This window comes from Exiguobacterium sp. UBA7533, from assembly GCF_002479335.1.
Classification (GTDB): domain Bacteria; phylum Bacillota; class Bacilli; order Exiguobacteriales; family Exiguobacteriaceae; genus Exiguobacterium_A.
Genome location: NZ_DLMP01000001.1, coordinates 605,206 through 662,876, shown reverse-complemented (window position 1 = coordinate 662,876; position 57,671 = coordinate 605,206). Strand labels below are relative to the sequence as shown.

At 47.7% G+C, this 57,671-nt stretch carries 54 protein-coding genes, 1 tRNA gene, 1 other RNA gene and 1 pseudogene (1 of these 57 running past the window's edge); 52 read left to right on the top strand and 5 right to left on the bottom strand.

Annotation, left to right across the window (positions count from 1 at the left end; genetic code table 11):
• Positions 1–222, bottom strand: the 5' end (the start) of a protein-coding gene (locus tag B2U10_RS03315) for a competence protein ComK (protein ID WP_029342501.1). The gene continues 285 nt to the left of window position 1, outside the view; only the first 222 of its 507 coding nucleotides appear in the window; the start codon lies at positions 220–222; the stop codon falls past the left edge of the window.
• A 251-nt stretch (positions 223–473) separates the two neighbouring features.
• Between B2U10_RS03315 and B2U10_RS03310 the strand changes: the two genes are divergently transcribed.
• The 16 genes from B2U10_RS03310 to B2U10_RS03235 all read left to right on the top strand — a co-directional run bounded on the left by B2U10_RS03310 (position 474) and on the right by B2U10_RS03235 (position 20,388).
• A complete protein-coding gene (locus B2U10_RS03310; RefSeq protein WP_023469248.1) occupies positions 474–674 on the top strand; it encodes a cold shock domain-containing protein in 201 nt (66 codons plus the stop codon).
• 280 nt (positions 675–954) lie between these two features.
• Entirely contained in the window at positions 955–1,518 is a 564-nt protein-coding gene (gene hpf, locus B2U10_RS03305; RefSeq protein ID WP_035410035.1) for a ribosome hibernation-promoting factor, HPF/YfiA family, read from the top strand.
• Between the two features lie 216 nt (positions 1,519–1,734).
• Positions 1,735–4,254: a preprotein translocase subunit SecA gene (secA, locus tag B2U10_RS03300; RefSeq protein ID WP_035410032.1), complete on the top strand. Its 2,520-nt coding sequence runs from the start codon at positions 1,735–1,737 to the stop codon at positions 4,252–4,254.
• A 68-nt stretch (positions 4,255–4,322) separates the two neighbouring features.
• Positions 4,323–5,423 carry a peptide chain release factor 2 gene (prfB, locus tag B2U10_RS03295; protein WP_035410029.1) on the top strand — a complete coding sequence of 367 codons (1,101 nt, stop codon included), beginning with the start codon at positions 4,323–4,325 and terminating at the stop codon, positions 5,421–5,423.
• A 60-nt stretch (positions 5,424–5,483) separates the two neighbouring features.
• A complete protein-coding gene (locus B2U10_RS03290; protein ID WP_290785561.1) occupies positions 5,484–6,251 on the top strand; it encodes a class I SAM-dependent methyltransferase in 768 nt (255 codons plus the stop codon).
• Positions 6,251–6,754, top strand: a complete 504-nt coding sequence (locus B2U10_RS03285) for a GNAT family N-acetyltransferase (protein WP_290752400.1) — start codon at positions 6,251–6,253, stop codon at positions 6,752–6,754. Before B2U10_RS03290 ends, B2U10_RS03285 begins: the two co-directional genes overlap by 1 nt.
• Before the next feature lie 97 nt (positions 6,755–6,851).
• A complete protein-coding gene (locus B2U10_RS03280; protein ID WP_023469242.1) occupies positions 6,852–7,721 on the top strand; it encodes a YitT family protein in 870 nt (289 codons plus the stop codon).
• Between the two features lie 115 nt (positions 7,722–7,836).
• Positions 7,837–8,211, top strand: a complete 375-nt coding sequence (gene cccB / locus B2U10_RS03275) for a cytochrome c551 (RefSeq protein ID WP_056062994.1) — start codon at positions 7,837–7,839, stop codon at positions 8,209–8,211.
• Between the two features lie 194 nt (positions 8,212–8,405).
• Entirely contained in the window at positions 8,406–9,092 is a 687-nt protein-coding gene (gene ftsE, locus B2U10_RS03270; protein ID WP_035410018.1) for a cell division ATP-binding protein FtsE, read from the top strand.
• Positions 9,082–9,981 (top strand): permease-like cell division protein FtsX, encoded by a 900-nt coding sequence (gene ftsX / locus B2U10_RS03265; RefSeq protein ID WP_290785558.1) that lies wholly within the window; start codon positions 9,082–9,084, stop codon positions 9,979–9,981. The genes ftsE and ftsX overlap by 11 nt, the downstream gene beginning before the upstream one ends.
• A gap of 40 nt (positions 9,982–10,021) precedes the next feature.
• On the top strand, positions 10,022–11,443 hold the full coding sequence (locus B2U10_RS03260) for a M23 family metallopeptidase (protein WP_290785555.1): 1,422 nt from the start codon (positions 10,022–10,024) through the stop codon (positions 11,441–11,443).
• A 93-nt stretch (positions 11,444–11,536) separates the two neighbouring features.
• The gene (locus B2U10_RS03255; protein ID WP_290785552.1) at positions 11,537–12,961 is read left to right on the top strand and encodes a S41 family peptidase; all 1,425 of its coding nucleotides are present in this window, start codon (positions 11,537–11,539) and stop codon (positions 12,959–12,961) included.
• A gap of 22 nt (positions 12,962–12,983) precedes the next feature.
• Complete coding sequence (locus B2U10_RS03250; protein ID WP_290785549.1) at positions 12,984–14,147, top strand: PDZ domain-containing protein; 1,164 nt, start codon at positions 12,984–12,986, stop codon at positions 14,145–14,147.
• A 206-nt stretch (positions 14,148–14,353) separates the two neighbouring features.
• Positions 14,354–16,321, top strand: coding sequence for an excinuclease ABC subunit UvrB (gene uvrB / locus B2U10_RS03245; RefSeq protein WP_290785545.1), 1,968 nt, complete (start codon positions 14,354–14,356; stop codon positions 16,319–16,321).
• Position 16,322: 1 nt separating this feature from the next.
• Positions 16,323–19,178, top strand: a complete 2,856-nt coding sequence (gene uvrA, locus B2U10_RS03240) for an excinuclease ABC subunit UvrA (RefSeq protein WP_133207887.1) — start codon at positions 16,323–16,325, stop codon at positions 19,176–19,178.
• Positions 19,179–19,278: 100 nt separating this feature from the next.
• Positions 19,279–20,388 carry a DUF4097 family beta strand repeat-containing protein gene (locus B2U10_RS03235; RefSeq protein ID WP_056062976.1) on the top strand — a complete coding sequence of 370 codons (1,110 nt, stop codon included), beginning with the start codon at positions 19,279–19,281 and terminating at the stop codon, positions 20,386–20,388.
• 246 nt (positions 20,389–20,634) lie between these two features.
• Here B2U10_RS03235 and B2U10_RS03230 read toward each other — a convergent pair whose 3' ends face one another.
• Positions 20,635–21,021, bottom strand: a complete 387-nt coding sequence (locus B2U10_RS03230; RefSeq protein WP_290785540.1) for a hypothetical protein — start codon at positions 21,019–21,021, stop codon at positions 20,635–20,637.
• A gap of 123 nt (positions 21,022–21,144) precedes the next feature.
• Between B2U10_RS03230 and hprK the strand changes: the two genes are divergently transcribed.
• From hprK to B2U10_RS03175, 11 genes are all read left to right on the top strand, one after another.
• Positions 21,145–22,080, top strand: coding sequence for an HPr(Ser) kinase/phosphatase (gene hprK, locus B2U10_RS03225; RefSeq protein ID WP_035396292.1), 936 nt, complete (start codon positions 21,145–21,147; stop codon positions 22,078–22,080).
• Entirely contained in the window at positions 22,080–22,910 is an 831-nt protein-coding gene (gene lgt, locus B2U10_RS03220; RefSeq protein ID WP_035409997.1) for a prolipoprotein diacylglyceryl transferase, read from the top strand. Before hprK ends, lgt begins: the two co-directional genes overlap by 1 nt.
• 3 nt (positions 22,911–22,913) lie before the next feature.
• Positions 22,914–23,570 (top strand): pyrophosphatase PpaX, encoded by a 657-nt coding sequence (gene ppaX, locus B2U10_RS03215; protein WP_035409995.1) that lies wholly within the window; start codon positions 22,914–22,916, stop codon positions 23,568–23,570.
• The gene (locus B2U10_RS03210) at positions 23,554–24,036 is read left to right on the top strand and encodes an acyltransferase (RefSeq protein WP_035409993.1); all 483 of its coding nucleotides are present in this window, start codon (positions 23,554–23,556) and stop codon (positions 24,034–24,036) included. The genes ppaX and B2U10_RS03210 overlap by 17 nt, the downstream gene beginning before the upstream one ends.
• Positions 24,037–24,066: 30 nt before the next feature.
• Complete coding sequence (kapB, locus tag B2U10_RS03205; RefSeq protein WP_023469227.1) at positions 24,067–24,447, top strand: sporulation phosphorelay system protein KapB; 381 nt, start codon at positions 24,067–24,069, stop codon at positions 24,445–24,447.
• Positions 24,448–24,543: 96 nt separating this feature from the next.
• The gene (locus B2U10_RS03200) at positions 24,544–26,028 is read left to right on the top strand and encodes a tetratricopeptide repeat protein (protein ID WP_290785536.1); all 1,485 of its coding nucleotides are present in this window, start codon (positions 24,544–24,546) and stop codon (positions 26,026–26,028) included.
• Positions 26,029–26,089: 61 nt separating this feature from the next.
• Complete coding sequence (trxB, locus tag B2U10_RS03195; protein ID WP_023469225.1) at positions 26,090–27,052, top strand: thioredoxin-disulfide reductase; 963 nt, start codon at positions 26,090–26,092, stop codon at positions 27,050–27,052.
• Between the two features lie 112 nt (positions 27,053–27,164).
• A complete protein-coding gene (gene rapZ / locus B2U10_RS03190; RefSeq protein WP_035409987.1) occupies positions 27,165–28,034 on the top strand; it encodes an RNase adapter RapZ in 870 nt (289 codons plus the stop codon).
• Positions 28,034–29,032, top strand: a complete 999-nt coding sequence (locus B2U10_RS03185; protein WP_035409984.1) for a gluconeogenesis factor YvcK family protein — start codon at positions 28,034–28,036, stop codon at positions 29,030–29,032. The genes rapZ and B2U10_RS03185 overlap by 1 nt, the downstream gene beginning before the upstream one ends.
• Entirely contained in the window at positions 29,029–29,985 is a 957-nt protein-coding gene (whiA, locus tag B2U10_RS03180) for a DNA-binding protein WhiA (RefSeq protein WP_035409981.1), read from the top strand. Before B2U10_RS03185 ends, whiA begins: the two co-directional genes overlap by 4 nt.
• Before the next feature lie 82 nt (positions 29,986–30,067).
• Positions 30,068–30,304 carry a hypothetical protein gene (locus tag B2U10_RS03175; RefSeq protein WP_035409978.1) on the top strand — a complete coding sequence of 79 codons (237 nt, stop codon included), beginning with the start codon at positions 30,068–30,070 and terminating at the stop codon, positions 30,302–30,304.
• Positions 30,305–30,422: 118 nt separating this feature from the next.
• On the opposite strand, the pseudogene clpP reads toward B2U10_RS03175, so the two are convergent.
• A pseudogene (clpP, locus tag B2U10_RS03170) lies at positions 30,423–31,007 on the bottom strand (ATP-dependent Clp endopeptidase proteolytic subunit ClpP); the annotation flags it as partial.
• A 182-nt stretch (positions 31,008–31,189) separates the two neighbouring features.
• A tRNA-Arg gene (locus tag B2U10_RS03165) sits at positions 31,190–31,265 on the bottom strand.
• A gap of 154 nt (positions 31,266–31,419) precedes the next feature.
• Here B2U10_RS03165 and B2U10_RS03160 point away from each other — a divergent pair.
• The 10 genes from B2U10_RS03160 (at position 31,420) to B2U10_RS03115 (ending at position 41,444) form a co-directional block, all read left to right on the top strand.
• On the top strand, positions 31,420–32,562 hold the full coding sequence (locus B2U10_RS03160) for an RNA polymerase subunit sigma-54 (RefSeq protein WP_290785533.1): 1,143 nt from the start codon (positions 31,420–31,422) through the stop codon (positions 32,560–32,562).
• Entirely contained in the window at positions 32,553–32,813 is a 261-nt protein-coding gene (locus tag B2U10_RS03155; protein WP_290785530.1) for a glutaredoxin family protein, read from the top strand. Before B2U10_RS03160 ends, B2U10_RS03155 begins: the two co-directional genes overlap by 10 nt.
• A 115-nt stretch (positions 32,814–32,928) precedes the next feature.
• Entirely contained in the window at positions 32,929–33,957 is a 1,029-nt protein-coding gene (locus B2U10_RS03150; RefSeq protein WP_023469218.1) for a sugar-binding transcriptional regulator, read from the top strand.
• Positions 33,958–34,010: 53 nt separating this feature from the next.
• On the top strand, positions 34,011–35,018 hold the full coding sequence (gap, locus tag B2U10_RS03145) for a type I glyceraldehyde-3-phosphate dehydrogenase (protein ID WP_035409970.1): 1,008 nt from the start codon (positions 34,011–34,013) through the stop codon (positions 35,016–35,018).
• A gap of 121 nt (positions 35,019–35,139) precedes the next feature.
• Positions 35,140–36,324 carry a phosphoglycerate kinase gene (locus tag B2U10_RS03140; protein ID WP_290772986.1) on the top strand — a complete coding sequence of 395 codons (1,185 nt, stop codon included), beginning with the start codon at positions 35,140–35,142 and terminating at the stop codon, positions 36,322–36,324.
• 27 nt (positions 36,325–36,351) lie between these two features.
• On the top strand, positions 36,352–37,104 hold the full coding sequence (gene tpiA, locus B2U10_RS03135; RefSeq protein ID WP_023469215.1) for a triose-phosphate isomerase: 753 nt from the start codon (positions 36,352–36,354) through the stop codon (positions 37,102–37,104).
• Entirely contained in the window at positions 37,105–38,652 is a 1,548-nt protein-coding gene (gene gpmI / locus B2U10_RS03130) for a 2,3-bisphosphoglycerate-independent phosphoglycerate mutase (RefSeq protein WP_064299425.1), read from the top strand.
• A 59-nt stretch (positions 38,653–38,711) separates the two neighbouring features.
• Positions 38,712–40,004 carry a phosphopyruvate hydratase gene (gene eno / locus B2U10_RS03125; protein ID WP_087681330.1) on the top strand — a complete coding sequence of 431 codons (1,293 nt, stop codon included), beginning with the start codon at positions 38,712–38,714 and terminating at the stop codon, positions 40,002–40,004.
• Positions 40,005–40,271: 267 nt separating this feature from the next.
• Positions 40,272–41,183 (top strand): acyl-ACP desaturase, encoded by a 912-nt coding sequence (locus B2U10_RS03120; RefSeq protein ID WP_195864535.1) that lies wholly within the window; start codon positions 40,272–40,274, stop codon positions 41,181–41,183.
• Positions 41,184–41,195: 12 nt separating this feature from the next.
• Positions 41,196–41,444, top strand: coding sequence for a hypothetical protein (locus B2U10_RS03115; protein WP_230088506.1), 249 nt, complete (start codon positions 41,196–41,198; stop codon positions 41,442–41,444).
• A 138-nt stretch (positions 41,445–41,582) separates the two neighbouring features.
• Here the strand turns inward: B2U10_RS03115 and B2U10_RS03110 are convergent, their stop codons facing one another.
• Positions 41,583–41,903 carry a hypothetical protein gene (locus B2U10_RS03110; RefSeq protein WP_023469210.1) on the bottom strand — a complete coding sequence of 107 codons (321 nt, stop codon included), beginning with the start codon at positions 41,901–41,903 and terminating at the stop codon, positions 41,583–41,585.
• A gap of 135 nt (positions 41,904–42,038) precedes the next feature.
• Here B2U10_RS03110 and B2U10_RS03105 point away from each other — a divergent pair, with 135 nt between their 5' ends.
• The 15 genes from B2U10_RS03105 to B2U10_RS03035 all read left to right on the top strand — a co-directional run bounded on the left by B2U10_RS03105 (position 42,039) and on the right by B2U10_RS03035 (position 57,617).
• Positions 42,039–42,383 carry a hypothetical protein gene (locus B2U10_RS03105; RefSeq protein WP_290772979.1) on the top strand — a complete coding sequence of 115 codons (345 nt, stop codon included), beginning with the start codon at positions 42,039–42,041 and terminating at the stop codon, positions 42,381–42,383.
• A 357-nt stretch (positions 42,384–42,740) separates the two neighbouring features.
• Positions 42,741–42,980 (top strand): hypothetical protein, encoded by a 240-nt coding sequence (locus B2U10_RS03100; RefSeq protein WP_290785527.1) that lies wholly within the window; start codon positions 42,741–42,743, stop codon positions 42,978–42,980.
• A gap of 197 nt (positions 42,981–43,177) precedes the next feature.
• Positions 43,178–44,158: a LacI family DNA-binding transcriptional regulator gene (locus tag B2U10_RS03095; protein WP_050678689.1), complete on the top strand. Its 981-nt coding sequence runs from the start codon at positions 43,178–43,180 to the stop codon at positions 44,156–44,158.
• Complete coding sequence (gene rbsK, locus B2U10_RS03090; protein WP_290785524.1) at positions 44,155–45,033, top strand: ribokinase; 879 nt, start codon at positions 44,155–44,157, stop codon at positions 45,031–45,033. The genes B2U10_RS03095 and rbsK overlap by 4 nt, the downstream gene beginning before the upstream one ends.
• Entirely contained in the window at positions 45,030–45,419 is a 390-nt protein-coding gene (gene rbsD / locus B2U10_RS03085) for a D-ribose pyranase (RefSeq protein WP_214805368.1), read from the top strand. Before rbsK ends, rbsD begins: the two co-directional genes overlap by 4 nt.
• A gap of 12 nt (positions 45,420–45,431) precedes the next feature.
• The gene (locus tag B2U10_RS03080) at positions 45,432–46,910 is read left to right on the top strand and encodes a sugar ABC transporter ATP-binding protein (RefSeq protein ID WP_195864541.1); all 1,479 of its coding nucleotides are present in this window, start codon (positions 45,432–45,434) and stop codon (positions 46,908–46,910) included.
• Position 46,911: 1 nt separating this feature from the next.
• The gene (rbsC, locus tag B2U10_RS03075; RefSeq protein ID WP_052019102.1) at positions 46,912–47,880 is read left to right on the top strand and encodes a ribose ABC transporter permease; all 969 of its coding nucleotides are present in this window, start codon (positions 46,912–46,914) and stop codon (positions 47,878–47,880) included.
• A gap of 27 nt (positions 47,881–47,907) precedes the next feature.
• A complete protein-coding gene (rbsB, locus tag B2U10_RS03070; RefSeq protein ID WP_133207679.1) occupies positions 47,908–48,825 on the top strand; it encodes a ribose ABC transporter substrate-binding protein RbsB in 918 nt (305 codons plus the stop codon).
• Positions 48,826–48,962: 137 nt separating this feature from the next.
• Positions 48,963–49,196: a preprotein translocase subunit SecG gene (secG, locus tag B2U10_RS03065; protein ID WP_023469201.1), complete on the top strand. Its 234-nt coding sequence runs from the start codon at positions 48,963–48,965 to the stop codon at positions 49,194–49,196.
• Between the two features lie 101 nt (positions 49,197–49,297).
• Positions 49,298–50,038, top strand: coding sequence for an alpha/beta hydrolase (locus tag B2U10_RS03060; RefSeq protein WP_023469200.1), 741 nt, complete (start codon positions 49,298–49,300; stop codon positions 50,036–50,038).
• Positions 50,039–50,052: 14 nt separating this feature from the next.
• Entirely contained in the window at positions 50,053–52,407 is a 2,355-nt protein-coding gene (rnr, locus tag B2U10_RS03055) for a ribonuclease R (protein WP_214805366.1), read from the top strand.
• A gap of 32 nt (positions 52,408–52,439) precedes the next feature.
• Positions 52,440–52,910, top strand: a complete 471-nt coding sequence (gene smpB / locus B2U10_RS03050) for an SsrA-binding protein SmpB (protein ID WP_023469198.1) — start codon at positions 52,440–52,442, stop codon at positions 52,908–52,910.
• 58 nt (positions 52,911–52,968) lie between these two features.
• Positions 52,969–53,327, top strand: a transfer-messenger RNA (tmRNA) gene (ssrA, locus tag B2U10_RS03045).
• A 409-nt stretch (positions 53,328–53,736) separates the two neighbouring features.
• Positions 53,737–55,770, top strand: coding sequence for an ATP-dependent nuclease (locus B2U10_RS03040; protein ID WP_290785517.1), 2,034 nt, complete (start codon positions 53,737–53,739; stop codon positions 55,768–55,770).
• Between the two features lie 8 nt (positions 55,771–55,778).
• On the top strand, positions 55,779–57,617 hold the full coding sequence (locus B2U10_RS03035) for a UvrD-helicase domain-containing protein (protein WP_290785515.1): 1,839 nt from the start codon (positions 55,779–55,781) through the stop codon (positions 57,615–57,617).
• The last annotated feature ends 54 nt before the right edge of the window (positions 57,618–57,671 follow it).

Genomic DNA, 57,671 nt, shown 5'->3' with positions numbered 1-57,671 from the left:
TTTTACAGATGCGACACGTTTTGCTGTCACGATGCGTTCCTCAATGGAACTGTTGTATTGCCTGCAGGAAAGCTGCAGTAGTTGATACGGTCGAAGCGGGGTCATGATGGTCGAGCCATCCTCGAGTACGATGATGGATTGCTTCATCATATCGTAGCACGGGAGAATCGCCACCGTCCGTTTCGTGATTCGATACTTTTCGTCATTATGGAATGGTCGCATTCGACTACATCCTCCTTAAGATAGGACAATGGATAAAATAGGTAATTACTAACGATATAATACAATAATACAACTGTAATGACAATGTAATTTTTTAAAATATAGAGCAATAAGTAGGGAATATTATTCATTTTTTAGAATGAATTCAAAGTAATCAGAATTTTTAATTGTCAATAATTCCTTCTTTTGATAGACTAAGCCGTAGAGAGCTTGCTCTCGAACTCTGGTTTGCGAAGGGAACGTGAATTCGAATGGAACAAGGTAAAGTAAAATGGTTTAATGCTGAAAAAGGTTATGGATTCATCGAAACGTCTGACGCGAAAGACGTATTCGTACACTTCTCAGCGATTCAAGTCGATGGTTATAAATCACTTGAAGAAGGCGAAGAAGTGGAATTTGAAATCGTTGAAGGCGATCGTGGTCCACAAGCTGCGAACGTTTCAAAGATCTAATCCAATAGCAGCCGCCACCGTTTTTAGGCTATTCGCCTAAAAGCGGTTTTTTGTTTTGAGTTCAATCAAAACGGGTATATACGTTAACATCAACATGCTTCAATATTATCGTACGCTAAGAACAGTAGTGAACGTTCATGAGAATGTCATCGTTCTCATGGTCTTCCTTCACTTATCGTGCTATAATAAAAACGAACCAAAGAATTTCGAATATTCAGAAGGAAACGACTGGAGCATCTCGAATTCATAGGTTCAACCGGTTACTTAAGGAGGAGTTTACATGATCTACAACATTCGCGGTGAAAACTTGGACGTCACAGATGCTCTCAAGGATTACGTCGAGAAAAAGCTTGAAAAGTTAACTCGTTATTTTACAACTCCTACGGAAGCGCAAACGGCTTATGTCAATCTCAAAGTCAACAATGAGAAGCAAAAAGTCGAAGTGACGATTCCAATGCCAAACCTCTTGCTCCGTGCTGAGGATGTCAATGGCGATATGTATGCAGCAATCGACCTCGTCGTCGATAAGCTCGAACGTCAGATCCGGAAACACAAAACGAAATTGAACCGGAGAGGGCGCGCTAAAGAAGGCGGCATCGGAGAGTACTTCAAAACGCTCGAAGGACCGGAAGCGGAAGCGCCAGTCTATGAAGAGGACGAGGCAGAACTCGAACTCGTTCGGACGAAGCGTTTCACACTCAAACCAATGGACACGGAAGAAGCGATTCTTCAGATGGACATGCTCGGACACGCATTCTTCGTCTTCTCAGACGCAGAAACGGGCAACACGAACGTCGTCTACCGTCGTAAGGATGGTCGTTACGGTTTGATTGAACCAGAATAATGAATGCAACAGGGACTCGCTCTTACGGGCGAGTCCCTTTTTGATATGATGGAAAACTATTTCTAAACAAGGTACGTTTGCTTTACGACAAAAGACTGAGACCGCTGCTCGGTCCGCTTGTTGAAATTTGACGTCGTATTCGGTACACTGAATAAAGGAAAAATCTCGGAATTCTGTTCGTTCAAAGAATCGTTCGAAGTAAGGGGACTGTAAGGCATGGCTAATTTTCTAAAAGAATTATTTGCACCAACGAAACGTGTCCTGAAGAAAGCCGAAAAAGCAGCAGACGCTGTGGAAGCGCTCGAGACACAAATCGGTGCGTTATCGGATCAAGAACTGGAAGGAAAAGTCGTTGAATTCCGTGAGCGTCTCGCTAACGGAGAAGACTTAGATGATATTTTACCGGAAGCCTTCGCAGTCTGTCGCGAAGTGTCAACACGCGTTCTCGGCATGCGCCACTACCGCGTTCAGTTGATTGGTGGATATGTCCTGCACAATGGGGATATCGCTGAAATGAAGACCGGGGAAGGTAAGACGCTCGTCGCAACACTACCTGTCTATTTGAATGCTCTCGCAGGCAACGGCGTACACGTCGTTACCGTCAACGAATATCTCGCAAAACGTGACCGTGACATCATGGAGCCGCTTTATGCGGCACTTGGTCTCTCGGTCGGCTTGAATCTCTCAAGCATGTCGCGTCAAGAAAAACAAGCAGCATACAGCTGTGACATCACGTACGGAACGAACAACGAGTTCGGTTTCGATTACTTGCGTGACAACATGGTCCTCTATAAAGAAGACCGCGTTCAACGTCCACTCAGTTATGCCGTCGTCGATGAAGTCGACTCGATTCTCGTCGATGAAGCGCGGACTCCGCTCATCATCTCAGGATCGGCCGAAAAATCGACAGCGCTCTATTCGCAAGCCGATGCGTTCGCGAAAATCATGAAGGCAGATGAAGACTACACGGTCGACATCAAGACGAAGAGTGTCCTGTTGACGGAACAAGGAATCGACCGTGCTGAAAAATACTTCGGTATTGATAACTTGTTTGGTCTCGAACACGTCGCGCTCAACCATCACTTAAGCCTCGCGCTGCGGGCGAACGCCGTCATGCATCGCGACGTCGACTATATGGTTCGTGAAGACGAAGTCATGATCATCGACCAATTCACGGGTCGTGTCATGGAAGGTCGTCGTTATTCGGAAGGTCTGCACCAAGCGATCGAAGCGAAGGAAGGCGTCGAGATTCAACGCGAATCCATGACGCTTGCGACGATCACGTACCAAAACTTCTTCCGGATGTATACGAAGCTTGCTGGGATGACGGGTACAGCGAAGACAGAGGAAGAAGAGTTCCGTAACATCTACAACATGCACGTCGTACCGGTTCCGACGAACAAACCGGTCGTCCGAAACGATATGCCGGACTTAATCTTCAAAACGATGAACGGGAAGTTTGCTGCTGTCGCAGACGAAATCGAACGTGCCCACCGTGAAGGACAACCAGTCCTCGTCGGTACGGTTGCCGTCGAGACGTCGGAGTTGCTGAGTAACATCCTCAAAAAACGTGGCATCCGTCACGAAGTCTTGAACGCGAAGAACCACGCACGTGAAGCGGAGATCATCGAGAACGCGGGTCAAGCGAACTCGGTCACGATCGCAACGAACATGGCCGGTCGTGGTACCGACATTAAGCTCGGTCAAGGTGTCTTAGAAAAAGGTGGTCTTTACATCCTTGGGACAGAACGTCACGAATCACGCCGTATCGATAACCAGCTCCGTGGTCGTGCCGGTCGTCAAGGAGACCCGGGGGCATCACAATTCTATCTCTCACTTGAAGATGAATTGATGCGTCGCTTTGGTTCTGATTCGCTGCAGTCGATGATGGACCGTCTCGGAATGGATGATTCGCAACCGATCGAGAGTCGGATGGTGTCTCGTGCCGTTGAATCGGCTCAAAAACGCGTCGAAGGAAATAACTTTGATGCGCGGAAACAAGTCCTCGGCTACGATAACGTCATGGCGGATCAACGGAAAGTCATGTACGCGGACCGGGCAGCGATTCTCGATGCCGGTTCCGTGTCAGATATCGTCCGTCCGATGATCGAGCAGACAATCGAAGCAGGCGTCCATCAGTACACGCCGGTCGAGTTCGTACCGGAAGAATGGAGCATCGGTGCGCTTGCGGAATGGGCGAACCAGACGCTTGCAATCGAAGAGAAAGTCACGGAAAGCGACCTCTTCGGAAAAGAACGTGAAGAGATCATCGAGTTGCTCAAAGAGCGCACGTTCGCGCACTACGAGCACAAACGGTCAGAAGTCCCAGCAGAAGCATTCGATGAGTTCGAAAAAGTCATCGTCCTACGTGCCGTCGACCAACACTGGATGAACCACATCGATCAGATGGATCAACTCCGTGAAGGGATTCACCTCCGGGCGTACGGTCAAAACGACCCGCTCCGTGAATACCAATCAGAAGGTTCGATGATGTTTGATGCGATGAACGCTGCGATCGCAGAAGAAGTGACACAATTCGTCCTTCGTGCGGATCTCGACCCGAACCTCAAACGCGAAAAAGTCGTCCAAGACGAAGTCGCCGTTTCGGGTAAGGAAGATAAAGCGGTCAAGAAAAAACCGGTCCGGAAAAATCCAAACGACCAAATCGGACGCAATGATCCGTGTTGGTGTGGATCCGGTAAGAAATATAAGAACTGTCACGGCCGTCAGGCATAAGTGATGAATCGACTGAAAGAGAGGCAGGAGATTCCTGCCTCTTTTCACGGAAAGAGAAGGTGGATTACATGGAATTAGCAGAAATTCGCAACACCGCCGAGTGGATGGAAAAGAAACTCGACGAATATAAGGCATCACTCGACCTTGAGTCGAAGATTGCTCGGATTGAAGAACTCGAAAACGAGATGACGTACCCGGACTTCTGGAACAACCAGGAATCGGCACAAAAAGTCATCGATGAGTCGAACGGCTTAAAAGCGATGGTCGACAAATATAAAGAACTCGAAGCAGGTCACGAGAACGTCGCCTTGACGTATGAATTGATCAAGGAAGAGCCGGATGTGGATCTTCAAGAAGAGCTCGAGTCAGAACTCGGCGATCTCAAGAAGAAGTTCGAAGACTTCGAATTACAAATCCTCTTGAACGGGGAATATGACGCAAACAACGCGATTCTTGAGTTACACCCAGGTGCGGGTGGTACTGAGTCACAAGACTGGGCATCAATGCTTCTCCGGATGTACCAACGTTTCTGCGATAAGCAGGGCTGGAAAGTCGAAACGATGGACTACCAACCGGGTGATGAAGCAGGTGTCAAATCGGTCACGCTCCGTATTCAAGGGCACAATGCCTATGGGTACTTGAAAGCCGAAAAAGGGATCCATCGTCTTGTCCGGATCTCACCGTTTGACTCGTCAGGCCGTCGTCATACATCATTCGTCTCGTGTGACGTCATGCCAGAATTCAACGATGACATCGACATCGAAGTCCGCACGGAAGACTTGCGGATCGATACGTACCGTGCTTCTGGTGCCGGTGGTCAGCACATCAATACGACGGACTCAGCTGTCCGGATCACCCACGTTCCGACAGGCGTCGTCGTCTCTTGTCAACAAGAACGGTCGCAGATCAAAAACCGTGAAGCGGCGATGAAGATGTTGAAAGCGAAACTTTACCAACGCGAAATCGAAGAGCAACAAAAGAAACTCGACGAAATCCGTGGTGAAAAATCGGATATCGCATGGGGTAGCCAAATCCGTTCGTACGTCTTCCACCCATACAGCATGGTCAAGGATCACCGGACGAACTATGAAGTCGGGAACACGCAAGGGGCAATGGATGGTGACATCATGGGCTTCATCGATGCGTACCTCCGTCTCATGAATATGTAAGACAACCAACCAGTCGGACGATGTTCGACTGGTTTTTTGACCGTCAAAGGGGGAAGCGTGATGAAGAAGCAAAGTCGGGTCAACAAACAGGCGTGGGAATACCGAGCATATGAATTTTGGGAGAAACGCGATGGGACACCAGCCAAATATGCTGCACGTATTAAACAAGATCCAGCCGCATGCCTGAAGAAGCATCGACATGATCTCGAAGACGTCGCGGGGAAGGCGATTGCGAATATTTGTGGTTCAAACGGACGCAAGGCGGTTCCGTTAGCGTTACTCGGGGCAGACGTCACAGTGTTCGATATCTCAGAGGAGAATGCCAAGTATGCGCTTGAACTGGCGCACCATGCTGAGACAAGAATCACGTATGTCGTCGGTGATCTCTATGCGATCGATCTTGAACGATATCGCGATACCTTTGATATCCTTTACTTAGAAGGCGGGATTTTGCATTATTTTGATGATCTCAAGCGTTTTTTACAGATTCTCTTTGCAATCTTGCAACCTGGTGGACAGCTGATCCTTAGCGATTTTCATCCGGTCGGACGCTGGATCGATGCTGATTTGAAGTATACACCACGCTACTTCGATCAAGCCTTGCAAGCGGGTGACTTGGCGTATAAGACGCACTTTACGAATGAGGAGCAAGTCGATTTTCCAGACGTTTCTGTCCGCTATTTTACATTGAGTGAGATCTTAAACGGGATTCTTCAAACACGTTTCATATTAGAACGATTCGACGAGCATCGTGGCTGGAATGGTGAGAACATCCCGTCCGAGTTCACGCTCCTCGCAACCAAACCATTTGAAGGGAGCAATAACTAATGATCATACGTAAAGAAGGCTTTAAGGACGCAACGGGAATCCGGCTCGTCCATGAAGCGGCATTCGAACAACCAAACGAAGCGAATCTCGTTGATGCGTTACGCGAGGAGGAAGCCGCGCAACCAGTCTTCGGTCGCGTCGCCGTGACTGATAAAGGAGAAATCGTTGGTCATGTCCTGTTGAGCCGGATCCATATCGATGACATCCCATCGCTTGCCTTAGCGCCGGTCGGTGTCCTGCCCGCTTGGCAGCGAAAGGGTATCGGCTCTGAATTGATCCGTCAAGTGATCGAGGATGCGCGTGACGCCGGGGAATCGCACATCGTCGTCCTCGGTCACGACAGCTATTATCCACAGTTCGGCTTTGAACGGGCGATTGACTACGGTATCAAGCCGCCGTTCCCCGTTCCGCCGGAGGTCTTTCTCGTTCTTGCACTCGAACGGAATGGATTACGTGGCGTTAGCGGTATCGTTCGCTACAGTCCACCCTTTAGTGCGGTATAAAGGGAACACTGTGAGTTGTTCCGCCTGTCTAGTCGTTGTCTGACTTTTTCGCTAAAATGAAACACGAGAATCAATTGATAAGGGGAAATGGAATGTCATGACATCGACACGTCAGGAAGTCGTGCGCGATTATGCGTATTTATTAATCGGGTCCTTGTTCGTCGCAAGTGCCTTTAGTTTATTTTTAGCACCGAATCAACTCGCCTCAGGAGGGGTCAGTGGCTTATCGATCGTCTTGAACGATTTGTTCGGGATCTCGCCAGGATTGTTCCAACTCGTCGCGAACGTCGTCTTGCTGGCGATCGGTTGGATGATCCTCGGGATGGGCTTTGGGGTCAAATCACTCGTCGGGTCGATCTTCTTACCGGTCGTCATCCTCGTATATGAGCGGTTCGATGTTCCGGCTGCGACGATGAATCCGATGCTTGCCGCGATCTTCGGTGGTGCCGGGGTCGGGATTGGACTCGGTCTGATCTTCCGCGGGCGAGCATCGACCGGCGGAATGGATTTGATCGCGCAAATCCTGCACCGTTTCACGAAATTGCCGCTTCATCTTTGTATCGCTTTGCTTGACGGCACGATCGTCATCAGTGCGGCGACCATTTTTTCACTTGAAATCGGTCTGTACGCACTCGTCGCCTTGTTCATCACGATCAAGATGATTGACGTCGTCCAGCTCGGGATCACGAACGACAAGCTCGCCTATATCATCTCCGATCAACGGGAAGCGTTAGTGAAGGAAATCTTCGAGACGCTCGATCGCGGGGCGACGGAGATCGAGGCAGCGGGAGCGTTCACGCGGACACGCAAACCGATGCTAATGGTCGTCGTTCGTCAAGGGGAAATCACGACGCTCAAAGAAATCGTCAAACACATCGATCCATCGGCATTCCTCGTCGTCAGTGAAGCCCATGAGGTGCTCGGACTCGGGTTTACAGACGATAAACGCTACCGTAATGTGCCGTAATCGTTCTTAAAACGTGAAGTTTTTGTGAAATCACGCTTAACTCATCCGGATAACGGTTATACTCTAACTAGGTCAGTAGCGTTTATGTAGATACTTACAAGAGGGGGATATCCGGATGAAGCTGAAAAACTTGTTACTCGCGTTAGGCTTAGGAACGACACTTGCGCTCGCGGCATGTGGTGGTAGTGACGATTCGAGTTCTGATGATTCATCGTCAGGCACGAAGGATGAGTCAACGATGAACGATGATTCGTCGAAGACACAATCCGGTGTAGATGCTGAGAAAATCTTCGCCAACAACTGTGCAACGTGTCATGGTAAAAACCTTGAAGGAAACGTCGGACCGAACTTGACGAAGGTTGGCTCGAAATATTCTTCAGAAGAGATTCAAAAAATCATCAAGAACGGGAAAGGGCAAATGCCTGCTGGTATCCTGAAAGATGATAAAGAAATCATGGCTGTTGCCGACTGGCTCGCTGCTAAAAAATGATTATGGGATATGATGGGGTACGAGATGACACACACGACATGTGTTCGTCATTCGTGCCTCTTTTTTATGGTATAATCGCCTGAAATGACATTTGATTGTAATGTGCGTTCAATTTTGTCCCTGTTATAATGGTGGTCGGTAGGTTTTTGGACCTATTCATTCAGCATCAGTAAATAAGTAAGGATGTGAAGTACGTGATCAAGATGCAACGAATCAGTAAGATTTATCCGAACGGCGTCACGGCACTCCGTGAGGTCGATTTGACGATCAATCAAGGCGAATTCGTCTATATCGTCGGTCCGTCGGGTGCGGGTAAATCAACATTCATGAAAATGATGTACCGCGAAGAGAAACCAACGAGCGGTTCATTTTTGTTTAAAGGAATCGAAGTCGGTAAACTGAAGAACCGTCAAATCCCCGAACTTCGTCGCCAAATCGGCGTCATCTTCCAAGATTTTAAATTACTCCCGTCACTGACGGTTTATGAAAATGTCGCCTTTGCGCTAGAAGTCGTAGGGGAAGACAAAGCACAAATCCGGAAGAAAGTACTCGAAGTACTCGATCTCGTGAAGCTCAAGCATAAAGAGCGCAACTATCCGGACGAATTATCTGGGGGCGAACAACAACGGATCTCGATCGCGAGAGCCATCGTCAACCGTCCGTCACTCGTCATCGCCGATGAGCCGACTGGAAACCTGGACCCGGATACAGCATGGGAGATCATGGAAGTATTCGAAGAGATTTATCGCCGTGGGACAACGGTCGTAATGGCGACACACAACCGGGACATCGTGAACAAGATGCGTCATCGTGTCTTAGCGATCGATGGAGGAAAAATCGTCCGAGACGAAGAGAAAGGAATGTACGGCTATGAAGTTTAATGGATTCCGTCATTTACGGGAAGGGGCAAAAGGTCTCGTCCGGAACGGCTGGATGACATTCGCTTCTGTCAGTGCCGTTACCGTCACGTTACTTCTCGTAGGAATATTCGCGATGCTCATGTTCAACGTCAACAAGATTTCCGATAACGTCGAAAAAGACGTTGAAATCCAAGTATTCGTCGAACGAGAAGCAGACCAGTCGAAGATCGATTCAGTAGGTGATTCCCTCAAGCAGATGCCGGGCGTCAACACTGTTCGTTACAGTTCGAAAGAAGAAGAACTAGACCGCTTTAAGAAGCAACTTGGCGAAGGTTCCCAAGCCTATCAGTCGGTTGAAAAAGACAATCCGCTTCACGACCGATATATCGTCAAAGCTACCTCACCAAAAGAGACAGAAACACTTGCAAATTCCATCAAAAAAATGGAAAATGTAGATAGTGTCGAATACGGTAAGGACTATGTTAAAAAGATGTTTAACTTCCTTGAAGGAGTTCGGATCGGTGGAATCATCCTGATCGTCGGATTGACGTTCATGGCGATGTTCCTCATTTCGAACACGATTAAAGTCACGATCTTCTCCCGTCGCCGGGAAATCGAGATCATGCGCCTCGTCGGAGCGAAAAACGGATTCATCCGTGCCCCGTTCTTCGTCGAAGGATTATTGATGGGCATATTAGGTGCCATCATCCCGATCGTCGTCGTCTACTTCGGTTACGAAGTCTCCTACAATGCGATCCAACCCCAACTTTCTACCGTGAATGCGGGAATATTCTCGTTGATTCCACCAGGTGAATTGTCGGCACAAGTCGTCTTAATCCTGCTCGGACTCGGTGCATTCATCGGTGTATGGGGATCAACGACATCACTCGGTCGTTTCTTGAAGATTTAAATCAGTTACCCAAAAATAAAATAGAGGAGAGATGCTTCTCATGAAAGTCCGATTCTATTCTGCCGTCCTGAGCTTAGCTTTGATTGGAACTAGTGTGTCCGTTGATGCCACGTCGAAAGAAGATTTGCTGAAGGAACAACAGGAGGTCGAAAGCCGTCTGAAAGAGACGGAACGATTACAGAATCAGACATCAGAGAAGTTGATCTTGACGAAACAGGAGCGTAAGGAAGCCCGTGCGCAACTGAATGAAGTCAACAGCCGTTTGGATGATTTAGCGCTTAAGATAGCCGATCAACAAGCGGCTGTTGCTGCATCTAAAGAACAATTGCGTCTGACGGAAGCAGCGATTTCCGAGACGCTCAAGGAACTGCATCAACAAGAAGAGTTGCTTGGAAGCCGATTGCGTGCCGTTCAACAAAAAGGAGACGTCAAATACATCGAGGTCTTGCTCGACGCAAAAGACTTTGGTGATTTGATTTCGCGCTTCAGTACGGTCAGTGAGATCATCAAACAAGATGATCATGTCTTACAAGCTTACAAGGGGAACGTCAAACAACTGAGCGAACAACGGTCGGAACAAGCACTATTGCTTGAAAGCATGAAACGGGAACAACGGAAGTTGCTCGTGCTCCAGACACGAATCATTGCGGAATCTGAGCTCAAGCGAAAGCTTGTCGTCCAGTTGAACACGAAGGTCAAGGAACTGCAACAAGAGCAGTTCTCTAAAGCCGAGGAAGCAGAAATTCTCGCGGATCAGCGCCGTCTGATTCAAAACGAATTGATTGCCCTGCAAGAAGCCGAACGGAAAGCAAAAGAAGAAGCGAAACGGAAAGCGGAAGAAGCGGCGCGGGCAGCAGAAGCAAAACGTCAAGCGAAAGCGGAAGAAGCGGCGCGGGCAGCAGAAGCAAAACGTCAAGCGGAAGCGGCAGAAGCGGCACGTGCAGCAGAGGCAAAAAAGAAAAAATCCGATGCTCCAAGTGCGGAACCGACCATTCCTGAAGTCGAGTCACCGACTGCAACGCCGGAGCAACCGGCAGATGCCGTGACGAGTCGTCCGTTCCATTTGCCGGTTCAAGGATATGTCTCGTCGCCGTTCGGTCCCCGAAACAATCCGTTGACAGGGAAGCCGGAGATTCATAAAGGCATTGATCTCGTAAATGCAAAAGGAACACCGATTCATGCAGCGGCAGGTGGTATCGTTCTACGTGCCGGTAGTGCAACAGGTTACGGGAACGTCGTCATGGTGACGCATTTGATTGATGGACAGGTCTACACGACCGTCTATGCACATCTCGATTCGATCAGCGTCTCCGCCGGTCAAACAGTCATGCCGGGTAAGACGGTCGGCACATTAGGTACAACGGGCTGGTCGACAGGTCCGCATTTGCATTTCGAATTGCATAAGGGAGAGTGGGCAGTCGGACAACCGAATGCAGTTGACCCAGCACCGTACATCTTTTGACATCCCACAGAATACTGAAAAGATAGGGTAACCTATCTTTTTTTGCTATACTGAAAAAAATAATGCGTTTTTAATGGAAGTGGGGAATCAAGCGTGAAAAAATCTACAACAGCAGTGATTGCGGTCAGTACCTTCGGGCTTGGTTTAGGGGCAGGTGCCGTCGGTATGTTAGCGGCTGGCGGAACAGATTCCGTTGCAACGCAGTCATCATCTTCGAATGCGACGGGTGATTGGAAAAAAATCGACCAGGTCCGGCAGATGATCGAACAAAATTATCTAAAAGACGTGACAGATAAAGAGTTACTCGATGGTGCGTTATCTGGCATGACAGAAGTGCTTAACGATCCATATTCCGTTTATATGGATGAGTCGGAAACGGCATCGTTTAATACGAATCTGTCGTCTTCGTTTGAAGGGATCGGTGCGACGCTTGAACAAAAAGGTGAGTCGATCGTCATCGTCTCGCCGATCAAAGGATCACCTGCTGAAAAAGCTGGTATCAAACCAGGTGACGTCATCCTAGAAATCGATGGTAAGTCGACAAAAGGGCAAAAGACGGATCAAGCCGTTAAAAAAATTCGTGGTGAAAAAGGAACGAATGTCGTCCTGACGATTCAGCGTAGCGGACAAGACGCGATGGAGATCACGATTAAACGCGATACGATTCCAATCGAGACGGTCTATACGTCAACGGAGAATGTCAACGGCAAGAAGATCGGTGTCTTACAAGTAACACAGTTCTCGGAACCGACAGCAGAAGAGTTCGAGAAGGGGTTGACGAAACTCGAGAGTCAGAACATTGATGGACTCGTCATCGATGTACGCGGAAATCCGGGTGGTCTTTTGACGGCTGTCTCGAAAATGATCGCTCCGTTCATTCCGAAAGACGTGCCGATTTATCAAGTCGAGAACAATAAAGGCGAGCGCCAGCAGGAATTCGGGAAGGCAGACGAGAAGAAACCATATAACATCGTCGTCTTAGAAGACGGCGGATCGGCCTCAGCGTCCGAGATCCTTGCAGCCGGACTGAAGGAAGGAGCTGGCGCCGAAGTCGTCGGTACGAAGTCGTTCGGGAAAGGGATCGTCCAAAGTGCGTATGATTTGAAGGACGGTAGTGACCTGAAGTTAACGACGAACAAATGGCTGACACCAGACGGAAACTGGATCCACAAAAAAGGGGTCAAGCCGACGGTCGAAGTCAAACAACCGGCGTACTTCAACGTCACGAAAATTTTGACTGATCAAAAGTCACTCGCTGTCGGCGATTACGGAAAATCAGTCGAGAATGCCCACCTTGTCCTCGAAGCGATCGGTTATAAGCCAAAAGGACAGGACGGCTATTTCGGTGACACGATGAAACAAGCTGTCGAGGCTTTGCAAAAGGACGCGAAACTTGACGTCACTGGAAAAATCGATCAGCAGACAGCGGGTGAGATGGAGACGCGTCTCCTGAAGAAACTCCAGGACGATAAGAATGACGTCCAACGGAAAAAAGCACTCGAGGTCGCTGCTCAATAATAAGGAATGGAAAGAGGTCTGAATGCGCGTGGAATTACTCGATGAAATTGGTTGGACCGCGATTAGTCTCATCGCCAGTCCGACCTTGTGGTTAGCACTCCTTGTCAGTTGGGTCATCGGCATCCGGCGTGTCAAACGGGAACGCGGACTGTTTCGCTCCCGGACATACGGTAAACGAAGCGATGTCCTCGAAACACTTTTACCAGGCCTACTCGTCGGTCTCGTCTTGTCCGTCGTCAGCGGATGGCTCGGATTGACAGTGACACCGCAGTACGCTCTACTGTTGCTTGGACTTTCGAGCGTCCTGCTGTTGATTGGTGTCGTTCGTTTGAACCTGCCACTCTGGCCGATCGTCTTGCTTGGACTGACCGGCTGGTTCGTGATAGATTCACGTCTTGATCCGGTTCGAGCGGTTGAGCCAAAGATGATTTTATTGCTTGCGACGTTGACGCTCGTCGCGGAATGTCTACTCGTCTGGTGGCGCGGAAAGCGACGCCTGTCACCGTCACTCGTCGTTTCGAAGCGTGGTCGCTTCATCGGTGGGCTGTCGGCAAATAAGCTTTGGCTGTTACCTCTACTTGTTTTCGTTCCGGGCGACGTGCTTGAAGCCTGGTGGCCACGCTACAGCTTCCCGGAACTCGTTCCGGTCGTTCTCTGGTTACCGATCGGTTTCAGTTTCCTTTTTACAGGTAAGCTGCCGAAAGAATTGATGCGTCCGCTCGTTCAAGGACGTTTGATCACGAGTCTTGTTGCAGTTTTATTGACGGTTCTTGCGTACGTGACTGGTCAAGCTGAATGGCTCTACGGAATCGTCTTGTTGCTCGTCCTGCACATTTTGTTGCACCAGCGGGTCAAACGCTTGAACCGGGCGCAAACGCCGTTGTTCCTCAATGGAACACGTGGTGCCGTCATCCTTGGAACACTTCCCGATAAACCGGCTGCTGAGATGGGCTTGATTCCAGGTGAAGCCATCTATAAGGTCAACGGTGAAAAGGTCGACTCGGAAGCATCGTTCTATGAAGCCATCCAAAAACACAAACCGTATCTGCGTCTTGAAGTCATGAACCATAACGGCGACATCCGTTTTGCGCAACGTGCCTTTTATGAACAAGATCATCATGAGCTCGGTATCCTCTTCGTCAACGAACCGGTCCACGGTCGGACGAAGGTGCGATCCCTCCATTAAGAAGCCGATCCCTGTCACGCAACATTCGTGATGGGGATTTTTTTGTGAGCAAAAAAATTGATGCCCAACACTCGAAGCAAAAAGAAACTTTTGCATTTTCGAAAAAAAGGGTAACTTCCTAAAAGGAGCACTTCATAATCGAATGTTTGTTCGTAAAGTGGTACAATAGAAATAGATTTTTTAACGTGATGAGGGGGAAGCAAACGATGGATTTTGAACTCGTTTCACCATTTGAACCAGGCGGTGATCAGCCGACGGCGATCGAAAAATTGGTGACTGGGCTAAAACAAGGCGAACGACATCAGACGTTGCTTGGGGCGACCGGTACCGGGAAGACGTTCACGGTCTCGAACGTCATCAAGGAAATCAAGAAACCGACACTCGTCCTTGCCCATAACAAAACACTAGCGGGACAACTCTACTCGGAGTTCAAGGAATTCTTCCCAAATAATGCGGTCGAATACTTCGTTAGTTTTTATGATTATTACCAACCGGAAGCGTACGTTCCGTCGACGGATACGTTCATTGAGAAGGACTCTTCGATCAACGATGAGATCGATAAGTTGCGTCACTCGGCAACGTCCGCCCTGTTTGAACGAGAAGACGTCTTGATCGTCGCGTCCGTTTCGTGTATCTATGGTCTCGGTAATCCGGAAGAGTACAACAACCACGTCTTATCACTGCGTGTCGGCAATGAGATGGGGCGAAACGAGATGCTCCGTCGTCTAATCGACATTCAGTATGAGCGTAACGACATCGACTTCCAGCGCGGACGGTTCCGCGTCCGCGGAGACGTTGTTGAAATTTTCCCGGCGTCACGCGACGAACAGTGTGTCCGGATTGAGTTCTTCGGTGACGAGATCGAACGGATCCGTGACATGGATCCGCTGACAGGTGAGATCGTCGCGGACCGCGAGCACATCTCGATCTTCCCGGCGTCCCACTTCGTGACGGGGGATACCCGTCTACAGAAAGCGATCGCGAACATCGAGAAGGAACTTGAAGTGCAGCTTGCGAAGTTACGTGAAGACAATCAGTTGCTTGAAGCGCAACGGCTCGAACAACGGACGAACTACGATCTTGAGATGATGCGTGAGATGGGCTATTGTTCCGGAATCGAGAACTACTCGCGTCACTTGAACTTGATGCCGGAAGGGGCAACACCGTATACATTGCTCGATTACTTCCCGAAGGACTTTTTACTCGTTGCCGATGAGTCACACGTCACATTGCCACAAATTCGCGGGATGTATAACGGGGACCAGGCACGGAAACAAGTCCTCGTCGATCACGGTTTCCGTCTTCCGTCGGCAAAAGACAACCGTCCGTTACGGTTCGAGGAGTTCGAGGAAAAAGTCAGTCAGGCGATCTATATCTCGGCGACACCAGGACCGTATGAACTCGAACATTCGAAAGAGATGGTCGAGCAAATCATCCGTCCGACCGGTCTCGTTGATCCAACGATCGAGATTCATCCGATCACAGGACAAATCGATTACTTGATGGATAACATCCGTGACCGGGTCGCGAAGAACGAACGTGTTCTCGTCACGACACTGACGAAGAAGATGGCAGAAGATTTGACCGATTACTTGAAAGAGAATGGCGTCAAGGTCAACTACATGCACTCGGAGATCAAGACCCTGGAACGGATTGAAATCATCCGTGACTTGAGGCTCGGAAAATACGATGTCCTTGTCGGGATCAACTTGTTACGAGAAGGACTCGATATTCCGGAAGTCTCACTCGTGACGATTCTTGATGCCGATAAGGAAGGGTTCCTTCGCTCGGACCGTTCGCTGATTCAAACGATTGGTCGGGCGGCTCGGAACTCGGAAGGACACGTCATCTTGTTTGCTGATAAAGTCACCGATTCGATGCAACGCGCAATCGATGAGACGGAACGCCGTCGCGCAATCCAGATGGCGTTCAATGAAGAACATGGCATCACGCCGCAGACGATCAAAAAGGATGTCCGTGGTGTCATCAGTACGACGATCGAGAGCGACGACACCGTCGAAAAACTCGAGAAGTTCAACAAACTCAAAAAACCGGAGCGCGAAACGTTGCTTGAGCAGCTCGACCAAGAGATGCGTCAAGCGGCGAAAGACATGCAGTTCGAACGAGCTGCTGAGCTCCGCGACCTCATATTAGAATTGAAAGCAGGTGCCTAAGTTGGGAGAAAAGAAGAATCAGATTATCATCAAAGGCGCTCGCGTCAATAATCTACAAAACATCGATGTCGAAATCCCCCGCGATCAGCTCGTCGTCTTGACGGGCTTGTCTGGGTCAGGGAAATCGTCGCTTGCCTTCGACACGATTTACGCGGAAGGACAACGACGTTATGTCGAAAGTTTATCAGCCTATGCCCGTCAGTTCCTCGGACAGATGGATAAACCGGATGTCGACACGATCGAAGGACTGAGTCCAGCAATTTCAATCGACCAGAAGACGACGAGTAAAAACCCACGTTCGACGGTCGGAACGGTCACAGAAATCTATGATTATTTGCGTCTATTGTACGCACGAATTGGTAAACCGATTTGTCCGAATCACGGAATCGAGATTTCGAGCCAGACGATTAGTCAGATGGTCGACCAAGTGATGGAGTTACCGGAGCGGACGCGTCTGCAAATCCTCGCGCCAATCGTTTCCGGACGAAAAGGAACGCACGTCAAGGTGCTCGACGATTTGAAGAAGGAAGGTTTCGTCCGCGTCCGTGTCAACGGAGAGACGATGGATCTCGCTGAAGAGATCACGCTTGAGAAAAACAAGAAACACTCGATCGAAGTCGTCGTCGACCGTGTCGTCGTGCGACCAGACGTCGAAGCCCGTCTTGCGGACTCACTTGAGACTGCACTTCGCCTCGCGGATGGTCGGGTCATCGTCGATACAATGGACGGCAACGAATTGTTGTTCAGTGAACATCATGCTTGTCCAATTTGTGGCTTCTCAATCGGCGAACTCGAACCACGGATGTTCTCGTTCAACTCACCGTTTGGTGCTTGTACGTCATGTGATGGTCTCGGAACGAAGCTTGAGGTCGATGTTGATCTCGTCGTGCCGCATCCCGATAAGTCATTGAACGAAGGGGCAATCGTGGCGTGGGAACCAACGAGCTCGCAGTATTATCCACAATTGCTCAAAGCGGTCTGTGACCACTTTAAAATCGATATGGATACACCGTTCGAACAATTGTCAGAAGAACACCGCGAAACGATCTTGAACGGAAACACGAAGGAAGAGATTCACTTCCGTTATGAGAATGACTTCGGGATGGTCCGAAATACGAACCTCTACTTCGAAGGAGTTCTCAATAACTTACAACGTCGCTTCAAGGAGACGTCGTCTGATTATATCCGGGAACAGATGGAAGGCTACATGGCGAAGAAGGCGTGTCCGACGTGTAAAGGACATCGCTTGAAACGGGAATCGCTCGCCGTTAAAGTATCCGATCACCATATCGGTGAAGTGACGAAGATGTCTGTTAAACAAGCGGTCATGTTCTTCGACGAACTACCGGAGAAATTAAGTGAGAAGGATCAGACGATTTCGCGGATGATCGTCCGTGAGATTCATGAACGGGCGTCGTTCCTTGAGAACGTCGGTCTCGATTACCTGACGATCTCACGCGCAGCGGGGACATTATCCGGTGGGGAAGCGCAACGGATTCGTCTTGCGACACAAATCGGTTCGCGTCTGACGGGCGTCCTCTACGTTCTGGATGAACCATCGATCGGCTTACACCAACGCGATAATGATCGTCTGATCAATACGCTGAAGGCGATGCGTGATCTCGGCAATACGCTGATCGTCGTCGAACACGATGAAGATACGATGATGGCAGCCGACTACTTGATCGATATCGGACCTGGTGCCGGCGATCACGGTGGATTCGTTACGGCAGCCGGAAAACCGGAAGAGTTGATGCAGGATGCGAACTCGTTGACTGGTCAATATTTGTCCGGGAAGAAGTTCATTCCTGTTCCGTCGACACGCAAAGAGCCAGACGGTCGGATGCTTCATATCCACAAAGCATCGGAAAACAACTTGAAGAACGTCGATGTCGACATTCCGCTGGGGCTGTTCGTCGCCGTCACCGGAGTATCCGGTTCTGGTAAATCGACGTTGATCAATGAAATTCTCTATAAGACGATCGCCCACGAGATGAACCGGGCGAAGGAAAAACCAGGCGCCCATAAAGGGATCACCGGTCTGGATCAAATCGATAAGGTCATCGATATCGATCAGTCACCAATCGGTCGGACACCGCGTTCGAACCCTGCAACGTATACGGGTGTCTTCGATGATATTCGGGACGTCTTTGCTTCGACGAACGAAGCGAAACTCCGTGGTTACAAAAAAGGACGTTTCAGTTTCAACATCAAGGGTGGACGCTGTGAAGCGTGTCGTGGCGACGGGATCATCAAGATCGAGATGCACTTCTTACCGGACGTCTATGTTCCGTGTGAAGTCTGTCACGGTAAACGTTATAACCGCGAAACACTCGAAGTGAAATATAAAGGCAAAACGATTGCCGACGTGCTTGAGATGACGGTTGAAGATGCACTCGCCTTCTTCGAGAACATTCCGAAAATCACGCGGAAACTGCAGACGATCGCTGACGTCGGTCTGACGTACATGCGTCTCGGTCAACCCGCGACAGAACTGTCCGGCGGGGAAGCACAACGTGTTAAACTGGCGTCCGAGTTGCATAAACGCTCGACCGGGAAGACGATCTATATTCTAGATGAGCCGACGACGGGACTCCACGTCCATGATATCGCGCGTCTGTTGAAAGTCTTACAACGTCTCGTCGACAATGGTGATACGGTGCTCGTCATCGAACACAACTTGGATGTCATCAAGACGGCCGACTACTTGATTGATCTCGGACCTGAAGGGGGCGACGGTGGCGGAACGATCGTTGCTGCCGGGACACCGGAACAGATCGCTGAAGTTGAAGCATCTTATACGGGACGATACCTCGCGCCTGTCCTTGAACGCGACGCGGCACGAATTGAATCGTGAAACTTTTGTGGATGAGGATTCGTAGGAAGGAACTAAGGGAACTTAAACGAAAGTATCATGTAACACACGTTTGAGGTTCAAGAATAGGAGGGAACGGTTCATGAAGCAAGATATGCGTCAATTGATATTGGAGCAAGTCAAAGAAGGAAAGTTAACGATTGATGAGGCACTCGATAAACTCGAGCGGCTCGAAGCGATCGACGAACGTGCAACTTCTGCCAGTGAACATAAGTACGTCGATGAACCAGAACAATATGATCGGGTCGACCAGTATTCTGTCGATTCACTGACGACGAAAGTCATGTCAGCGTTCGATAATCTCGTCAGCCGGATCAAGGACAGTGATCTTTCGCTTAATCAGGCGTCCGGTCCGAACGTCACCTACGTCAAACAATTCCCGTTCAGCGGTGAGACGGTTCACGTCGATCTGTTCAATGCGAACTTGGTCGTTGAACCGAGTGATCTCGAAGAATGCGAATTGACGGTGACAGGACGTCCGCTCCGCCGCCAACAGGTGACGGAAGAACAGGCGCTTGAGCAACTACAAGCTGCTGTTCAGCACGCAGTGTCGGCGAATACACTCTCAATTCGTTTGAAGGATAAGAGTGTTCGAGCGACGGTCCACCTGAAAGTACCACGCCGTCATTACGAGTCATTCGTCTTACAGACGTTGAACGGTGAGATTTCGTTATCGTCACTCGATACGACGTCCGCTCAACTGATGACGGCGAACGGTCGGGTCAACGTCCGTGACCTCTTCAGTGAAGATGTCAAAGTATCGACAGCGAACGGCTCGATCGAAATCGAAGAGTCGGAGTTGAAAGTCTTGAAAGCGAAGACAGCCAACGGTCAAATCATCACGACTGGTGTCTTCGAACGTTCAGAATTGAAAACGGCGAACGGAAACGTACGTTGCGAGCTGAAGACGGCGCAAAATGCGAAAGTCAAAGCGTCGTCACTTGCTGGAAGCATCGCCTTGATGTTGCCGCATGGCGCTGAAGTCTACGGAGAACTTGAGACGAACTTCGGTGGTCTCAACTGCAACTTGGACGATATGGAATTGATTCGGGATCAAAAAGAGATCGTCAACCGGAAGCTCCATTTCGTATCAGGTCGCGGTCGCTCACCAAAAATTGAGGTCGAAGCGGATACGAAGACTGGTACGATTTCAGTCACGCACGGTGTTCACCTCAGTCCACAAGCGTTATAAGCATACTCGGCGCAACTTCTTGAAAAAGAGGTTGCGCTTTTCTTATGACGTCGTATCCGCTGTGCGTGCTTTCCTCAGGTGAGACACGAGCCGCGGCTACGTCGTTCTAGGAACGAGTAGCTGGGTCTCGTTTGTCTCTGACAGCGCGGATGACCGCGCTTTTTCCTGTAGGAGTCACAGATGCGGAACGACTTCGTCTGCACATGTAAAAACACCCATCCTCATAAGAAGATGGGTGTAGCTACATCAATAATCGTAATCCTGATCCATCATCGGCTCGTCGAAGTTCATGTTCTCGATATTATTCATATCGTAACCAAACGAAAGTAAGGCAATGATACCGATGATTGCAAGAACGATCGAAACGAGAATCAGACCAATGCCGAGCCAACTCTTTCCGCGTGCGCGATTCCAATAGAAAATGATGGCTAAGACGTAAGAGATGAAAGACCCACTGATGAAGACCCCGATAATGGAAATAATAAAGAATAAGAGAGCTGTTTGATCTTGATTCCGGGAGTAAGCCTTCCACATATCGATCAGCGAAATCACGAGATAAACGAAACCGGCGATCGCGAGGATTCCAAATAAAATAAGTATTAAAACGAACCAAATACCGCCACCTGACATCATGGCAAAACCTCCTTCAAAATATTAACTCTTTATTCCATTCCCAAGAAATCATGCTTCTAATCCAATTCCATGAACCGAATAAAAATATGGTACAATACTTCAAGTGAAAGGGGCTGACGAAGCGTGCAACCAAAAGTGCGAACAGCTGAAATCGTAAAACAATTCAATCTCCACATCGTCACGGGAGAAGAAGGCTTACATCGCCCGATTCTAACGGCTGATTTGTGCCGACCTGGCCTTGTGCTTGCCGGTTATTATGCTTATTACCCGGCAGAACGTCTTCAAATTCTTGGAAAAACAGAATTGACGTTCTTCAATAATTTAACGTACGAGGAACAACGTGAACGAGCGAACGTCCTTTGTACAGATGAAACACCTGGTATTTTGATCACACGTGGATTTGAAGTGCCGGAAGCGATCATCCAAGCTGCGGACGAGACGAACGTGCCACTGTTGACGACAAAAGGGCATACGACATCGGTCGAGTCACAGATCACGAACTTCCTCGAAGCGGAACTCGCGCCAACGACGGCGATGCATGGTGTCCTTGTCGATATCTATGGTGTCGGCGTCTTTATTAAAGGAGCAAGTGGCGTCGGTAAATCGGAAACAGCACTCGAACTCGTCAAGCGGGGTCATCGTCTGGTCGCAGATGACTCGGTCGAGATTCGTCAAACGGGTGACGGGATTCTTGTCGGAACGGCACCGAAGTTGATTCAACATCTGCTTGAGATTCGTGGAATCGGGATCATCGACGTGATGACGTTGTTTGGTGCAGGTGCTGTTCGCTCGCACAAGAAGATCAGCCTCGTCTGTAACCTCGAGATTTGGGATCAATCGAAAGTCTATGACCGCGTTGGTCTGGATCAAGAGACGCTTCAAATCATCGATACGGAAATCCCGTTCTTGACGATTCCGGTTCGTCCCGGACGAAATCTCGCCGTCATTATTGAGGTGGCAGCGATGAACTATCGCCTGAAAAACATGGGCATTAATACAGCAGAAGAATTCGCGGGACGTCTCGCGCAAGCAATTGAAGATGGGAATGGTGGTCTTTGATGGGAACTCTAGCCTCTGTACAACCAACGTTTGATCGCGTCGCAATCAATCTCGGACCGGTACCGATTTACTGGTACGGGATCGTCATCGCACTCGGTGCGGTCGTCGGCCTGTTGATCGCGATCTTCGAATCGAAGCGGATCGGCTTCAATGAAGAGTATGCGGTCGATGTCGTCATCTGGTCAATTCCGATCAGTATCATCTGTGCCCGGATTTACTACGTCGCGTTCGAGTGGGACTACTACAGTCAGCATCTCGATCAGATCATCAACATCCGCCAAGGTGGAATCGCAATCCACGGCGCGATCATCGGCGCGATTTTGACGGTCATCATTTATACACGTAAGAAAAAGATCTCGTTCTGGCAGATCGCTGATATCCTGGCACCGTCGCTCTTGTTCGGTCAAGCCGTCGGACGCTGGGGCAACTTTTTCAACCAAGAAGCACACGGCGGCGAGACGACGTGGTCGTACTTACAAGATACGTTGCACTTACCAAACTGGATCGTCAATCAGATGTACATCGACGGGACATACTACTTACCGACATTCCTCTATGAAAGCATCTGGAACATCATTGGTGTCATTCTGTTAATCGTCTGGCGGATGAAGTTCAACCCACGTCGTGGATATGTCTTCCTCGGTTATTTGATTTGGTATTCGATCGGACGCTACTTTATCGAAGGACTCCGGACGGATAGTCTGATGGCTGACGGACTGCGGACAGCGCAAGTCGTCTCGATCTGTTTAGTCATCTTCGGTGTGATCATGCTCGTCATTCGTCGCAATGCCGTTCGTTACTTGGACGGTTCAAAAAAGGAGGCGAAGTAATCGATGATTCGCACACTTTTGTTTGACTTAGATGGAACGTTGATTGATACGAATCCATTGATCTTAAAAAGCTTTGAGCATACGCTCAGTTACTATTACCCCGACCGGACGTTCACGGAAGCGGAACTGCTTCCGTTCATCGGTCCGACGCTTGAAAAGTCATTCTCAGCGATGAATACGGAACAGTGGAAAGAGATGGTTGCTTTTTACCGGAGCTACAACATCGCTATGCATGACGCGCTTGTACTCGAGTATCCAGGTGTGCTTGACGGATTACGTCGTTTGCATGAAGCAGGCTATAAGATGGCGGTCGTGACGTCGAAAAGTCGTCGTGTCGCTCTCCGCGGCATCGAGTTATTCGGATTGACGTCACTGTTTGACGCTGTCATCGCAGCGGACGACGTAACGGAAGAAAAACCAGCTGTCGAGCCGTTTGAGAAAGCGATGCAGTTACTTGGATCAACACCAGACGAGACGATCATGGTCGGTGACAACGATACGGACATCCTTGGGGGCAAGAACGCAGGAGTGAAGACAGTCGCGGTTGGTTGGGCGATCAAAGGACGTGCGTACTTAGAAGCTCTCGAACCGGATGTCATCATTGATTCGATGGATCATCTCGCTGCTTGGCTGGAGGAACAAAATGGCACGGCGAACTGATCGGTTTCAGGTCGGAACGACGAATCCACTTTGGCATATGTACCGGACGGTGTCGTTCTTTAAAGTGATGTGGTGCTTTACGATCGTCACGATTGGTCGGTTTGCCCCGTCGTTACGCTTTAAGAACGCGCTCTACCGGACGTGTCTTCGGATGAAAATCGGGGAGAAGACGGCACTTGCCTTGATGGTGATGCCAGACACGATGTTCCCGGAGCGAATCACGATTGGTGACAATACGATCATTGGCTTCAATACGACGATCCTTTGTCATGAATATTTGACGACGGAGTATCGTTTAGGTGACGTCGTCATCGGAAGTAACGTCTTGATCGGTGCGAACGTGACGATCCTACCGGGCGTGACGATTGGAGATGGTGCCGTCGTTGGTGCCGGATCGGTCGTTCATCGGGACATCGCTCCGAACGAACGCGTCTCGAGTCAGCCGCTTCGCCGGCACGAAATGTGACAAAACTGTGAGAAGGAAGAAGGAAAAAAGATGACGCACATCCGCTTTACGTATAAGACAGGAAAGTATTTCGGAAGATTATTCGCCGAACGTCCACAAGGTCTCGTCGTGGAGGTGCTGGCTGTCGAAAAGCATCCGGTTCAAGGAGATCTTCATCAACCGAACCAAGTCGATGTCCCGCTGTTTCATATCCGGACCGCCTTGCATAAGCACGAAAAGATCACGGTTTCGCCCGCAGTCGTTTATGCGTATGACGGAGAGATTCCCGATTATGCGACGAGCTTACGGCAGGCATATGACAAGGACGTGGCACGTCTTGAAGGACTGAATCCAGAGACGGATGCTTTTGTACGAAAATGCTTAGAGAATTACAAAGAACTAGAATCGATTTATGCGAAACGCTGGGGATGAACTCCGGCGTTTTTTTCTGTTGCATGCCTTCTAGAGATAGGGTATTCTTGTGTCTGCAACTACGAAACCAGTTTACTATTTATGGGGGCTTGAATCATGATGGAATTAACCAAATACAAAGCAGACCCCTTTGCGATAACAGCGCGCCAAGCGGAACTTTTTTATTTCCGCGGACGGAAGGCGCACCGGGAAGGGCGACTGGATGAAGCCGTCTATCATTTAGATGAGGCGACGACACTTCAGCCAGCGGACATCCGTTATTTGCTCCGTTATGCCCGTGTCTTATTCGAGACAGGAGAAATCAATCATGCGAATGATGTCTTGAAACAAGTACGCGCACTCGACGCATCAAATACGGAAGCACTCTTTTATTTAGCGAATAACTACGCACACGTCTCACTTTATGAAGAAGCGCGACAGCATGCGATGGAATATTTAGAGCAAGCACCAAACGGTAAACACGCGGAGGCATCGGCCGCACTCGTGGAACTGATTGATCTCGAACAAGAGATGGAAGACGACGAAGAGGACGAATTGATTCGTCTGCACGGTCAAGCACAACGCCAGATCGATAAAGGGATGCTGTTCGCGGCACAGGAGACGTTGACTGGACTGATTGCCCATTACCCGACGTTCTGGCCTGCCTACAACAACCTCGCGATCGTCGAGTTTTATTTAGGAGAGAATGATCAGGCATTCGCTTCCCTCGAACGGGTCCTTGAAGGAAACCCGGGGAATTTGCATGCCCTCTGTAACACGCTCGTCTTGCTACACGAGATGGGACAGGACGAAGAGGCGCATCGTCTCTCTCGTCAGCTCGAACACGTCCGTTCCGTGCACCTTGAGACACGTTATAAGGTCGCATCAACACTTGCGATCATCGGACGGTACGATATCGCCTATGAAGAGTTGAAATTACTCGAGCGTCGCGGGTACCGAGGAGATCCCCTCTTTGGGCACTGGTTATCGATTTCTGCTTATAAGACAGGACATGTCGAAGAGGCAGCCGCTTTCTTAAAGTCAGACGAAGCACAAGCGTTAAAGGAAGAAACGGATACGTATGACATCCGCCACAACCTACAGTTTCGCTCGGCACTCATCCAAGCGTTGAAGACGGAAGATGACGTCTCGCGCATCTTCACGGCACTTCTTCTTGGCAAGCTGAACGATGCCGAAGCACGGCTTGCATTGTCGATGATGCCAGAAGTAACGGACCGAGAAGACGTCCTGTTACTGACGGAACAGATTGTCATCGAGATGGAAGGACGGACCGATGTCGTGGATGAACGCATTCACCGGGCATTGCAGACGATCCGTCTTGCAGAACGATTCGTTTCAGACGAAGAACGGATGAGTCTTGAAGGGGACTTTTATGAGCGCTTCGCACAGCTCGTTTTAAGTGGAGAATCGTTCGATTCAATTGAAGCATCCGCGGCATCACTGCTTTACCTGTTCCATGATTTACGAGACGGAATGTTGATCGAGGAATGCGCATCGCTCGTCGATTGTTCGTTCGATCATGTCGCGTCAATGATCCGGACACATGAACGGATGCTGGCACCGCTGCAAGCAAAGTGTTAGACGTTTAGGGGATTCTCACCTATACTCAAACTACAACGATTACGATAAATGGGGTGGAATCATGGCGGAAACAGAACAAAAAATTTATGACGTCATCATCATCGGGGCAGGTCCTGCTGGGATGACAGCCGCACTTTATGCATCACGTGCGAACCTTTCGACATTGATGATCGAACGCGGGATTCCGGGCGGTCAGATGGCGAACACAGAAGATATCGAGAACTACCCAGGATACGATAGCATCCTCGGACCAGATCTCTCACAAAAAATGTTCGACCACTCGAAAGCATTCGGCGCAGAATATGCGTACGGAGATGTTCGAAGCATCGAAGACGGTAAAGCATACAAAACGATTCATGCACACAACAAAGATTACTATGCACGGGCAATCATTATCGCGTCTGGGGCACAATATAAAAAAATCGGTGTACCGGGAGAAGAAGAGCTCGGCGGTCGCGGTGTCTCGTATTGTGCGGTCTGTGATGGGGCGTTCTTCAAAGAAAAAGAACTCTTCGTCATCGGTGGCGGGGACTCTGCGGTAGAAGAAGGTGTCTACTTGACACGTTTCGCGAAAAAAGTCACGATCGTTCACCGTCGTGATGAGCTCCGCGCTCAAAAAATCCTTCAAAAACGTGCGTTCGACAACCCGAAAATCGACTTCATCTGGAACCATACGGTTAAACAGATCAACGAACAAGACGGGAAAGTCGGCGGTATCGAGCTGATCAATACAAAAACAGCTGACGTGACGACGCATCCGATCGATGGGGTCTTCATCTACATCGGAATGAACCCAATCACAGGTTACGTCCAAGATCTCGGTATTTTGAACGACCAAGGTTACGTCGTGACGAACGAAGCGATGGAAACGAACATCAAAGGTATCTTTGCTGCTGGTGACGTTCGTGAAAAAACATTGCGCCAAGTCGTTACAGCAACGAACGATGGTTCGATCGCAGCGCAAAATGCACAGCATTTCATTGAAGCGTTGCTTGAAGAATTACAAGAATCCTCACACGCATAATATCGAACCAGTTTCATTGAAGGAGACTTCAGTGAAGCTGGCTCTTTTTTTATGATATACTGAAAAAGAAGCGAAAAAATACACACGGAACTGTTGTCTGGAGGGCGAAAAGATGGAACAGAATCAACCGCAACTTGTCATCATCACGGGTATGAGTGGGGCTGGGAAGACTGTCGCAATGAACAGCTTTGAGGACTTAGGCTATTTTTGTGTCGACAATCTACCCCCGACGTTACTGCCGCATCTCATCGAAGTCATTGGACAAGTGCGTCCTAAAATCGCCGTTGCCATCGATACCCGCGCGCGTGATTTCATCGACAGCTTTTTTGTCGTCTATGAGGATTTAAAGAAAACGGACTTACAAATCCGGATGCTGTACCTTGATGCACGAAACGATGTCCTTGTCCGCCGTTATAAGGAATCGCGTCGTTCGCATCCACTTGCACCGACGGATTCACCATTGATTGGAATCGAACGTGAACGGACGTTGCTCGAAGGATTCCGCGATAAAGCACAGATGCTGATTGATACGAGTGACATCAAGCCGCTTGCACTGAAAGAACGTCTCTTAAAGGAGTTCACGGAAGGCACACGGATTCCGTTCACGGTCAACGTCATGTCGTTCGGCTTTAAACATGGCTTACCGCTTGATGCGGATCTTGTCTTTGACCTGCGCTTCTTACCGAACCCGTTCTACATTCCAGAGTTGCGTCCAAAAACTGGACTTGACGAGGAAGTGGCATCGTACGTCATGCAATGGCCGGAAGCAAAGCTGTTCTATAAAAAACTCGTCGACCTGCTCGAATTCCTGATTCCGCAATACGAGCGGGAAGGGAAGTCGCAACTCGTCATCGCCCTCGGTTGTACAGGTGGGAAACATCGCTCAATCACGTTTGCAGAAGCGATCAGTAAAGAATTTGCGACGCAGTATCATATTGAGACGAATCACCGGGATTATGTGTATGCGAAGGGGGAGAAGTGATGAAATGGGAACGTAAAGTCGTCGCTGTCGGTGGTGGAACAGGACTCTCGACGCTTCTTCGTGGACTGAAACATTACCCGCTTGACATCACAGCCATCGTCACCGTTGCTGATGACGGGGGCAGTTCTGGTCGTTTGCGGACGGAATTCAATATGTTGCCGCCGGGCGATATCCGAAACGTCATCGTCTCCTTATCGAAGTCAGAGACATTGATGGACCGGATCATGCAGTACCGGTTCGAGACCGGGGAAGGACTGCATGGTCATTCACTCGGAAATCTGATGTTGACGGCAGCAACCCAACTTTGTAACGGTTCGTTCGTTGAAGCGATCGGTGTCATGGGGCAACTGTTGAACGCGGAAGGAAAAGTCTATCCGGCGACGGAACGGACGATCACGCTTTGTGCCGAGTTCGAGGACGGGACGATCGTCAAAGGCGAGTCGTTGATTCCGAAGGTCGGTAAGAAGATTGAACGGATATTCCTTGAAGAACAAGATGTCCGTCCAGTACCGGAAGCGATTCAGGCGATTCTTGATGCCGATGTCATCGTCCTTGGTCCGGGTAGTCTCTATACGAGTATCATCCCGAACGTTCTGATCGACGAAATCCGGGAAGCAATCCAGCAATCGCTAGCTCCAGTCGTCTACATCTGTAACGTCATGACGCAGCCCGGTGAGACGACGGCGTTCACAGCCAATGAACATTTAGCGGCACTCGAACGCTTCCTCGGACAAGGCGTCGTTGATACGATCATCGTCAACAACGAATCGATCGATGCGAGTTACCTGAAGAAATATCAAAAGGATCACGCTGACATCGTCACCTATAATGAAAAACAATTCGAGTTAGCAGGCGTTGAAGTGCTAGCAGACGATATCGTCGATTACAATCATCACTTCATCCGTCATGACTCAGATGCCGTCGCAAGCCTCGTCATGCGAAAAGTGTTGTCGATTCGACGGATGCGTCAACTCGAAGGAAAGGAGGAGCTGACATGAGCTTTGCCTCAGAAGTCAAAAAAGAATTAACGCAGATTCCGATCACCGATCACGAGATGAAGGCGGAACTCGCGGCGCTCGCCCGGATGAACGGTGCGATCTCGTTCGGTCTCGGACGTGGTCTGACACTCGACATCTCGACCGAGAATGCCTCGATTGCTCGTCGGATCTACTCGCTTTTGAAAAAAGCATACGGGGTCCATCTCGATCTGCTCGTGCGGAAAAAAATGCGTCTGAAAAAGAATAATGTCTACATCGTCCGCGTCAAACAACAGGCGGATAAGATTTTACAAGACCTCGGGATTTTAGGGGAAGGGTTCACGATGATTCGTTCCATCAGTGACACGATCTTAAACGATGAACGAAAAGCACGCGCGTATTTACGAGGGGCGTTCCTCGCAGGAGGTTCGCTCAACAATCCCGCAACGTCGTCGTACCACTTGGAAATCTTCAGCTTATATGAAGAACATAATGCGGCGCTCCGTGGTCTATCGAACGTTTTTGATTTGAACGCGAAGGCGATCGAACGGAAAAAGGGACACATTCTCTATATTAAAGAGAGCGAAAAGATTTCCGATTTCCTTAAGCTTGTCGATGCGACCCAATCGATGCTACGGTTCGAGGACGTGCGGATCTTAAAAGATATGCGTAACTCGGTCAACCGTCTCGTCAACTGTGAGACGGCGAACCTTAACAAGACGGTTGGCGCAGCATTACGCCAAGTTGAGAACATCAAGTTCCTCGAGCGAACGGTCGGACTCGATGTCTTACCGGATAAATTGAAAGAGATCGCGATCTTGCGCGTGACACATCAAGACGTCACGTTACAAGAGCTTGGTGAGATGGTCGAAAGCGGCTCCATCTCAAAATCAGGGATCAATCACCGGTTGCGGAAGATTGATCAAATCGCTGAAAAAGTACGAAACGGAGAGTCGATGACAGGGGCCATATAAGAGGGTCGCTTGCGGGATGAACCATAGTCTACTATAATATATAGTCGATGCAACTAAATGTTCGAATTAAGGAGTTTTTGAAATGGCTAACGAAAAGAAACGTATTTCGCTGACAGTCGATGCGAAGTTTGATGAAGTGTTAACAAAAAAAGCAAAAGCAATCGGTGTACCGAAAAGCACACTCGTTGCGTTCGCAACATCTTTATTCCTGAAACAATTACAAGCAGAAGAAGAGCTTTCGCCACATGCGAACGCGATCTACTCGCTGATTCGTGAAAACCACGATATCGTTTCAGACATCACAGACTTGATCGACTGATCATCGCCCTCTCGTTCTATAAGGAACGGGAGGTTTTTTGTATGTAACGATAACCGACAAGGCTTCGATTTTCTATGGATACAAAAAAGCGCCTCCCGAAGGAGACACTCTGGATGACTTATGCACGTTCCATGACGCGGTCGATGAGACCGTAATCAGCAGCAGCTTGTGCTGACATGAAGTTGTCACGCTCTGTATCGCGTTCGATGACTTCAAGTGGTTGTCCTGTGTTTTCAGCCATGATTTTGTTGAGGTGCTCACGCATTTTGATGATACGCTCCGCATGGATTTTGATATCCGATGCTTGACCTTGTGTACCACCGAGTGGTTGGTGGATCATGATTTCAGCGTTTGGTAACGCGAAACGTTTTCCTTTTGCGCCTGCTTGTAGCAAGAACGCACCCATCGATGCTGCCATACCGATACAAATTGTTGAAACTTGTGGCTTGATGAAGTTCATTGTATCGTAAATCGCCATACCGGCAGTGATCGAACCACCTGGGCTGTTGATGTAAAGCGAGATTTCTTTATCTGGATCTTCTGCTGCTAAGAACAGAAGCTGGGCAACGACTGAGTTGGCGACGTTGTCGTCAATCGCGCTCCCGAGAAGAATGATGCGGTCTTTTAGCAAACGTGAGTAGATATCGTAAGCACGTTCCCCGCGGTTTGTTTGTTCGATGACTGTTGGAATTAACATAGTCTTTGCCTCCTTATAGTTGGTATGTAGCTTCCTATTCGACTTATCCTTATCATAATCCTTTGGTCAATATTGGTCAAAAGATACGATGCGACTTTTAGGTATTTTTCCATTACAAGGGCAAATGAAACATATCAATATAGAAAAAAGGCAATGCCATTGCTGGCATTGCCTTGTAGTTGAATAAATGGTACACCCGGAGAGATTCGAACTCCCGACACCTGGTACCGGAAACCAGTGCTCTATCCCCTGAGCTACGGGTGCATCTGATGTACTGAACAATTAATAGTATAGCGACATTTTTTCAGAAAAGCAATAGGGAAGGATGACTTTTCTTTTCCTGAGCGGTTCGAGAAAGGTTCAGAGCACGTTTTTTAAAACGTTTCTTCTATAATAAGAAGTGGAGGAGGGGGAATCGATGGATCAACGCCAGGAACAGACGCAACAGATGACGTTATCGGCGTCACAACAATATCAGTTACATGTACTTGAGCAACCAGCAGCTGAGCTCGAGGAGGAATGGCGACGGTTGAAACGACGGTTGCATCGTCATTACCCGAATCAGGTTTCGTTAGAGGCCGAGCAGATGGCAGGACATTTGGCATCCTATGAAGACGAGCTTCTTGCACAAATACGTTTAGAATCAGTCAGACAGGAAATAGGATATATGGCGGAACAACTCATCGTGTATTTAGAAGCGGACGGTTTATTGCGGACATCGGACGAGGAGCTCGCTGCATCCTTCTCGACCGATGTCGCAACGATTACAGAAGCACGGACACTCTTACAACAATGTGAACCAGTCGGCATTGCTGCCCGCTCGGAGCGCGAGTGCCAATGGTTACAGGCGATCGAGCTAGACGACGCAGAATTGATCGGACTGACGGATCGGTTACGACATGAACCGGCGAGTCAAGTGTTCGCGCAGTTCAGTGAACAGGATCGAGCACGGTTGCGAAAACGATTGACGCGCCTGAGCCGGACACCGGATCTTCCTAAAGAAGAACGACCGGTCATGGCAGAAGCACGGATTCACCTGTTAGATGGAAAACTTCAGATTGACTGGATGACACTCGACATGGATCAGAAGTGGCTCGGATTAAAAGAGGCAACGCCTTTTTTGCGCGCGTACGAACGACGTCGCGTTACGATGCATGCCATCCTCTCGGTCTTGCTTGAGCGACAAGAACGCTGGTTCAAGGGAGAACTGCATCTTGAGCCACTGACGAAAAAACAAGTCGCTGAGGCGACGGGGCATCATCCGTCAACGATTGGTCGAGCGATTGCTGCGAAGTATGTCGAGACGGTCCATGGTCTCGTTGCTTTAGAAGACTTGTTCGTCTCACGGACGACAACCGGAGATTCGAGTTTTTTAATTAAACGGCGGATCGCCGAATACATTCAACATAGCGATCGTCCGTTAAGTGATCAGCAATTGACGGATCGTCTGCAAGCAGACGGTCTGACAGTCGCGCGACGGACGGTTGCGAAGTACCGGGCATCACTTGGTTTAACGAAAAAAACGATGCAGCAAAGGAAGGCGCAATCAGAATGGGATTAAAACGACACAGACACTTAACACTCTATTCACGTCCGGGATGTACGCTATGTGAAGAAGCCGCCATCTTACTCGACTTCGTACTCGATGAGTTTCCGGAATGGACATTCGAGGAAGTCAACATCAATCAGGATGAAGCGCTCAGTCTACGGTTCTTATATGAAATTCCGGTCGTCATGCATGACGAGGAAATCTGGAGTTATGGCAAATTTGATACGGAAACGATAAGAAACCGCTTACTTCAAAAAACTTGAGAAACGAGACTTGCAAGGCGAGAAATGGACTGTTATGATAACGGTGTACCAAGTGGGACACGTTATGACATGCGGGACAGAAAGCGTCCAGCTACTTGAGAGGAGAGGGAAATACATGATTCGGCAGTTAGTCCAGATCCAAAAACGAATCGTGCCTGATCTGATCGAAGAAATGCAGACACGCTACGACATCCTTCATTACGTACGACTGATGCAACCGATCGGACGACGTACGCTTGCGACAAGCCTTGGCTTGACGGAACGCGTCTTACGGCGGGAAGTTGACTTCTTGAAGCAGCAAGACCTCTTAGAGGTCGCGACGCAAGGGATGTCCTTGACGGATGAAGGACGAAACGTTCTTCGCAGCATGCACAGCATCATGGGAGAACTCGCAGGGATCTCAGACATGGCGAAAGCCTTAAAAGAGAGACTCGGAGTACGGGACGTCGTCATCGTACCGGGTGATTCCGATGAAACCTTCTGGGTACAACGAGACATGGGGCGGGCGACCGTCGCACGACTCAAACGAGAGCTTTCTTCAGACCATCACAATACGATCGCTGTCACAGGCGGTACGACGATGGCTTCCGTCGCGGCGATGATGTCGCCAGACAAGGAACACCGTCCGATGACGTTCGTTCCGGCACGCGGAGGACTGGGAGAAACGCTCGAACTACAAGCGAACACAGTATGCTCACGGATGGCGTCACGCGCTCAAAGTGATTATCATCTGCTTCACATCCCGGACATGGTCAGTACAGAGACGTTCGTCAAGATGATTGAAGAGCCGAGCATAAAAAATGTGCTTCAAATGATTAAAGGTGCTTCAATCGTGGTACATGGAATTGGTGAGGCGAAAACGATGGCAAAACGTCGTCGCGCGTCTGAGGATCTCCTGACCCGACTGGAACATGAACAGGCAGTAGCGGAAGCATTCGGATATTACTTCGACCGAGACGGGAACATCGTGCACCGGGTCAAGACGGTTGGTCTCCAACTGGCTGACTTGAAGCAAGTCGAACACGTCATCGTCGTCGCAGGTGGTCATTCGAAGGCAGAAGCGATCAACGCCTATGTCAAACAGTCGCCGGACATCATCCTGATCACGGATGAAGGCGCAGCAGCTTCGATTTTGAAAGGGTAACCCCCTTTTGAATAATAGATAACTCGCTTTACATTAAAAGGAGGAAAATTATCATGGCAGTAAAAGTTGGTATTAACGGATTTGGACGTATCGGACGTTTGGCACTTCGTCAAATTCTTCAATTCGATGGAATCGAAGTAGTCGCGATCAACGACCTTACAGACACTAAAATGCTTGCACACCTTCTCAAATATGATACGACTCAAGGTCGTTTCGACGGCGAAGTTGAAGTACACGACGGTTACTTCCTCGTCAACGGTAAAGAAATCAAAACACTTGCTAACCGCAACCCAGAAGAACTCCCATGGGGCGAGCTCGGTGTTGACATCGTTCTCGAATGTACTGGTTTCTTCACAGACAAAGAAAAAGCTGAGCTTCACTTGAAAGCTGGCGCTAAAAAAGTCGTTATCTCTGCACCTGCAACTGGCGACATGAAAACAGTCGTCTTCAACACGAACCACGAAATCCTTGACGGAACTGAAACAGTTATCTCTGGTGCTTCATGTACTACTAACTGTCTCGCGCCAATGGCTAAAGTTCTCCAAGATCAGTTCGGAATCGTTGAAGGTCTCATGACTACGATCCACGCTTACACTGGTGACCAAAACACACTCGACGCTCCACACCCTAAAGGTGACTTCCGTCGTGCACGTGCGGCAGCAGCAAACATCGTTCCAAACTCAACTGGTGCTGCAAAAGCAATCGGTCTCGTTCTTCCAGAACTTCAAGGTAAACTTGACGGATCTGCACAACGTGTACCAGTCGCTACAGGTTCACTCACTGAGCTCGTAACTGTACTTGACAAAAAAGTTTCTGTAGAAGAAATCAACGCAGCAATGAAAGCAGCTGCTAACGAGTCTTACGGTTACACTGAAGACGAAATCGTTTCTTCTGACATCGTTGGTATCTCTTACGGATCACTCTTCGATGCAACTCAAACTAAAGTCATGACAGTCGGCGACAAACAACTCGTTAAAACAGTTGCTTGGTATGACAACGAAATGTCTTACACTAGCCAACTCGTTCGTACACTCAAACACTTCGCAGAAATCGCTAAGTAATTCGAGCAATTAAATAGCAATTGAATAAGAGCGGAAACGATATCAGTCTCCGCTCTTATTGCGGAAAAAAGCGGGAGGGGCATTCGCCCCTCACTATACGTAAGAGACGGAGGACGAATGTATGAATAAGAAATCGATTCGCGACATCGATGTACAAGGAAAACGCGTATTTACACGCGTGGATTTCAACGTACCGTTGGAAGACGGTAAAATCACGGATGACACACGGATCCGTGCTGCACTCCCAACGATCAAACACTTGATCGACGGCGGAGCAAAAGTCATTCTCGCTAGCCACATGGGTCGTCCAAAAGGCGAAAAGAACCCTGAGTTCTCACTTGCACCTGTCGTAGCACGCCTCAGCGAATTGCTTGGTAAAGACATCAAGCTCGTTGAAGAAGCATACGGTCCAGTTGCAGAAGAAGCAGTCAACAAACTCGAAAACGGCGATGTCGTCGTCTTAGAGAACGTTCGCTTCTACCCTGGTGAAACGAAAAATGACGAAGAGCTCGCTAAAGGATTCGCGAAACTCGCTGACGTCTTCGTCAACGACGCGTTCGGCGCAGCACACCGTGCACACGCATCGACAGAAGGTATCGCACACCATGTCGACACTGCAGTTGCCGGTCTTCTCATCGAAAAAGAACTTCAAGTTCTCGGTAAAGCTCTTTCTAACCCAGATCGTCCGTTCACGGCAATCATCGGTGGTTCGAAAGTAGCGGATAAAATCGGTGTCATCGATCACTTACTCGACATCGTCGATACGTTGATCATCGGTGGCGGCTTATCGTACACGTTCCTCACAGCTCGTGGTATCGAAGTCGGTACTTCACTTCTTGAGGTCGATAAAATCGACCAAGCGAAGGAATTCATGAAGAAAGCAGAAGAAAAAGGCGTTAAGTTCCTCATGCCAATCGACTGTGTCATCACGAAGGAATTCGGAGAAGAAACATATGTCGGACCACGTGACATCACAGAGATCCCAGCAGATCACATGTCACTTGATATCGGTCCAAAAACGGTTGAACTCTATGCAGAGGCAATCAAGAACTCGAAACTCGTCGTCTGGAACGGACCGATGGGCGTATTCGAACTCGATAAATACGCAAACGGTACAAAAGGTGTCGCGCAAGCTCTTGCGGACAGTGATGCGTACTCAATCATCGGCGGTGGCGACTCAGCTGCTGCGGCAGAGAAATTCGGTCTTGCTGACAAAATGAGCCACATCTCTACAGGTGGTGGAGCAAGTCTCGAATTCATGGAAGGGAAAGCTCTTCCTGGTGTCGAAGCGCTAAACGACAAGTAATCTAAGTTCACAAGGGAGTGTTTCTCAATGCGTAAACCAATTATCGCAGGTAACTGGAAGATGAATCTGACGCTCAAGGATGCAGTCGCATTCGTTGAGGAAGTCAAAGGAGCTGTACCTGCTTCGACGACAGTCGACGCAGCCGTCTGTGCGCCAGCAGTATTCTTGGCACACTTGACAGAAGCAGCAGCTGGTACGGATCTTAAGATTGGTGCTCAAAACATGTACGACAAAGAGAGCGGTGCGTTCACTGGTGAAATCAGCCCGCTCATGCTCAAAGAACTCGACGTGACATACGTCATCCTCGGTCACTCTGAGCGTCGTGAGTACTTCGGCGAAACAGATGCGTTCATCAACAGCAAAGCGAAAAAAGCGTTCGAGCACGGTCTCGTTCCAATCGTTTGTGTAGGTGAAACATTGGAAGAGCGTGAAGGCGGCAAGTTCGAAGACGTCATCCGCGAACAGACAGCAAACAGCCTTAAAGGTCTTACTGTCGACCAAGTGAAAAATCTCGTCGTTGCTTACGAGCCTGTCTGGGCAATCGGAACAGGTAAATCAGCGACAGAACAAGATGCACAAGATTCTTGTAAATTCGTCCGTGACGTCGTTGCAGCTGAATTCGGTGCTGAAGCAGCAGAAGCTGTCCGCATCCAATACGGTGGTAGCGTCAAACCGGAAAACATCAAAGAATATATGGCTCAACCAGACATCGACGGCGCGCTCGTCGGCGGTGCAAGTCTTGAGACAGGATCGTTCCTCAAACTGTTGGAGGCGATTTAAATGAAAAAACGTCCAGTCGCACTGATCATCCTTGATGGTTTTGGTATGCGTGACGAGGAGTTCGGAAATGCCGTTACGGCGGCAAACAAACCGAACTTCGACCGTTACTGGGGTCAATACCCGCATACGTTGTTGAATGCGAAAGGCGAATACGTCGGTTTGCCTGAAGGTCAAATGGGGAACTCAGAAGTGGGTCACCTCAACATCGGTGCAGGTCGCGTCGTCTATCAATCGCTATCCCGAATCAACAACGCGGTCAAGGATCGCTCGTTCTTCTCGCGTCAAGCGATGAACGATGCGGCAGGTCACGTGAAGAAATACGGTTCAGCGCTTCATATCTTCGGTTTGGTCTCTGACGGTGGAATCCACAGTCACATCAACCACTTATATGCGGTGCTCGAATTCGCGAAACTTCACGAAATCGAAAAAGTCTACCTCCATGCTTTCACGGACGGTCGTGACTGCGACCCACAATCGGGCGCTGGTTTCCTCCGTGACGCGCAAGCGAAGATGGATGAATTGAATGTTGGACAATTCGCGAGTATCTCTGGTCGCTACTATGCGATGGATCGCGATAACCGTTGGGAGCGCGTCAAGAAAGTCTATGACGTCATCACGTTCGGTGAAGGTCCAACGACGAAGGATCCAATCGGCATGGTTGAAGCTTCGTACAAACAAGACGTAACGGATGAGTTCATCGAACCAACTGTTGTCGTGCAGGAAGACGGTACGCCAGTCGCACCGATCCACGATAACGATGCGATCGTGTTCTTCAACTATCGTCCTGACCGTGCGATTCAGCTTTCGAAAGTCTACAAAGAAAAAGGTGGCTTCGACGGTTTCGAAATTCCGGACAACGCACCGAAGAACCTGCTACTCGTCTCAATGACGAAGTACTCGGATGCGATTGATACGGACATCGTATTCCCGCCTGAAGACATCAAGAATACGCTTGGTGAGACATTGTCAAAACAAGGTCTCAAACAGCTACGCATCGCGGAAACGGAAAAGTATCCGCACGTCACGTTCTTCTTCAACGGACAACGTGAAGAACCATACGAAGGGGAAGATCGGATCTTGATCCCTTCACCAAAAGTCGCGACATACGACTTGAAACCGGAGATGAGCGTCTATGAAGTTACAGATGCCCTCGTCGACGCAATCAACTCGGACAAACACGACGCGATCATCCTCAACTTCGCTAACCCGGATATGGTCGGTCACTCGGGTATGCTCGAGCCGACGAAAAAGGCGATCGAAGCTGTCGATGAGTGTCTTGGGAAAGTCGTTGACTTGATTCTCAGCAAAGGCGGCGCGGCAGTCATCACGGCTGACCACGGGAACGCGGATAAAGTCCTCAATGCGGACGGCAGTAAGATGACGGCGCATACGACAGAACCCGTTCCATGTATCGTGACGGTCGAGGACGTCGAACTCCTTGAACCACTCACAGGTGCACTCGCTGACCTCGCACCAACGGTCCTTGATCTCCTCGGAGCGGACCAACCAGCAGAGATGACTGGTAAATCGATCGTATTGAAGAAATAATCCCGTCGATCGAAAGAATTACAGCACATATTTCTTACACACAAAAGGAGCGAATTTAAATGTCAATGATTACAGAGATTTACGCACGCGAGATTCTTGATTCACGCGGTAACCCAACAGTAGAAGTAGAAGTTTATACAGAAGATGGCGGTTTCGGTCGCGCACTCGTACCATCAGGTGCATCAACTGGTGAGCACGAAGCAGTCGAACTCCGTGATGGCGACAAAGCACGTTACCTCGGAAAAGGTGTTTTGAAAGCTGTTGACAACGTCAACGAAAAAATCGCACCAGAAATCATCGGTTACGATGTCTTCGACCAAGCTGGAATCGACAAAAAGATGATCGATCTCGACGGTACGAAAAACAAAGGTAACTTCGGCGCTAACGCAATCCTTGGTGTTTCTATGGCTGCTGCACGTGCTGCTGCAGATGAGCTTGGTCTTCCACTTTACACATACCTCGGTGGATTCAACGCGAAAACATTACCAACACCAATGATGAACATCATCAACGGTGGATCACACGCAGACAACAACGTGGACTTCCAAGAGTTCATGATCATGCCTGTCGGTGCTCCAACATTCAAAGAAGCACTTCGTATGGGTGCTGAAATCTTCCACGCGTTGAAATCAGTTCTTAGCGGAATGGGTCTTAACACAGCAGTTGGTGACGAGGGTGGATTCGCTCCAAACTTGAAATCAAACGAAGAAGCAATCACAGTTATTCTTGAAGCAATCGAAAAAGCTGGCTACAAAGCAGGCGAAGATGTTTACCTTGCAATGGACGTCGCTTCTTCTGAGTTCTACGATAAAGCAGCTGGAAAATACAACCTCGCTGGCGAAGGCAAAGTCCTTTCAACAGAAGAGCTTGTTGAATTCTATGCACAACTCGTTGACAAATACCCAATCATCTCAATCGAAGATGGCTGTGACGAAAACGACTGGGATGGTCACAAACTCCTTACAGATCGTATCGGACACAAAGTCCAACTCGTTGGGGATGACTTGTTCGTAACGAACACTGAGAAACTTGCTGAAGGTATCGAAAAAGGCATCGCTAACTCGATCCTCATCAAAGTTAACCAAATCGGTACGTTGACTGAAACATTCGACGCAATCGAAATGGCTAAAAAAGCTGGTTACACAGCTGTCGTTTCTCACCGTTCTGGTGAAACTGAAGATTCAACGATCGCTGACATCGCTGTTGCGACAAACGCTGGTCAAATCAAAACTGGTTCACTTTCACGTACAGACCGTATCGCGAAATACAACCAACTTCTCCGCATCGAAGACATGCTTTCAGACGTTGCTGTCTACGACGGAATCAAATCATTCTACAACCTCAAGAAGTAATTTCAGGTTGATCGTTTGAATAAGCTATAAGGAAAACCTCCTATTCGTGTGATACGTACACACCGGATAGGAGGTTTTTATATCAAGCAATGTCAAACATGAAAATCGCTTTTGTCATCAAAACTATGATGAACTGTCAAAAAATTGATTCATCTGAGTAGATGACTAAAATGTTATACTCATAAATAAGTGCAAATCAAATAGTTATAGGCATTAACTACATCTTGCTCGATACAGATGACAAATACGTCTAAAGGAGATACGATCATGCTAAATTCAGATTTAGATATCCGTTTAGAACCACGCATTCAAGAGTTATATCGACTACACAAGGAGCGTTCAGCCAACATCGACTGGAGCTACCACGAATTCATTCCGTGGGATAAGGCGATGTCGTTCAAACGCGTCCCTTGGGACGAAAGCCAAGTCACGCTTCCAGAAGGTGTCATCGTCGCAATCGAGACGGCATTGCTGACAGAGGTCAACTTACCGTGGTATACGTCGCACTTAGACTATACGTTCAAGAACTCGATGGAAGTCATCAATGACTTCGTCCGGACATGGACAGCAGAAGAAGATCAGCACTCGAACTTACTCGAGACATATTTACTCGTCACGCGAAACGTCAATCCAACGCGACTTCATCAATTAAGAAGACGCGTCGTTGAAAACGGCTGGTTCCCGGACTTCACGAACCCGCTAGCAACAATGGCGTATACGTCACTGCAAGAGTTAGCGACACTCGTCTTCTATAACAACGTTGCGAAAATCGCGGGGGCACACGACAAAGACTTAGCAACGCTACTCCGTCGTCTAGCGAAGGACGAAGCGCTCCATTATGCGTTCTACCGTGACACGGTCAAAGCACACCTAGAGCTTGACCCGAACTTCATCGTCTTCTTCGAAGACGTCATCATCAACTTCTCGATGCCAGGTGCTGTCATGCCGGACTTCACGGAACGGATGAAGACGATTGCTGTTGATACGAACTATGGACCACTCCAATACTTCGACCAAGTATTAGACGTCGTCGTCAAATTCTGGGGCATCGCTGATTTAGAACCGACAAGCGAAGAAGCGAAACAATCTCAAGCGAACATCATGAAATATCATGGACGTTTAAAACGTATCAAGGAACGTCAAGAGCGCCAACTCGAAAAAGCGAAGATTGACGCGTAAGGAGGAATGAAGATGAAGTGTGAAATCTGTGGAACTGAAACGAACAACCAAGTCAGTTACTTGGAACTCGACACGTGGGAATTCAACTCATTGAACAAAGAAGCAAAAGATTTTTATCCGATCTGTTTTGATTGCTTCGACAAGCATACGAATCAGTTCATCGATCAAGAGATGGATCTCGAATTACGTAAAAAACGTTCGCAAATGGTCAACAAAGAAGTAGAAGCTGAAATCGAAGCGATTCTTGAGGTTGAGAATTAAGTTGTCTTTACCATACGTGAAGGGAAGCAAAACCGGTAGTGCTTTGGCGCTATCGGTTTTTTATTATCACTAAAAAAAGCAGTTATCTCTTGCTTCACATGTTTTGTGAGAGAAGAAATAGCTGCTTTTAACATGAAGTCAGTCTTCAATAAATGTAACGAGATAATGATGGGCAGAATGAAGCGGTGCACGGGTCACGAAAAAGTCCGGGAGATCGACATCGATTCCCAATTCGCGCAGTGTATCGGGATCCAAACATTCCTGAATCAAACGTTTGATGTCTTGTAACAGTTCATCGTGCAAGTTCGCTTCCTTCGGAAAGGCACGTTTCGCGTCATCGCGCAACAATAGCACGATAGGTGGTAGACCTCGTAAGAGATCGACCTGAAGGGGCTGCTGATGACGTTCGAAATAATCATTCAAACAACTGACGACCCTCATCGAGTGTTCTTCTTTCATCCGATCCCAACTCTCTGTATGTGACTGTAACTCTCTAGCTATTCCCTAATTGAAGTGAGGATATGCATGGAAACTGGAAATCAAGTATTACGAGGACGCTGTTCGGGGTAGAACTAGAGGGAAGGGGGAATCGACATGCTATTTCGGTTTTTGGTTTTAGGGCTTGATACGTCGATTGGTGACATCCCGTTGCGCCTCATCTATTTTACGGAACTCATACTATTCATCGGTTTGTATCAAATCACGAGCCGGTTTTCGCGTCAGAGTCTGATTTTTGGAACGGCACTCGGAATTGGTGGACTGATTGCCATCTTACCCGGTGCGCTCTATATCATCCGTTATAATCCGGAGGATGCCGTCATCGATGTCACGTTCCTATTGATTTATTTGTTTGAGCCGCTGGCAATTGTTGCGTTCGTTGTTGCTTTGATTCGGCGTTTGTTCGTGGAGCGAAAAAGAGCCGGGAAAGCAAAAAGATGAAAGACTTGTCAGCTAGACTCCGATTGTTCATTGATTTCCGTCCAAGACGTCGCTTTCCGCAGGCGGAAGGCAAGCCTCCTCGTCGCGTGTGCTCCTGCGGGGTCTTGCCTATTCCGCTCTTCCCGCAGGAGTCTCCGTCTTTTCCGAAAATCAACAATCTAACGTGCTACCGAGAGGAAAAGAAATACACCGTAAGATGGCGTGACGCTGTCTTGCGGTGTATTTGCGTATGTATCCAAATACTTTCTTTCAATAGTGTAAGGAAGAGTAACTGGAAGAATATTCTATAATAGAGGGAGAGCGAAATTAGATCTTAGTTAATTTCGTAAGATCCCGTTGATTATAGGAGTGACTTTCATGTATAAAATATTGTTCGGATTGTCCGTTTTAAACAGTGTCTACATTATGAATAACTTTTTTACATATTCGGATAGTTTTCTCAATGCGCCACTAGGCGTAACAACAGTAATCGCTATCACATTAATATTTCTAAACGATAGCGTCAAAAAAGATAAACCGTCGTTGTACACGAAAGCGACGGATGGATTAGGATTCATTAATATTCTGATTGGTCTCTCGCTGATCGTCTTTATTTAAGGATGATTCAGAACGTTCAAATGCATGATTATACGGAATTACCGTAAGTCTGACGCCGTGTCAGGCTTCTTTTTTATGTTTCAATTCAAGAGCTCGAAAAAAATAAAATATATTTTAGATAAAAAAGATTGATGTGTAACCGGTTACACAATATGATGATTCTTGTAAGCGTTATCAAAAGAAAGAGGTGGCGAAACATGTCGACCATCCGGGAAGTAGCGAAAGCGGCCCATGTCTCCGTCGCGACGGTCTCACGCGTCATGAACGAAAAGGGTTATGTCAGTGAGAAATCGCGTAAGGCGGTGCTTCAGGCAATCAAACAATTGGACTATCGACCAAACCGGGTCGCGCGATCGTTGTTCCAAAAACGGTCCGGACTGATCGGATTGATCGTTCCAGACATCACGAACCCGTTCTTCCCACAACTCGCACGGGCTGTGGAAGATATGGCACATCAACATGGTTTTCAAGTCATTTTGTGTAACACAGACGAACAGTTTCAGAAAGAACGCGAATATATTAAGTCACTCGAGGCGATGCATGTCGACGGATTGATCATCACGACGAACTACTCGAACAATCCGAACTATGAAGAACTCGAAGTGCCGGTCGTAGCGTTAGACCGTGTGTTACAAGGAGCGATTCCGACGGTGACCTCAAACGGATACGAAGGCGGGAAGAAGGCAGCATCATTTTTACTTGCATCTGGTGCGACGGAACTGGCCGTCATCAGCGGTCCTTCGAAACTCCCGACGATCAAGAAACGCCGGGACGGTTTTGAGGAAGTCGCCGGAACGCATCTCGTCGCAAGCATCGAGTCACCGTTCCACTTTCAAGGGGCGCTTGACGCGGCAAACTATCTCTTTGATCACTATCACTGCAACGGGATCTTTGCCGCGAGCGATGTCATTGCCGCAGCAACGGTGCAAGTCGCTGCCGAACGCGGGATCACGATTCCGGACGAGCTACAAGTGATCGGCTATGACGGGATCGAACTCGGACAAATGATTTCACCACCGTTGACGACGATCGCGCAGCCGATTTATCAAATGGGAGAACTAGCCGCGAAACTCTTGATTCAGCGGATTGAAGGCACACCGATTGCCGCCGTCCATCATGAGTTGACGGTTGAGATCATTGAACGGGAAACGACGAAACGGAAGGATGAGGAAGCATGAAACAAATCAGTGTCATCGGCAGTATCTCGATGGATCTCGTCGTCGAAAGTAAACGTCGTCCAGGCGCAGGCGAAACGGTCATCGGGGATGCCTTTCATACCGTACCGGGTGGAAAGGGTGCGAACCAAGCAGTGGCGGTCGCGCGTCTCGGCAGTACCGTCGAAATGATCGGTTGCGTCGGCAGTGATGCAAACGGCGAAGCAATCCGCGAAAACTTCAAGACGCAAGGTGTGCAGACGACGCACTTGCAAACGATTGAAGGCGAACGGACGGGAACGGCACACATCACGCTCGCTGAAGGCGATAACTCGATCGTCGTCGTTCAGTCTGCCAATCAACATGTCCAATTTGCGGATGATGCACTCGCACCGATTCTCGCAGACAGTGAAATCATCTTACTCCAGCTCGAAATTCCAATCGAAACGGTCGAGACCGTGGCTCGCGAAGCACATGCAGCAGGCATACCAGTCGTCTTGAATCCGGCACCCGCGATGTCACTCAGTCCGGAATTGATTGAACACGTCACGTACTTAACACCAAACGAACATGAATGTGGCTTGATTTTCGGACAAGACCAGCCAATTGAACATTGGCTGATGGAATACCCAAATAAACTGATCGTAACGGAAGGTAGTCGGGGGGCACGCTTCTACGATGGTGAGTCGATCGTGACGATTCCAGCGATCGAGACGACCGTCGTCGATACGACAGGAGCAGGGGATACGTTCAACGGTGCCTTAGCCGTTGCGTTAACAGAAGGACAACCGCTCGTCGAGGCAATTCGTTTCGCGAACCGGGCAGCCGGCTTATCGATTCGCGCTCTTGGCGCTCAAGGCGGCATGCCAACACGGGAACAGATGGAGGGAGACGCATGAAGAAACACGGTATCTTAAACAGTCATATCAGCAAGGTCCTGACCGATCTCGGTCATACCGATACGATCGTTATCGCCGATTGCGGCTTACCGATTCCAGACGGGGTCGCCCGAATCGATTTAGCACTGGAACTCGGCACACCGTCATTCCTCGACGTCGTCCGTGTCGTCGCCGGTGACATGGCGATCGAACAACTGACACTGGCGACAGAAATCAAAGAAGCGAATCCGGATGTCCTCGAGCAACTCGAAGCCATGCAGATCGAGACGGCGTTCGTCTCGCATGAAGAGTTCAAGAAATTGACGCAGCAGGCGAAGGTCATCATCCGGACCGGGGAAGCGACACCGTACGCAAATGTCATCTTCCATTCCGGCGTAATCTTTTAAGGGGGTCGAGTAATGCGTATCGAGATGACAGGTATCAAAAAAGCATTCGGTCCTGTTCCCGTCCTGAAAGGTGTCGACTTCGAACTCGCTGCGGGTGAGATCCACGCCTTGATGGGAGAGAACGGTGCCGGGAAATCGACGCTGATGAAGATTTTGACCGGTGTCCATAAAGCGGATGCAGGCACGATCCGCGTCGATGGACAGGACGTCGAATATAAGAATCCGAAACTTGCCGAAGAGGCGGGGATTGCCTTCATCCACCAGGAGCTGAACATCCTCCCGGATTTAACGGTGACGGAGAACCTGTTCCTCGGACGAGAGTTGAAGTCACGCTTCGGGATTCTCAAGCAAGGGGAGATGAAGCGGCAGGCAGAACGTGAACTCGCCGAATTGAACGTCTTCATGGATGTCGATCAACTTGCCCGGACGTTATCGGTCGGTCAACAACAGATGATCGAGATCGCAAAAGCTTTGATGACGGACGCGAAGGTCATCATCATGGATGAACCGACAGCCGCACTGACGGAGCGGGAAATTCGCGCCTTATTCAGCGTCGCAACGGCACTGCGCAACCAAGGTGTCTCGATCGTCTATATCTCACACCGGATGGAGGAAATCTTCGAGCTCTGCGACCGGATCACGGTCTTACGGGACGGGATCTCCGTCTCGACACACGCGATTCCCGAGACATCGTTCGAACAGATCGTCCGGGAGATGGTCGGTCGTGAGATGGGTGAACGGTATCCGGACCGTGACGTGTCGATCGGTGCGACTGTTCTCGAAGTCAAACAGGCGAGCGGGAAACGGTTCGACGATGTCTCGTTCTCCGTCAAGGCTGGTGAAATCATCGGCTTTTCAGGTTTGATGGGGGCCGGGCGGACGGAAGTCATGCGCGGGCTGTTCGGGGTCGATCGCCTGAAAGAGGGAACAATCGAACTGAACGGACAGTCGCTGAAGATTAAGACACCGTATGATGCGATCCGCCAGGGCATCGGCTTTTTGACCGAGGACCGCAAAGGTGAAGGATTGTTCCTCGACTTTTCACTGCGTGAGAACATCTCGCTGCCGACGATTCGTTCGTTATCAAGATCCGGTGTCATCAAGGATCAGGCAGAACGCGATTTCGCAGAAGGATATTTGAAGTCGCTCTCGGTCCGGCACAGCTCGATGGACCAGCCGGCGAAATCACTGTCTGGTGGGAACCAACAGAAGGTCGTCCTCGCGAAGTGGCTCGGGACACAACCAAAAGTCTTGATCCTCGACGAACCGACACGTGGTGTCGACGTCGGGGCAAAGAAAGAGATTTACCTCATCATGAACGAACTCGCTGCGGCGGGGGTCGCGATTATCATGGTCAGCTCGGACCTCCCGGAGATTCTCGGGATGAGCGACCGGGTCTACGTCATGCGCGAAGGCAAGATGAGCGGCATGTTGACACGACAGGAAGCGACGCAAGAAAGCATCATGACACTTGCGACAGGAGGACAATGATATGGAATTGATGCAAGGCAAGGTAACGGAAGCAAAACCGAGACGTCTTGGGATCGGACAAAAGCTTGGACCACTCGCAGGATTGTTCGCGATCGTCCTCGTCGTCTCGATCATGGAACCGGACTTTTTAACACTGAATAATCTATTTAACATCTTACGGCAAGTCTCGATCAATGCCTTGATTGCCTTCGGGATGACGTTCGTCATTCTGACAGGTGGGATTGATTTATCAGTTGGCTCGATTCTCGCCCTCTCGTCCGCCTTCGTCGCGGGTCTGATGACGGACGGAACATCAGCGTTGATCGCTGTTCTGGCTGGTCTAATCGTCGGAGCTGTCATGGGTGCGTTAAACGGGATGGTCATCTCGCTCGGGAAAGTCGCACCATTCATCGCAACACTTGCGACGATGACAATCTTCCGAGGTTTGACGCTCGTCTATACGGATGGGAAACCAATCACTGGACTTAGCCAAGGTGGCTGGTTCGAACTGTTCGGACGCGGCTACTTCTGGATCTTCCCAGTACCGGTTTTAACAATGTTGCTTGCCTTCGCGGTCCTCTACTTCATCTTGAAGAAGACGACGTTCGGTCGCTATACGTATGCGATTGGTGGTAACGAAGAAGCAGCAAAGTTGATGGGGATTCAAGTCAATAAAGTCAAAATCATGATTTACTCACTCTCTGGGTTGATGGCGGCACTTGCCGGCATCATCCTGACGTCTCGTCTGAACTCGGCACAGCCGACGGCGGGGACATCGTACGAACTCGACGCCATCGCAGCGGTCGTCCTTGGTGGGACGAGCCTCTCAGGTGGTCGTGGCTGGATTGTCGGTACCTTGATCGGTGCCTTGATCATCGGAACACTGAACAACGGACTTAACTTGCTTGGTGTCTCCTCGTTCTTCCAACTCGTCGTCAAAGGTTTAGTCATTTTGTTCGCGGTACTCGCGGACCGGAAACAAGCAGCGTAACCCACACTCAAAAAGGAGGATTTACAGATGAAAAAACTACTTGCAGTCGTCATGATGGCATTAATGGTCTTCGCAGCCGCCTGTTCGACGGAACAACCGGGCAGCAGCAACGGTGATACGAAGAAAAAGACGAAGGACTTTAAGATTGGTCTTTCGATTTCAACCCTCAATAACCCATTCTTCGTCTCGTTAAAAGAAGGGGCAGAACAAGAAGCAAAAGCACAAGGCGCAACACTTCAAGTCGCAGATGCACAAGATGATGCAGCAAAACAAGCAAGCGATATCGAAGACATGGTTCAAAAGAAAGTCGATCTCATTTTGATCAACCCAACGGATTCAGCAGCAGTCGGTGCAGCCGTCCAAACAGCAAACGATGCGAACATCCCCGTCATCACAGTTGACCGCAATGCAGAAGCAGGCGACGTCGTCGCACACATCGCGTCGGATAACGTCGCGGGTGGGAAACAAGCAGGTGAGTTCATGATTGAACTCGTTGGCGATAAAGCAAAAGTCGTGGAACTCGAAGGAATTCCAGGAGCATCCGCAACTCGTGACCGTGGTAAAGGATTCCATGAAGCAGTCGATGGTAAACTTGACGTCGTCGCAAAACAAGCAGCAAACTTCGACCGGGCAAAAGGATTGTCGGTCATGGAGAATATCCTTCAAAACAACAAAGACATCAAAGCCGTCTTCGCTCACAATGATGAAATGGCTCTCGGTGCGGTCGAAGCATTAAAAGCAGCTGGTCTCAATGATGTCAAAGTCATCGGCTTCGATGCGACGGATGATGCCGTCAAAGCCGTCAAAGATGGAAAAATGGCAGGAACGATCGCTCAAAAACCGACTGAGATCGGAAAGATGGGTGTCGAGACAGCCATTAAGCACTTAAAAGGCGACAAAGTCGAGAAGAACATCCCAGTCGATCTCGAATTGATCAAACAATAAGGAGATGAGACACCTGAGTCGACGATTCAGGTGTCTCTTTTCGTCAGGCAGGAAAAAGTTCCTAAATCTATTCCTTGTTCCCGTACTTGTTTTTCTCTATAATGAAAGAAGCGTATATTACTGAAGGAGGATCATCGATGATCATTCATAACGTGGCTCTTGTCGGCCTCATCGTCGTTTCCGTTCTTCTCATCATCGTCGTTCTATTGATGTCGGGTCGTACGACCGGACTCGGAGCATTGACGGGTGGAGCAGAACAATTATTTGGTCGCCAAAAAGCTCGTGGCTTGGATGCGGTCCTAAATCGTGTGGCGTCTATCTTAGGAGCATTACTCTTCATTTTGGCGTTACTCGTCGCTTTTTATAAGTGAGCATTGAAACGACAGCCGTATGATCGCGCTGTCGTTTTTTGTATTTCTCGATATTCATTTTTTCCGGATATGGGGTATAGAGTTAGAGGGGGAATCATTTTATGAAAATCACTTTACCAAAACCATTCTTTTTCGAAGCCGGCCCACGTGCCGTTTTACTATTACACGGATTCACGGGATCGAGCGCGGATGTCCGCATCCTCGGTCGCTATTTACAGAAGCAGGGCTATACGTCCCTCGCACCACAATATAAAGGGCACGCTGCCCCACCCGAAGAGCTGACGAAGACCGGGCCAGCCGACTGGTGGCAGGATGTCCTTGCCGGATATCAGGAACTCGTCGATAAAGGCTATGACGAAATCGCTGTTTGCGGACTGTCGCTCGGTGGCGTCATGTCGCTGAAGTTATCGATGAACCGTCCGGTCAAAGCGGTCATCCCGATGTGTGCACCCGCCTACATCAAAAGTGAAGAAGTCATGTATGCAGGAGTCACCGAGTACGCACGAGAATTCAAGAAGCGAGAAGGCAAATCACAAGAAGAGATCGACCACGAGATGGCGTCCTTCGAACCGATGCCGACCTTGAAGGACTTACAGGAACTGCTGCGCGAGACACGCGATTCGCTCGAGGACGTCTACGCACCGACGCTCGTCGTCCAAGCGCGCAATGATCACATGATCAACACCGACTCCGCGAACATCATCCATGATGGAGTCAGTGCCTTCCAAAAAGAGCTGATCTGGTATGAGAACTCAGGTCACGTCATTACGCTCGACAAAGAAAAAGACCAGCTCCACTCTGACATCTTGGACTTCCTGGAGTCATTGAACTGGAGCAAGTAACTGGAGGTGTCACGTTGGAATTACGTGAACGAATACTAACGGTCATCACGACGGAAGAACGTCCGTTGTCGATTGATCAATTAACGAAAAAACTAGAACTAGCGGATACGGAAGCATTCAAGGAATTGATTCGGACGCTAAACGCGATGGAAGACGAAGCGTTGATTGCCCGGACACGCTCGAACAAGTACGGAACGCTTGCGCAGATCGGTCAAGTCGCAGGGAAGATTTCCGTCCACCAACGCGGATTCGGTTTCGTCTCACCGGAAGACGGTTCAGAAGGCGACATCTTCTTGCCGGCACCGGAACTGAAGAACGTCTATAACGGCGACCGTGTCCTGGTCAAAGTGTTTGCCGAGTCAAACGGCGGCGATCGTCGCGAAGGGAAACTGCTCAAGATTCTCTCACGCGGACCAGCCGATTTCGTCGGAACGTTCGTCAGTCCAAAAGGGCGAATTGAATCGATTGCTTACATTGAACCGGATGATACGAAGCTGACGTTCTTACCGGTCGTCGCGAACGACGATACACTCGGTGCCGTCGATGGTCATAAAGTCCTCGCTCGGATCACGAAGTATCCAGACGGTCGCTACGCCGGAACAGCGAAAGTCTTAAAAATCATCGGTCACAAAAATGATCCAGGCGTCGACATCTTGTCGATCGTCCATAAGCACGGCATCAATGTCGATTTCTCACCGGAAGCGATCGCTGAGGCGAATGCCGTTCCGGATCAGATCGATGAGAAAGACTTAGTCGGACGCGTCGATCTACGAAACGAATTGACGGTGACGATTGACGGCGCTGACGCAAAAGACTTAGATGATGCGGTTCACGTTAAGAAATTAGCGAACGGCAACTTCGAGCTTGGTGTCCACATCGCCGACGTCTCGCATTACGTCAAAGAAGATTCAGCACTCGACGAAGAAGCGCGTGAGCGCGGAACGAGTGTTTATCTCGTTGACCGCGTCATTCCGATGATTCCGCACCGTCTATCGAACGGGATCTGTTCGCTCAATCCGCACGTTGATCGCCTGACGCTCAGCTGTATCATGGAAATCGATGCGAACGGTGCTGTCGTCAACCACGAGATCTTCCAGAGTGTCATCAAGACGACGGAACGGATGACGTACACGGACGTCCGGAAAATCATCGAACGCGAAGACGAGGAAGTGATCGCGAAGTACCAAGATCTCGTCGAGTACTTCGACAAGATGGCGGAACTCGCAGCAATCCTCCGTGAACGCCGCTCCCGTCGTGGGGCGATCAACTTTGACTTCCCAGAAGCGAAGGTCCTCGTCAACGAAGAAGGCAAGACGAGTGAGATCATCCTCCGGGAACGGTCGGTCGCCGAGAAGCTGATCGAAGAGTTCATGCTCGCAGCAAACGAAACGGTCGCGGAGCACATCCAGCGTCAAAAACTGCCGTTCATGTACCGGATCCACGATGAGCCAAAAGCAGAACGTCTCGATACGTTCTTCAAGTTCATCGGTAACTTCGGCATCAACGTCGAACGCAAAGGTGAGTCAGTCGCACCGAAAACGTTGCAATCGATCCTCAACGCTGTTGAAGGTGAGCCGGAAGAAGCCGTCGTCAGTACGGTCATGCTTCGTTCGCTCCAACAAGCGAAATACGACATCGAACCGATCGGTCACTTCGGTCTGTCGACGGACTACTATACGCACTTCACGTCACCAATCCGCCGGTATCCGGACTTAATGGTTCACCGTCTGTTGCGTGAATATGTCATATATAACGACAAATCACAAAAGACGCAAGACCGTTATTCGGAGATTTTACCGGAAATCGCCGATCATTCGTCAAAGCGCGAGCGTCGCGCTGTTGATGCAGAGCGGGAAACGAACGCCTTGAAGAAAGCCGAGTATATGGAGCAACACATCGGTGAGACGTTTGAAGGTGTCGTCAGTGGTGTGACGAACTTCGGGATGTTCGTCGAATTGCCGAACACGATCGAAGGACTCGTCCACATCCAAGCGATGACGGATGACTTCTACCGCTACGATGAAGCGAACTATCAGCTGATCGGCGAGCGGACGAAGCAACAGTTCCGGATCGGCGATGTCGTCGAGATTAAAGTCACGAACGTCAACATCGATGAACGGACGATCGACTTCAGCGTCGTCGGGATGCCAGAGCGGCAACCGAAGAAACGGTTCGAGTCGAAGACGATCCGCTCAAGCGGTGGACGTCCGGGACAAAAACGCGACGATAAGAAGAAAGACGATCGTCGTGGCAAGAAACGGTCGGGTAAGAGCGAACAAGGTAAAGGAAAAGGATTCTCGTTAAAGAATAAGAAAGATAAACCGCCGTTCCATAAGGCGGTCTCGAATAAGAAACGGAAGCGCAAATAAGCGCTTCCGCATCGGAAATGTGGTGAACGAACATGCCAAAGGGAACAGATTCGAAAGTCTTAGCGAACAACAAACGGGCCTCGTTCGATTATGCGATCGAGGATACGATTGAAGCCGGTCTCGTCTTGACGGGAACGGAAATCAAATCGGTCCGTAAAGGAAAGATCAGTATTGGAGACGCGTTCGTCCGGTTTGACGGGGGAGAAGCGATTCTCTGGAACTCGAACATCGCCCACTTCGAACAAGGAAACCGGTACAACCATGAGCAGCTCCGCCCGCGGAAGCTGTTATTGCACAAGAAACAGATCGCAAACTTGATCGGTGCGGTCTCACGGGACGGCTATACGATCGTGCCGCTGAAGGTCTACATCAAGAACGGATATGCGAAATGCTTAATTGGACTCGGACGCGGGAAGAAGAAATTCGATAAACGCGACGACCTGAAGAAGAAGGATGCGAAGCGTGATATCGAACGAGCACTGCGCGATAAGCAAAAGTATTGAACCCGTAACACTTTTCTGCTAGAATATTAGTATTCGGAAAGCCCCAATTTTATATCTTGGGGACGTTACGGATTCGACGGGGGTAGTTCGGTCTTCTGTGGCGTGTCGAGGGGTCGGCCTCGTTAAAACGCACCAGCCATAACTGGCAAAACTAACACACAACTCGCAGCAGCGTAATAGCAACTGCGGATCCTAGCAGCTGTCGCCTGGTCGGCTGATTTCTAGGGTCTCACTTTAAACAGGCTACGCTTGGACCCTTCCGTCTGGAGGGAAAGAGAAGAGATGGAATCAGACTGGTCGGACGGACGCCTGTCAATTGGCAGCCTGACGACGAGATCCCAATAAATTGACTACACACGTAGAAGCTTAAGTATACGATGCCTTCGGACGTGGGTTCGACTCCCACCGTCTCCATACCCTGAAATCTTAGGATTTCAAAAAGTGCTATAAATGTTGACATATCAACATTTATGGCACTTTTTTATTTTAATTTCTAGTAATATTTTTCAACTTTCATAATTTGAATATATACATATTTAGGATTTCTGTATGTTTATTTACATTTGCTTTGTTTAATATGATAATTTTAGTGTTAGATAAAAAAGACTAAAATAAATTTATATAGAAATTCAAAAGAAGAGATACCTGAAAATTTCAAAATAGTTTTTATAAAATTTATTAAAATTTGATTATCAATTTATAGTAATAGAATACAAAAAAACTATCCAAAAAATAATCAAAGAAATTAATTTCATTGAGTTTATAAAAAATCATTTCTGAGTACCATCTTTTAAATCTAAATATTTATAAATAGAAAGGGATTTATATGAAATTAACTAAAATAATTTTTAACAATTACCGCAGTTTTGGACCAACTGATACAGTAATTCATATTTCAGATTTAACGGCCTTTATAGGTCATAATAGTTCAGGTAAAACTACTGTATTGAGTTCACTTCAAAAAATGTTTGGAAACTCTAAAGTAACTAAATCAGATTTTCATATTCCTTTAGAAAAAACTGCAGACGAAATAACAAGAAGTGAATTTTATATAGAAGCTTATTTTGAATTTTTTGATGAGGATAATGAAGGATTAGATGAAGATGATTACGGAATAGCGCAGTATTTTGAAAGCTTTAGAGTAGAACAACCTAACGGTGATCCATATATTGTTATACGCTTAGATGCGAGTTATGAGAAAGGGAGCTCTCCTGAAGGAATAATAGATTATAAGTACCATTATGTTGTTAATAGAGGGGAAAATGGACTTAAACCGATTTCAGCCCATGATAGAGATAAGATACAAGTTATTTATATTCCAGCAGTTAGAAACCCCTCGGAACAATTGAAAAATGCTAATGGAACTATATTATGGAGAATTCTAAATCAAATAAATTGGAAAGAGTCTGACAAAGTAAAGATAAATAATAAAATCGATGAATTAGATAATGAGGTAGCTAAGCAATCTGGAATATCGAAAGTAAAAGATGTGATTTCTAAACAATGGAAAAACTACCATAATGATTCTAGATACAATGAAGCTAATATAAAGTTTGGCAGTAGCGATTTAGAAAATATATTAAAAAAGCTAGAAGTGGAGTTTACACCTGCACATACCGAAAAAGCATTTAGAGTGGATGAATTAGGAGATGGTTTAAAGTCTTTATTTTACTTAACATTAATAGATTCACTATTAGAAATAGAAAATGCAGCAATAAGAGAAATTAAAAACAAAATTTCTGAAGAAGAACGAATATTAAATATTGATCCGCCAGCGTTGACACTTATTTTAGTTGAGGAGCCAGAAAATCATGTTAGTCCCCATTTATTAGGTAAGGTTATAAAGAATTTAAATAATATACGCAGTAGAAGTAATTCTCAAGTAATGTTAACTTCTCACAGTCCATCAATTATTAAACGTATAGATCCTACAGAAATACGCTATTTAAGAATTGAGAATGGAAAAACTATTGCTAAAGAGATTGTACTGCCTGAAAAGCAAGATGAATCATATAAATATGTAAAAGAAGCAATTAAAGCTTACCCAGAATTGTATTTTTCATCATTAGTTATATTAGGAGAAGGCGATAGTGAGGAAATATTAATACCAAAATTTCTAGAATTATATATGGATGACCTTGATACAGTTGCTACATCAGTAGTTCCTTTAGGTGGACGACATGTTAATCATTTTTGGAAGTTATTGAATCAATTGAGTATCCCTCATATTACATTATTAGATTTAGATAGAGAAAGAGAAGGCGGCGGTTGGGGAAGAATAAAGTATGTAATAAAACAACTATTGGAAAATGGAGCGGACAGAGATAAATTACTTAATACTTCGGACGATAGAATACTAACAGAAGAAGAATTAGATGATATGCATTTGTTGACTGAGTATGAACATATCGATGAATGGATACAATTTTTAGAAGAGTATAATGTATACTTTTCTAATCCGATAGATATTGATTTTTTAATGCTTGAAAAATATAAGGATGCATATTTAGAAATTCTAGATAAAAATGAAGGTCCTTTAATTAAGTTAGATGGAGAAAAGAAACAAAAAAGAATTTATGAATTAAGTGAACAAGAAAAGAAATCTACAGAATATCAAGATCGTATTGATAGTGATGTAAAAAGAACTTTAAAGAAAAATGGTAGTGATGGATATTCTTATACTCAAGAACAGAAAGAACTGATGATCTGGTATAGTTATTTCTTTTTAACTAGAGGAAAACCAGTAACACATTTACAAGCATTAAATAATATAACCGAAGATATATTAAAAGCGAATACTCCTTATGTTTTTAAAAATCTAGCTGAAAAAGTAAAATTACTCCTAAATATTAAGGAATGAGTAACATAGTGGAACTAACTAGTGAATGGAAACCAAGTGGTGGATTAGTACTAGAACCAGCAGCTTTGGATGCCTTGAAGGAGTTAAATAACTCTTTAGTTGTTGCAGGACCAGGAGCAGGTAAAACAGAACTATTAGCTCAAAAAGCTTGTTTTTTATTAGAAACGAAAAGCTGTGTAAATCCACATAAAATTTTAGCGATAAGCTTTAAAAAGGATGCAGCAGTAAATTTAAAGGAAAGAATAAAACTTAGATTATCTAAAAAATTTGAATCGAGATTTATATCACAAACTTTTGATTCTTTTGCTAAAAGCATATTAGATAGATTTCTATATGCATTATCTGATGAATTCAGACCAGATCCAAATTATCAGATAGCTACAAATCAGAATGAAATTATTCAAGCCTTTTCAAAGTGTAAAGTAAATTTATTTAACAATAAAATAAAGAAACAGTATATTGATAATTTAACTAGCACAAGAGTAGAGAACATGTCAGGGGTTTATAAAGACGTTTGGAGTAAATTACTTAAAGGTGATGAAGATATAAAACCAACTTTAAGTTTTCAGATGATATCTATTTTAGCAATTCGTATTTTAGAAACTAATCCGTTGATTCTTAAATCATTAAGGAAGACCTATTCTCACGTGTTTTTAGATGAGTTTCAAGATACAACGAAGGTGCAGTATGCCTTAATTAAAGTTTGTTTTCATAATTCATTAACTTCAATTACTGCTGTTGGTGATAACAGACAACGAATAATGATGTGGGCTGGGGCTAAAGTAGATGTATTCGATGCGTATAAGAGAGACTTTAATTCACGAGAATATACGCTGTTAATGAATCATAGATCAGCTCCAAGGTTATTAGAGATACAGAAAATAGTTAATAATTATCTTCAAGATGAACCATTTGCTCCTATTTCAAATTCTAAATGGTCTGAAAATGAAGGAGTTGCTGAAACGTGGTACTTCAAAGATTCTATTACTGAAGCAGAACATATTGCTGAAAAAATAAGGCAAGTAGTAGATGAGATGAAAATTGAATATAGAGATATTTGTATTATAGTTAAACAAAATGTTCAACAATTTTGTGATGATATAGTTAGGGTATTAGATAATGTAAATATTCAAGCTCGAAATGAAGTTAATTTCCAAGAATTGTTAAAAGAAGATATAGTTTTATTGATTATTAATACACTAAAGGCTGCTCTCAATGTTAAAGATAGTGATGCATGGATATTTATATGGGACGCAAAAATTTTCTTTGAAGGTAAATCAAGCACATTCAATCCTATTATTATTGATAAATTGAGAAAACAACTTAAATTAATGTTGAAAGATATAAAAATAAGATTAAATGACTTAAATGATCATCAGGAACTAACAAAACTATTAAGCGAAATAATAAATTTTTATGATCTAAATAAAATTAAAAAACACTATGTACAGTATTCACAAGGTCAATACATTAATAAATTACAAGAGGATTTATCAAATTATTTATATCAGTATTATTTATCAACAAATAATTGGCTAGAGGCAATTAATTCATTTGAAGGTCACGATTCAATTCCTATAATGACAATTCATAAAAGTAAGGGGTTGGAATTTGAGGTGGTATTTTTTGTGGGATTTGATGATAATTCTTTTTGGAGTTTTTCTAGTCAAAAAGATGAGGATACATGTACGTTTTTTGTAGGGCTTTCTCGATCGAAAAGATACCTATTTTTTACGTTTTCTGAAAATCGATTCGGAATTAACCGTACTAATTCTAAAATTTCAATCCTATATCAGATGTTAAAAGAATCCGGTGTAGTAGACGAAAAATATATAGGATTTGATTAAAAATATAGTATAAATAATTGTATCTGGCATACTGTGAACTGAACCCCGAATGAT

Coding starts and splice junctions, on each gene's coding strand:
- B2U10_RS03310 (WP_023469248.1), top strand. CDS start 474: ATGGAACAAGGTAAAGTAAAATGGTTTAATGCTGAAAAAGGTTATGGA.
- hpf (WP_035410035.1), top strand. CDS start 955: ATGATCTACAACATTCGCGGTGAAAACTTGGACGTCACAGATGCTCTC.
- secA (WP_035410032.1), top strand. CDS start 1,735: ATGGCTAATTTTCTAAAAGAATTATTTGCACCAACGAAACGTGTCCTG.
- prfB (WP_035410029.1), top strand. CDS start 4,323: ATGGAATTAGCAGAAATTCGCAACACCGCCGAGTGGATGGAAAAGAAA.
- B2U10_RS03290 (WP_290785561.1), top strand. CDS start 5,484: ATGAAGAAGCAAAGTCGGGTCAACAAACAGGCGTGGGAATACCGAGCA.
- B2U10_RS03285 (WP_290752400.1), top strand. CDS start 6,251: ATGATCATACGTAAAGAAGGCTTTAAGGACGCAACGGGAATCCGGCTC.
- B2U10_RS03280 (WP_023469242.1), top strand. CDS start 6,852: ATGACATCGACACGTCAGGAAGTCGTGCGCGATTATGCGTATTTATTA.
- cccB (WP_056062994.1), top strand. CDS start 7,837: ATGAAGCTGAAAAACTTGTTACTCGCGTTAGGCTTAGGAACGACACTT.
- ftsX (WP_290785558.1), top strand. CDS start 9,082: ATGAAGTTTAATGGATTCCGTCATTTACGGGAAGGGGCAAAAGGTCTC.
- B2U10_RS03260 (WP_290785555.1), top strand. CDS start 10,022: ATGAAAGTCCGATTCTATTCTGCCGTCCTGAGCTTAGCTTTGATTGGA.
- B2U10_RS03250 (WP_290785549.1), top strand. CDS start 12,984: ATGCGCGTGGAATTACTCGATGAAATTGGTTGGACCGCGATTAGTCTC.
- uvrB (WP_290785545.1), top strand. CDS start 14,354: ATGGATTTTGAACTCGTTTCACCATTTGAACCAGGCGGTGATCAGCCG.
- B2U10_RS03235 (WP_056062976.1), top strand. CDS start 19,279: ATGAAGCAAGATATGCGTCAATTGATATTGGAGCAAGTCAAAGAAGGA.
- B2U10_RS03230 (WP_290785540.1), bottom strand. CDS start 21,021: ATGATGTCAGGTGGCGGTATTTGGTTCGTTTTAATACTTATTTTATTT.
- lgt (WP_035409997.1), top strand. CDS start 22,080: ATGGGAACTCTAGCCTCTGTACAACCAACGTTTGATCGCGTCGCAATC.
- ppaX (WP_035409995.1), top strand. CDS start 22,914: ATGATTCGCACACTTTTGTTTGACTTAGATGGAACGTTGATTGATACG.
- B2U10_RS03210 (WP_035409993.1), top strand. CDS start 23,554: ATGGCACGGCGAACTGATCGGTTTCAGGTCGGAACGACGAATCCACTT.
- kapB (WP_023469227.1), top strand. CDS start 24,067: ATGACGCACATCCGCTTTACGTATAAGACAGGAAAGTATTTCGGAAGA.
- B2U10_RS03200 (WP_290785536.1), top strand. CDS start 24,544: ATGATGGAATTAACCAAATACAAAGCAGACCCCTTTGCGATAACAGCG.
- trxB (WP_023469225.1), top strand. CDS start 26,090: ATGGCGGAAACAGAACAAAAAATTTATGACGTCATCATCATCGGGGCA.
- rapZ (WP_035409987.1), top strand. CDS start 27,165: ATGGAACAGAATCAACCGCAACTTGTCATCATCACGGGTATGAGTGGG.
- B2U10_RS03185 (WP_035409984.1), top strand. CDS start 28,034: ATGAAATGGGAACGTAAAGTCGTCGCTGTCGGTGGTGGAACAGGACTC.
- whiA (WP_035409981.1), top strand. CDS start 29,029: ATGAGCTTTGCCTCAGAAGTCAAAAAAGAATTAACGCAGATTCCGATC.
- B2U10_RS03175 (WP_035409978.1), top strand. CDS start 30,068: ATGGCTAACGAAAAGAAACGTATTTCGCTGACAGTCGATGCGAAGTTT.
- B2U10_RS03160 (WP_290785533.1), top strand. CDS start 31,420: ATGGATCAACGCCAGGAACAGACGCAACAGATGACGTTATCGGCGTCA.
- B2U10_RS03155 (WP_290785530.1), top strand. CDS start 32,553: ATGGGATTAAAACGACACAGACACTTAACACTCTATTCACGTCCGGGA.
- B2U10_RS03150 (WP_023469218.1), top strand. CDS start 32,929: ATGATTCGGCAGTTAGTCCAGATCCAAAAACGAATCGTGCCTGATCTG.
- gap (WP_035409970.1), top strand. CDS start 34,011: ATGGCAGTAAAAGTTGGTATTAACGGATTTGGACGTATCGGACGTTTG.
- B2U10_RS03140 (WP_290772986.1), top strand. CDS start 35,140: ATGAATAAGAAATCGATTCGCGACATCGATGTACAAGGAAAACGCGTA.
- tpiA (WP_023469215.1), top strand. CDS start 36,352: ATGCGTAAACCAATTATCGCAGGTAACTGGAAGATGAATCTGACGCTC.
- gpmI (WP_064299425.1), top strand. CDS start 37,105: ATGAAAAAACGTCCAGTCGCACTGATCATCCTTGATGGTTTTGGTATG.
- eno (WP_087681330.1), top strand. CDS start 38,712: ATGTCAATGATTACAGAGATTTACGCACGCGAGATTCTTGATTCACGC.
- B2U10_RS03120 (WP_195864535.1), top strand. CDS start 40,272: ATGCTAAATTCAGATTTAGATATCCGTTTAGAACCACGCATTCAAGAG.
- B2U10_RS03115 (WP_230088506.1), top strand. CDS start 41,196: ATGAAGTGTGAAATCTGTGGAACTGAAACGAACAACCAAGTCAGTTAC.
- B2U10_RS03110 (WP_023469210.1), bottom strand. CDS start 41,903: ATGAAAGAAGAACACTCGATGAGGGTCGTCAGTTGTTTGAATGATTAT.
- B2U10_RS03105 (WP_290772979.1), top strand. CDS start 42,039: ATGCTATTTCGGTTTTTGGTTTTAGGGCTTGATACGTCGATTGGTGAC.
- B2U10_RS03100 (WP_290785527.1), top strand. CDS start 42,741: ATGTATAAAATATTGTTCGGATTGTCCGTTTTAAACAGTGTCTACATT.
- B2U10_RS03095 (WP_050678689.1), top strand. CDS start 43,178: ATGTCGACCATCCGGGAAGTAGCGAAAGCGGCCCATGTCTCCGTCGCG.
- rbsK (WP_290785524.1), top strand. CDS start 44,155: ATGAAACAAATCAGTGTCATCGGCAGTATCTCGATGGATCTCGTCGTC.
- rbsD (WP_214805368.1), top strand. CDS start 45,030: ATGAAGAAACACGGTATCTTAAACAGTCATATCAGCAAGGTCCTGACC.
- B2U10_RS03080 (WP_195864541.1), top strand. CDS start 45,432: ATGCGTATCGAGATGACAGGTATCAAAAAAGCATTCGGTCCTGTTCCC.
- rbsC (WP_052019102.1), top strand. CDS start 46,912: ATGGAATTGATGCAAGGCAAGGTAACGGAAGCAAAACCGAGACGTCTT.
- rbsB (WP_133207679.1), top strand. CDS start 47,908: ATGAAAAAACTACTTGCAGTCGTCATGATGGCATTAATGGTCTTCGCA.
- secG (WP_023469201.1), top strand. CDS start 48,963: ATGATCATTCATAACGTGGCTCTTGTCGGCCTCATCGTCGTTTCCGTT.
- B2U10_RS03060 (WP_023469200.1), top strand. CDS start 49,298: ATGAAAATCACTTTACCAAAACCATTCTTTTTCGAAGCCGGCCCACGT.
- smpB (WP_023469198.1), top strand. CDS start 52,440: ATGCCAAAGGGAACAGATTCGAAAGTCTTAGCGAACAACAAACGGGCC.
- B2U10_RS03040 (WP_290785517.1), top strand. CDS start 53,737: ATGAAATTAACTAAAATAATTTTTAACAATTACCGCAGTTTTGGACCA.